At 72.1% G+C, this 56080-nt stretch carries 55 protein-coding genes (1 of these 55 cut by a window edge); 27 read left to right on the forward strand and 28 right to left on the reverse strand.

Annotated elements, in window-relative coordinates:
• The 5 genes from AB0C78_RS38190 to AB0C78_RS38210 form a co-directional block, all read left to right on the forward strand.
• The coding region (locus AB0C78_RS38190; protein WP_360757935.1) for a hypothetical protein at positions 1–315 on the forward strand (315 nt) is incomplete at its 5' end.
• Positions 316–322: 7 nt separating this feature from the next.
• Entirely contained in the window at positions 323–778 is a 456-nt protein-coding gene (locus AB0C78_RS38195) for a winged helix-turn-helix domain-containing protein (protein WP_360757938.1), read from the forward strand.
• 49 nt (positions 779–827) lie between these two features.
• Positions 828–1373 (forward strand): HD domain-containing protein, encoded by a 546-nt coding sequence (locus AB0C78_RS38200; RefSeq protein ID WP_360757941.1) that lies wholly within the window; start codon positions 828–830, stop codon positions 1371–1373.
• Positions 1374–1582: 209 nt separating this feature from the next.
• Positions 1583–2401: a serine/threonine-protein kinase gene (locus AB0C78_RS38205; protein ID WP_360757944.1), complete on the forward strand. Its 819-nt coding sequence runs from the start codon at positions 1583–1585 to the stop codon at positions 2399–2401.
• A 1-nt stretch (position 2402) separates the two neighbouring features.
• Positions 2403–3773, forward strand: a complete 1371-nt coding sequence (locus AB0C78_RS38210; RefSeq protein WP_360757947.1) for a hypothetical protein — start codon at positions 2403–2405, stop codon at positions 3771–3773.
• Positions 3774–3778: 5 nt separating this feature from the next.
• On the opposite strand, the gene AB0C78_RS38215 is transcribed toward AB0C78_RS38210, so the two are convergent.
• The 3 genes from AB0C78_RS38215 to AB0C78_RS38225 all read right to left on the reverse strand — a co-directional run bounded on the left by AB0C78_RS38215 (position 3779) and on the right by AB0C78_RS38225 (position 5917).
• Positions 3779–4561 carry a hypothetical protein gene (locus tag AB0C78_RS38215; RefSeq protein ID WP_360757950.1) on the reverse strand — a complete coding sequence of 261 codons (783 nt, stop codon included), beginning with the start codon at positions 4559–4561 and terminating at the stop codon, positions 3779–3781.
• Positions 4562–4695: 134 nt separating this feature from the next.
• Entirely contained in the window at positions 4696–5172 is a 477-nt protein-coding gene (locus AB0C78_RS38220; protein ID WP_360757953.1) for an NUDIX domain-containing protein, read from the reverse strand.
• A gap of 1 nt (position 5173) precedes the next feature.
• On the reverse strand, positions 5174–5917 hold the full coding sequence (locus AB0C78_RS38225; protein WP_151544200.1) for a helix-turn-helix transcriptional regulator: 744 nt from the start codon (positions 5915–5917) through the stop codon (positions 5174–5176).
• Between the two features lie 178 nt (positions 5918–6095).
• Between AB0C78_RS38225 and AB0C78_RS38230 the strand changes: the two genes are divergently transcribed.
• The 6 genes from AB0C78_RS38230 (at position 6096) to AB0C78_RS38255 (ending at position 10435) form a co-directional block, all read left to right on the forward strand.
• Entirely contained in the window at positions 6096–6320 is a 225-nt protein-coding gene (locus AB0C78_RS38230; RefSeq protein WP_360757956.1) for a hypothetical protein, read from the forward strand.
• A 159-nt stretch (positions 6321–6479) separates the two neighbouring features.
• Complete coding sequence (locus AB0C78_RS38235; RefSeq protein ID WP_360757959.1) at positions 6480–6668, forward strand: hypothetical protein; 189 nt, start codon at positions 6480–6482, stop codon at positions 6666–6668.
• 28 nt (positions 6669–6696) lie between these two features.
• Positions 6697–7041: a hypothetical protein gene (locus AB0C78_RS38240; protein ID WP_360757962.1), complete on the forward strand. Its 345-nt coding sequence runs from the start codon at positions 6697–6699 to the stop codon at positions 7039–7041.
• Positions 7038–8837 carry an FtsK/SpoIIIE domain-containing protein gene (locus AB0C78_RS38245; protein ID WP_360757965.1) on the forward strand — a complete coding sequence of 600 codons (1800 nt, stop codon included), beginning with the start codon at positions 7038–7040 and terminating at the stop codon, positions 8835–8837. Before AB0C78_RS38240 ends, AB0C78_RS38245 begins: the two co-directional genes overlap by 4 nt.
• 157 nt (positions 8838–8994) lie before the next feature.
• Positions 8995–9174 carry a helix-turn-helix domain-containing protein gene (locus tag AB0C78_RS38250; RefSeq protein WP_151544195.1) on the forward strand — a complete coding sequence of 60 codons (180 nt, stop codon included), beginning with the start codon at positions 8995–8997 and terminating at the stop codon, positions 9172–9174.
• A gap of 118 nt (positions 9175–9292) precedes the next feature.
• Entirely contained in the window at positions 9293–10435 is a 1143-nt protein-coding gene (locus AB0C78_RS38255; RefSeq protein WP_360757968.1) for a tyrosine-type recombinase/integrase, read from the forward strand.
• A gap of 94 nt (positions 10436–10529) precedes the next feature.
• Here AB0C78_RS38255 and AB0C78_RS38260 read toward each other — a convergent pair whose 3' ends face one another.
• Complete coding sequence (locus AB0C78_RS38260; RefSeq protein WP_360757971.1) at positions 10530–11711, reverse strand: MFS transporter; 1182 nt, start codon at positions 11709–11711, stop codon at positions 10530–10532.
• 100 nt (positions 11712–11811) lie between these two features.
• Between AB0C78_RS38260 and AB0C78_RS38265 the strand changes: the two genes are divergently transcribed.
• The gene (locus AB0C78_RS38265) at positions 11812–12579 is read left to right on the forward strand and encodes a helix-turn-helix transcriptional regulator (RefSeq protein WP_360757974.1); all 768 of its coding nucleotides are present in this window, start codon (positions 11812–11814) and stop codon (positions 12577–12579) included.
• A gap of 31 nt (positions 12580–12610) precedes the next feature.
• Here AB0C78_RS38265 and AB0C78_RS38270 read toward each other — a convergent pair whose 3' ends face one another.
• Positions 12611–13312, reverse strand: coding sequence for a hypothetical protein (locus AB0C78_RS38270; RefSeq protein WP_360757977.1), 702 nt, complete (start codon positions 13310–13312; stop codon positions 12611–12613).
• 164 nt (positions 13313–13476) lie between these two features.
• Between AB0C78_RS38270 and AB0C78_RS38275 the strand changes: the two genes are divergently transcribed.
• A complete protein-coding gene (locus tag AB0C78_RS38275) occupies positions 13477–13782 on the forward strand; it encodes a hypothetical protein (protein ID WP_360757980.1) in 306 nt (101 codons plus the stop codon).
• A 16-nt stretch (positions 13783–13798) separates the two neighbouring features.
• Here the strand turns inward: AB0C78_RS38275 and AB0C78_RS38280 are convergent, their stop codons facing one another.
• Positions 13799–14989 carry an MFS transporter gene (locus AB0C78_RS38280; protein WP_360757983.1) on the reverse strand — a complete coding sequence of 397 codons (1191 nt, stop codon included), beginning with the start codon at positions 14987–14989 and terminating at the stop codon, positions 13799–13801.
• Positions 14990–15095: 106 nt separating this feature from the next.
• Between AB0C78_RS38280 and AB0C78_RS38285 the strand changes: the two genes are divergently transcribed.
• Positions 15096–15593 carry an Lrp/AsnC family transcriptional regulator gene (locus AB0C78_RS38285; RefSeq protein WP_360757984.1) on the forward strand — a complete coding sequence of 166 codons (498 nt, stop codon included), beginning with the start codon at positions 15096–15098 and terminating at the stop codon, positions 15591–15593.
• 36 nt (positions 15594–15629) lie between these two features.
• Here AB0C78_RS38285 and AB0C78_RS38290 read toward each other — a convergent pair whose 3' ends face one another.
• The gene (locus AB0C78_RS38290; protein ID WP_360757987.1) at positions 15630–16475 is read right to left on the reverse strand and encodes an MBL fold metallo-hydrolase; all 846 of its coding nucleotides are present in this window, start codon (positions 16473–16475) and stop codon (positions 15630–15632) included.
• Positions 16476–16657: 182 nt separating this feature from the next.
• On the opposite strand from AB0C78_RS38290, the gene AB0C78_RS38295 reads away from it, so the two are divergent.
• From AB0C78_RS38295 to AB0C78_RS38305, 3 genes are all read left to right on the forward strand, one after another.
• Positions 16658–18364: an AMP-binding protein gene (locus tag AB0C78_RS38295; protein ID WP_360757990.1), complete on the forward strand. Its 1707-nt coding sequence runs from the start codon at positions 16658–16660 to the stop codon at positions 18362–18364.
• Between the two features lie 87 nt (positions 18365–18451).
• The gene (locus AB0C78_RS38300) at positions 18452–19378 is read left to right on the forward strand and encodes an aminoglycoside phosphotransferase family protein (protein ID WP_360757992.1); all 927 of its coding nucleotides are present in this window, start codon (positions 18452–18454) and stop codon (positions 19376–19378) included.
• Between the two features lie 91 nt (positions 19379–19469).
• Positions 19470–19724, forward strand: a complete 255-nt coding sequence (locus tag AB0C78_RS38305; protein WP_151546525.1) for a zf-TFIIB domain-containing protein — start codon at positions 19470–19472, stop codon at positions 19722–19724.
• A gap of 86 nt (positions 19725–19810) precedes the next feature.
• On the opposite strand, the gene AB0C78_RS38310 is transcribed toward AB0C78_RS38305, so the two are convergent.
• The 3 genes from AB0C78_RS38310 to AB0C78_RS38320 are packed head-to-tail and all read right to left on the reverse strand — an operon-like array spanning position 19811 to position 24848.
• Positions 19811–22366: a polynucleotide kinase-phosphatase gene (locus AB0C78_RS38310; protein WP_360757996.1), complete on the reverse strand. Its 2556-nt coding sequence runs from the start codon at positions 22364–22366 to the stop codon at positions 19811–19813.
• On the reverse strand, positions 22363–23790 hold the full coding sequence (locus tag AB0C78_RS38315) for a 3' terminal RNA ribose 2'-O-methyltransferase Hen1 (RefSeq protein WP_360757999.1): 1428 nt from the start codon (positions 23788–23790) through the stop codon (positions 22363–22365). The genes AB0C78_RS38310 and AB0C78_RS38315 overlap by 4 nt, the downstream gene beginning before the upstream one ends.
• A gap of 38 nt (positions 23791–23828) precedes the next feature.
• A complete protein-coding gene (locus AB0C78_RS38320; RefSeq protein WP_360758001.1) occupies positions 23829–24848 on the reverse strand; it encodes a DUF3152 domain-containing protein in 1020 nt (339 codons plus the stop codon).
• Positions 24849–25022: 174 nt separating this feature from the next.
• On the opposite strand from AB0C78_RS38320, the gene AB0C78_RS38325 reads away from it, so the two are divergent.
• Positions 25023–25871, forward strand: coding sequence for a TIGR02452 family protein (locus tag AB0C78_RS38325; RefSeq protein ID WP_360758004.1), 849 nt, complete (start codon positions 25023–25025; stop codon positions 25869–25871).
• A gap of 44 nt (positions 25872–25915) precedes the next feature.
• Here the strand turns inward: AB0C78_RS38325 and AB0C78_RS38330 are convergent, their stop codons facing one another.
• Positions 25916–26656, reverse strand: a complete 741-nt coding sequence (locus AB0C78_RS38330) for a TetR/AcrR family transcriptional regulator (protein ID WP_360758007.1) — start codon at positions 26654–26656, stop codon at positions 25916–25918.
• 168 nt (positions 26657–26824) lie between these two features.
• Here AB0C78_RS38330 and AB0C78_RS38335 point away from each other — a divergent pair, with 168 nt between their 5' ends.
• Positions 26825–28555, forward strand: a complete 1731-nt coding sequence (locus AB0C78_RS38335; RefSeq protein WP_360758010.1) for an MFS transporter — start codon at positions 26825–26827, stop codon at positions 28553–28555.
• A 218-nt stretch (positions 28556–28773) separates the two neighbouring features.
• Here the strand turns inward: AB0C78_RS38335 and AB0C78_RS38340 are convergent, their stop codons facing one another.
• The gene (locus AB0C78_RS38340; RefSeq protein ID WP_360758013.1) at positions 28774–29700 is read right to left on the reverse strand and encodes an LLM class F420-dependent oxidoreductase; all 927 of its coding nucleotides are present in this window, start codon (positions 29698–29700) and stop codon (positions 28774–28776) included.
• Positions 29701–29744: 44 nt separating this feature from the next.
• On the reverse strand, positions 29745–30899 hold the full coding sequence (locus tag AB0C78_RS38345) for a hypothetical protein (RefSeq protein WP_360758015.1): 1155 nt from the start codon (positions 30897–30899) through the stop codon (positions 29745–29747).
• Positions 30900–31125: 226 nt separating this feature from the next.
• Between AB0C78_RS38345 and AB0C78_RS38350 the strand changes: the two genes are divergently transcribed.
• Entirely contained in the window at positions 31126–32157 is a 1032-nt protein-coding gene (locus AB0C78_RS38350) for a glycoside hydrolase domain-containing protein (RefSeq protein ID WP_360758018.1), read from the forward strand.
• 26 nt (positions 32158–32183) lie between these two features.
• Here the strand turns inward: AB0C78_RS38350 and AB0C78_RS38355 are convergent, their stop codons facing one another.
• The 3 genes from AB0C78_RS38355 to AB0C78_RS38365 all read right to left on the reverse strand — a co-directional run bounded on the left by AB0C78_RS38355 (position 32184) and on the right by AB0C78_RS38365 (position 36856).
• Positions 32184–33371: a GNAT family N-acetyltransferase gene (locus tag AB0C78_RS38355; RefSeq protein WP_360758021.1), complete on the reverse strand. Its 1188-nt coding sequence runs from the start codon at positions 33369–33371 to the stop codon at positions 32184–32186.
• A gap of 64 nt (positions 33372–33435) precedes the next feature.
• The gene (locus AB0C78_RS38360) at positions 33436–34752 is read right to left on the reverse strand and encodes a class I SAM-dependent RNA methyltransferase (protein WP_360758070.1); all 1317 of its coding nucleotides are present in this window, start codon (positions 34750–34752) and stop codon (positions 33436–33438) included.
• Positions 34753–34822: 70 nt separating this feature from the next.
• Positions 34823–36856 (reverse strand): APC family permease, encoded by a 2034-nt coding sequence (locus AB0C78_RS38365; protein ID WP_360758023.1) that lies wholly within the window; start codon positions 36854–36856, stop codon positions 34823–34825.
• A 224-nt stretch (positions 36857–37080) separates the two neighbouring features.
• Here AB0C78_RS38365 and AB0C78_RS38370 point away from each other — a divergent pair, with 224 nt between their 5' ends.
• Positions 37081–37746 (forward strand): TrkA family potassium uptake protein, encoded by a 666-nt coding sequence (locus AB0C78_RS38370; RefSeq protein ID WP_151545914.1) that lies wholly within the window; start codon positions 37081–37083, stop codon positions 37744–37746.
• A complete protein-coding gene (locus tag AB0C78_RS38375) occupies positions 37746–38405 on the forward strand; it encodes a TrkA family potassium uptake protein (protein WP_151545913.1) in 660 nt (219 codons plus the stop codon). The genes AB0C78_RS38370 and AB0C78_RS38375 overlap by 1 nt, the downstream gene beginning before the upstream one ends.
• A gap of 54 nt (positions 38406–38459) precedes the next feature.
• On the opposite strand, the gene AB0C78_RS38380 is transcribed toward AB0C78_RS38375, so the two are convergent.
• The 7 genes from AB0C78_RS38380 to AB0C78_RS38410 all read right to left on the reverse strand — a co-directional run bounded on the left by AB0C78_RS38380 (position 38460) and on the right by AB0C78_RS38410 (position 47527).
• Positions 38460–39092, reverse strand: coding sequence for a DUF3159 domain-containing protein (locus tag AB0C78_RS38380; protein ID WP_360758072.1), 633 nt, complete (start codon positions 39090–39092; stop codon positions 38460–38462).
• 193 nt (positions 39093–39285) lie between these two features.
• Positions 39286–39618 carry an OB-fold nucleic acid binding domain-containing protein gene (locus AB0C78_RS38385; protein ID WP_225992034.1) on the reverse strand — a complete coding sequence of 111 codons (333 nt, stop codon included), beginning with the start codon at positions 39616–39618 and terminating at the stop codon, positions 39286–39288.
• 155 nt (positions 39619–39773) lie between these two features.
• Complete coding sequence (locus tag AB0C78_RS38390) at positions 39774–40598, reverse strand: hypothetical protein (protein WP_360758026.1); 825 nt, start codon at positions 40596–40598, stop codon at positions 39774–39776.
• A gap of 139 nt (positions 40599–40737) precedes the next feature.
• Positions 40738–42093, reverse strand: coding sequence for an FtsX-like permease family protein (locus tag AB0C78_RS38395; protein ID WP_360758029.1), 1356 nt, complete (start codon positions 42091–42093; stop codon positions 40738–40740).
• A gap of 1 nt (position 42094) precedes the next feature.
• Positions 42095–42907 (reverse strand): ABC transporter ATP-binding protein, encoded by an 813-nt coding sequence (locus AB0C78_RS38400; RefSeq protein WP_360758032.1) that lies wholly within the window; start codon positions 42905–42907, stop codon positions 42095–42097.
• Between the two features lie 149 nt (positions 42908–43056).
• Positions 43057–43392, reverse strand: a complete 336-nt coding sequence (locus AB0C78_RS38405) for an SdpI family protein (protein WP_360758035.1) — start codon at positions 43390–43392, stop codon at positions 43057–43059.
• A 34-nt stretch (positions 43393–43426) separates the two neighbouring features.
• Complete coding sequence (locus tag AB0C78_RS38410; RefSeq protein WP_360758037.1) at positions 43427–47527, reverse strand: hypothetical protein; 4101 nt, start codon at positions 47525–47527, stop codon at positions 43427–43429.
• 53 nt (positions 47528–47580) lie between these two features.
• Here AB0C78_RS38410 and AB0C78_RS38415 point away from each other — a divergent pair, with 53 nt between their 5' ends.
• Positions 47581–48282, forward strand: coding sequence for a PIG-L family deacetylase (locus AB0C78_RS38415; RefSeq protein WP_360758040.1), 702 nt, complete (start codon positions 47581–47583; stop codon positions 48280–48282).
• 299 nt (positions 48283–48581) lie between these two features.
• On the opposite strand, the gene AB0C78_RS38420 is transcribed toward AB0C78_RS38415, so the two are convergent.
• Both AB0C78_RS38420 and dut read right to left on the reverse strand, forming a co-directional pair.
• On the reverse strand, positions 48582–49409 hold the full coding sequence (locus tag AB0C78_RS38420; RefSeq protein WP_360758043.1) for a DUF3710 domain-containing protein: 828 nt from the start codon (positions 49407–49409) through the stop codon (positions 48582–48584).
• A gap of 37 nt (positions 49410–49446) precedes the next feature.
• The gene (dut, locus tag AB0C78_RS38425; protein WP_360758046.1) at positions 49447–49917 is read right to left on the reverse strand and encodes a dUTP diphosphatase; all 471 of its coding nucleotides are present in this window, start codon (positions 49915–49917) and stop codon (positions 49447–49449) included.
• A 219-nt stretch (positions 49918–50136) separates the two neighbouring features.
• Between dut and AB0C78_RS38430 the strand changes: the two genes are divergently transcribed.
• The 3 genes from AB0C78_RS38430 to AB0C78_RS38440 all read left to right on the forward strand — a co-directional run bounded on the left by AB0C78_RS38430 (position 50137) and on the right by AB0C78_RS38440 (position 52596).
• The gene (locus AB0C78_RS38430; RefSeq protein ID WP_360758049.1) at positions 50137–50436 is read left to right on the forward strand and encodes a DUF6412 domain-containing protein; all 300 of its coding nucleotides are present in this window, start codon (positions 50137–50139) and stop codon (positions 50434–50436) included.
• 45 nt (positions 50437–50481) lie between these two features.
• Positions 50482–51189 (forward strand): membrane protein insertase YidC, encoded by a 708-nt coding sequence (gene yidC, locus AB0C78_RS38435; protein WP_360758052.1) that lies wholly within the window; start codon positions 50482–50484, stop codon positions 51187–51189.
• A 120-nt stretch (positions 51190–51309) separates the two neighbouring features.
• A complete protein-coding gene (locus AB0C78_RS38440) occupies positions 51310–52596 on the forward strand; it encodes a cytochrome P450 (RefSeq protein WP_360758055.1) in 1287 nt (428 codons plus the stop codon).
• Positions 52597–52669: 73 nt separating this feature from the next.
• Here the strand turns inward: AB0C78_RS38440 and AB0C78_RS38445 are convergent, their stop codons facing one another.
• Both AB0C78_RS38445 and AB0C78_RS38450 read right to left on the reverse strand, forming a co-directional pair.
• Positions 52670–53566: a metal-dependent hydrolase gene (locus AB0C78_RS38445; protein WP_360758058.1), complete on the reverse strand. Its 897-nt coding sequence runs from the start codon at positions 53564–53566 to the stop codon at positions 52670–52672.
• 4 nt (positions 53567–53570) lie between these two features.
• Positions 53571–54515, reverse strand: coding sequence for an alpha/beta fold hydrolase (locus AB0C78_RS38450; protein WP_360758061.1), 945 nt, complete (start codon positions 54513–54515; stop codon positions 53571–53573).
• A 129-nt stretch (positions 54516–54644) separates the two neighbouring features.
• On the opposite strand from AB0C78_RS38450, the gene AB0C78_RS38455 reads away from it, so the two are divergent.
• Complete coding sequence (locus AB0C78_RS38455; protein WP_360758064.1) at positions 54645–55277, forward strand: TetR/AcrR family transcriptional regulator; 633 nt, start codon at positions 54645–54647, stop codon at positions 55275–55277.
• 30 nt (positions 55278–55307) lie between these two features.
• Here the strand turns inward: AB0C78_RS38455 and valS are convergent, their stop codons facing one another.
• On the reverse strand, positions 55308–56080 hold the 3' end of the coding sequence (valS, locus tag AB0C78_RS38460) for a valine--tRNA ligase (protein ID WP_360758067.1). It continues 1753 nt past the right edge of the window; the window shows 773 of its 2526 coding nt (coding positions 1754–2526); the start codon falls outside the window, past its right edge; its stop codon occupies positions 55308–55310.

Here is a 56080-nt window from a genome sequence, read left to right on the forward strand (position 1 = left end):
CCTCTGCCCACCCACCCCGGACTGTCACGAGGCCGCTGGCACCTCACCCGGCTCGCCCGCCGCCTGCGCCGGTACGACTGGACGACCGAACTTCGGATCGACGGACCGCACCCGATGTTGCGCGTGTACGCCGACAACGCCCCGACGATCGGCGAATCCGTCTCCGTCGTCTGGGGCAACGGCGCTTGGTGGTACCAGTCCAGCACCGGCATATGGCTGGCACGCTGCACACGCCCCCGCCTCGCCGCTGACAAGGTGACCGTCCTCCTCACCCCCTGGGTCGCCCTGGCGACGACCCGCTACAGGGACGAGTGACCCGGACATGACCCGCCGCACGGCACCGGGCACCTACGCCCGCATCGCTAACGCCCTACGCCAACGCATCGCAGACGGCACCTACGCCCCAGGGGACCAGCTCCCAGGCGAGGCCGCCCTCTGCGCCGAGTTCGGCGTCGCCCGCAACACCGTGCGGCGGGCCCTCTCCACCCTCGAAACCGACGGCCTCATCACCGCACGCCCCGGCGTAGGCCGATTCGTTCCTACCGCCAAACCGGCCGTACACACCAGGTACGAGAGCATCGCCTCAGACCTACGGCGCCATATCGAGAGCGGTCACTACCGTCCAGGCGATCTACTGCCGAGCGAAGCCCGACTCGCCAAGCGCTACGGTGTATCGCGTCACACGGCCCGCCACGCCCTCACGGCTCTAGAAGAAGCCGGCCTCGTGACCTGTGTCCACGGCAAGGGACGCTACGTCAGCCAAGACGTCCCTAGATGATCCGCGCGTGCCCGTGGACGTCCACGCAGTTCCCCGTAGCGTCCAACCCATGAAGAACACCGCAGCATGGGCAAGCGAACTCGCGGGCAAGCATCTGGAGACCACACTCCCCCGCCGCTGGGCGCACACCCAGGGCGTTGCCCGGCAAGCCCGCACGCTCGCCCCTATCCTCGGCGACAAGGCCGACCTCCTAGAGGCCGCCGCATGGCTTCACGACATCGGCTACGCCCCCGACCTCGTCGGGACGGGCTTCCACCCGCTGGACGGCGCCCGTTACCTCCGGGACACCCACTACGCCGACGATCACCTTTGCCGCCTGGTGGCCCATCACTCTTGCGCCCTCATCGAGGCCCGCGAGCGACAGCTCGCTACCGTCCTCTCGCAAGAGTTCGGAGACACACCTCCGAAGCTGAGCGACCACTTGATCTACTGCGACATGACCACGAGTCCAAACGGGAACTTGGTACACGTTGAGAGCCGCCTCCTGGAGATCAGGCGTCGTTACGGCTCAGGCCATGTCGTCAGCACGGCCATCAGTCGAGCCACCCCCCTCCTGACGGGCGCCGTAGAGAGAGTGCAGCAGCGCTTGCCCTGACCTCTCGCTCCACGAATGTGTCACTTCCTACCGAATATGTAGACTTCGGTCGCAAGACCGGTCAAAAGGGACAGTGCTCACCAAGTCCCCGGTTTTGATCATGATTGAGGAACCTTCCCAGGCGTCCCTTCCGCCCAGTAAGTCGCCAACGACCCCTCAGGGGATGTATAACCTGGTACAGGAAGGCGTCCAGGACACGCGGGGCACTTGTGGATCAACAGTTCACTGCAAGCCAGGTCGAGCACGCAGTCGGCAGCGCTCAAGTCACATACCTGGGCACAGGCGCGTTCGGCGAGACTTGGAGGGTACGCGTCTCCGAAGAAGACGCCGCGTACAAGATCATTTATCGAGATGATGCAAGCCTGGAGCGACTCAAGCGCGAGATCGAAAGCTACCGCCGAGTCACCTCACCCAACGTCGTGCGCCTAGATAATGCCCTACTCCTCTCGATCGTCGACAAGAGGCTACCCACGCTTGTCTTCGAGTACATCGATGGCGGAGACCTGTCTCAGGCTATTACGAAGAAGACGGCAAATTCGGACGAGCTGCAAGAGCTTGCTCGTGGCCTCCTCAATGGCATCCTTGCTCTCCACAGCGCCGAATTGCTTCACAGGGATCTCAAGCCGGCGAACATAGCTCTGAGAGGTGGAGATTACACGCGCCCCGTGATCCTGGACTTGGGTCTAGCCAAGCTAATGGATGTTGAATCTATTACGAGGTACCCGCAGCGCGTCGGAACGCCTATGTACATGGCCCCAGAGCAGTTGCGTGGGGAACGCGCTCTCAAAGCTAGTGATCTTTGGGCTGTCGGGGTAATACTCTATGAAGCCGCTACCGGCCAGCATCCCTTCGTTACGCCCAACGAAACGATTACCTGGGACGAATTTTTTGAGCGCCTAAAGAGAGACATATCAATACCAAGCCACGTCCCAGATGTAATCACTGACCTAATAACTCGAAGCCTCTCAGAGCAGGCCTATAAGCGCGGCACGGTCGCCAAGGCTATTGACAGGTTGAAGGGACGATAAAATGGCACAAGAAGACGAGCTGAGGTTCGTAGTCGACTCTGACAACGTCGATGCTCCCGCAGCGGAAGAAATTAGCGAAGAGCTGTTTAGCCTCGATCAAGAAGTCGACCAGGACGCATCGGGTCCCGATTCTCCTCAAGACGCCGACCGCCTCGTGCAAGCACGGGAGGCTCTGCGTGGCGGAAAGCCCATCTTCCTTGTCCAGCGAAGCCATCAGCATTCAGCCATCATTCCGACACTGTTGCAGGAGGTTTCATCCCGCCACACCGACACACTTAGTCTTGGCGTTGTCGCACCGATGCCACGTATGCGCCCCAAAGGGCCATCAAGTGTTGAAAACCTCTTTAGAAACACAGCTGCCACCGCACCTATCCAGATCGCTGACCCTGAATGCTTCGCACGCCTAGATTCTTATGGAGACACTCTCAAAGCCCAACGCGACGACAAGCCGTACGTTGGCAATTCTACGGCTTCTAAATGGGACTACTTCAATCGTCCCCTGTCGGCAGGTTGGGAGCCCGAATGGGTGGCCGAGGTAGTCGAAACGCAACGTGCTCAGGGAGCGACAGTTCTCCTGACCCCTGGCCTTTGGATGGACCCTGCGGAGCGAGTGCAGAGTCTCAGCGTACTCCGGGATACCGTCAATTGGTCCCGGCAAACGATCTCAAGCCAAGAAAACCTCGCTGTAAATATAACGATCCCGAGTTCTTGGCTAACCACTGAACGTCTGCGCGAGTATCTGCTGGCGGAAATGCTTGACCTCGACGAGGATGTCTTTTATGTCCGCGTTCGCTGGCCTCTCCTCAGCCAGCCATATGGACAAATGATTGTGCCCGAAATACTAGACGGTTATATGGAACTTGCAGCCGTCTGCGAAGAGAACGACAAGGTGCTGATTCTTCCTAACACGTCGATGACGGGCTGGCTGTCGCTGGCTTGGGGAGCGAACGGCTTTTCCACCGGCATCGGTTCAGGAGAACGAGCCTTCGCGGATACCAAAGTCATCAAAATCAAAAGGACGACTCCGCGACCGGCCCCCACAAATCGTACCTTCAACACGAGCCTTCTACACGTGGTCGATCTACAGACCGAGCGACTGCTTGCAGACCTACCCGATTATCGGGCATGCCAATGCGAGTTCTGCAGGACGCAGATCCCCGGAACCTGGGACAAGGGTAAGGCCGGAGCACACTACCTTCAGGCCGTTGCAGATACGATAGCTTCTTCATCACGACATCCGCGTGGAGCACGTGCCGGCAGTCGTTCAGTGGTTAGGCAGGCTCTAGCTTTTAAAGAGGCCGCAGACCCTCCAGTCCCACTGGAGGGTGCGAATGCCCCTAAACACCTGGACGTCTGGTTCGCGCGTTTGTAGCTTAGTCAGGACACGGAATTCCGAGGATCTTCTCCGGAACTGGTCGAAACCAAGCGGCCAAAGACGTGGCCCCAAGCGCCCGCATTCCCGCCGGACTCACGGATGGCGGCAACACGCTCCGCCACCACGAACCTTGCATTTCCCCATTTCGTTCGCTCTGAGGCTTCGAACTTAACCGCCAGAGTGTCCTGATCTCCTGGGTTGTTGGCAACGGAGATTAGTCCAACACCAGCATGCCTGAGGGAGCGATAAATTGATTGTCGATTCTTGGGGATCTTAGTCACATCCATAGCAAGGTAGGCCTTATTTGCAAATTCAGTATACGAAGCAGCCTGCATTAGTCCGCGCTGCCACTCGCTACGCTTTACCTCGATGGCATTGATAGAAGCCGTGGGACTCTTGTAGCGATACGTGCACATCCATTCTCGCTCATTGATTCTGTTGACCCATCCCAAGTCGACCAAGCTAGGGAGTATGCGCCGCCGAAGATGAGACCTCGAATAGAGAGTCTTCTCTGCCAGGTCTGTCGTCGTGAAAACCGAGGAATCCTGTGCCTGAGACATGGCTACGAGCACTTCTAAGCTCGACCTTTCCTGAACAGGCTGCACTCCCCAGACATTTCTCTGCTCCAGCGCATGCTCATCAAAGATAACAAGAACTATATCGACAACACCCTTTGGTGACTGCACTTCATAAAAGTGCTCCCACTTGTCATCCTTGGACAAGAAGTGAGATACGTTATCAACTATAGGGCGAAGCATGTCGGCTTCGCGGATGAAACTACTCATTTCCTCGCCATCTATACTGTCTAACTGTATGATACACGAGGATAGAGCACACCACCGACAGTACGCTAAATAATAGGCGCGATTTCTATGCTGCAATATAGTGTGGGCAGGCTAAGCGAAACAGGCTGAGTCTCCTAGCTCAATACAGGGCCAACTTTTTGTTCCAGATAGTCGACGATCCGTAGGCGCATCGATGCATGCATTTTCTTAGTTGGCGCCTGCGCTTTGGGAATCCAAGACACCTCGTACGACTCTTCGCTGGTTTCAAGGTCCCCGCCCCTCGGAGAGCCACTCAGCAAGATTGAGAATTCTTGGCGCACTTCATCATTACTCGTGTAATGAATGACATGCTTTGGGTCGCTGTAGATGCCGACTAGTCCGGTGATCTCTACGTCGATACCGGTTTCTTCTTTGGTTTCGCGGATGGCGGCTTGGGTGACGGACTCACCTAGATCTATCGCGCCGCCTGGTAGGGCCCAATTGTCGTTGTCGGTGCGGCGGATCATGAGGATCTCGCCGTTGTTGTTCTCTACGACAACGTTGACGGCTGGGACGAGGCTGTTGGCCTCGGGGGCGTTGGGGTCGTCGTAGTAGTCGATCCTGCGGCCCATGTCAGTCCCCCGGGATGGGGGTGGCGTTTTCCCAGACGCGTTCGAAGCTGTCGAGGTAGGTGTTCACCAGGTCGCCGCCGGCTATGCGGCGTAGGTGCCAGACGGGGGCGAGTGCGGCTGTGATGCCGTAGACGTGGGTGTTGACCAAGAGCTGGTCGTCGGCGCGGTAGATGGAGTTGTAGAGCACCGTGTTGTGGTAGCGGAACTCGACTCCGTCTTGTTTGCGCAGGTTCTTGTAGAGGACGAGGGCGTTGCGGATTTTGGCGGCTTGCGCGTCGCCTACGCCCTCGTCTGCGCCGCGTTCGGCAACCTGGGGGCTGTCGGGGTCACCGAGGAGGATGCGGACGCGGACACCAGCTTTGGCTTTCTCGGCGAAGGTGCGTTGGATGCCGGAGTCTTCGGAGAGGAAGAGGCCGGAGTAGACCAGGACGCCGATGTCTTCCTTGGCTGTGGCGAACAGACGTCCCCATGCGTCCCTAGGAACCATGGTGCGGCGCGGGTAGATGGTGACCAGTTCGCTGCTGGAGGCCGCGGTGACTTGCTCGTTGGTGAGCGCGTCGGGCCAAAGGAACGTCTCGTCAACGCCCAGGCGTGAAGCCACTGCGTAGCGGTGCCGCCGGTAGGGGGTGCGGTCCTTGGTGATCCACCGTTCCACGGTCTTTTGGTCGACGCCGATCGACTCTGCGAGCGTGGCGATGGTCAGGCCCTGCTCTAGCAGTGTGGCGCGTAGGCGTTCGTTCGGCATGCACCCGTCCGGATCGCGGGACGTCCTGGGACGCGGTCAACCCTATGAGGACGTCGTGAACACGTCCAGTCATGTAGTGATCTCGTCCCGCTGGTCACGCGCACTCTCTTTCTCGTAGCCCGCTGAACGCCCGAGCCGCCCCCGCCGGACACGGGCCGTACGAGAGGAGTGATCGCACATGATCCTCGTTCTGGCATCGATCATCGCCGTGTTCCTCGCTGGTTCCACCTGCGGCATCTTCGCCATGCTCGTCATCGGCATCCACGCCGAAGAGCGCCGCGTGATGCGGAACCGCTCCAACCCGACCCGTCCCGACTCCTCCCGCGCCGGCGCCGTATCGCGACACCTGCTCACCACGCGCACGTGCGACGAGGCTCCGACGCGCGTCCCGGCGGGTCGATGAGCGTGCGGATGCCGCGCCTCATCACCGGTCACCGCTGCCCGTGCGGCGCGCGCGTCGACCCCGGCAACCGCAGGTGCCGCAAGTGCCGCGCTCGCGCCCGTTGGCTGCGGCGCGGACGCGGCCACCGGCACCCCGACCTGTGGCCGCAGGGGTGAGCGAGTGAACGTCTCGATTCCGCTGGTCGCCATCCTCGGCGCGGTGGTGTGGCTCGCGTGGCGCTACATGGGCTTGCGCGCGTGGCACGTCGTGGTGTGCCTGCTGTTCGGGTTCTTCCTCGCCGCGACCAGCGCCGCGCCGGACATCCGCCGGCTGGTGACCGTCCTCGTCCAGTCCCTGTCTCAGAACTGACGTCCCGCTTGAAGGGAGTGATGCCCCAGTGCCCGACATCCCTCAGCACGTCAAGATCGACCTTCAGGGGGTCCGTGCCCGCAACCTCGCCGCCCGTGAAATCGTCTCCGCTCTGTCGGAGGCCATGCCCTACATCGCCGATCTGTGGCTTCGCCTCAATTCCGCGCTCGCCGACTCCCCCGCCCTCGTCTCCGAACTGTCCCGGCTCACGGCCGAACTGGTGAAGGCGCGCCGGGACCGCGCGAACCTGGCAGCGGCAGGACGCGCCACCCTCAAGGCCGCACGCGACGCCGATCCCGATCCGCTGTACTACCTGCGCGATGAGCTGCGCGCGCAAGGGCACCTTCCGCCCGACTCGTGGGGGCGTTCATGAGCCGGTCACGGCAGATGCGGCGGCACGCACAGAAGATGCGCCGCAACGGGCTCCAGCCGATGGTCATCATCGACCGTGACGACCAGTTCCCCGACGTCGCCGCTGTGCTGGTGGCTCGGGCGCTGTGGCGGTACCGGTCGGAACTCGCTCCCCTGTACCTGGTGACCGCGCTCGCCGTCTCGGGCATCGTCCTGCACGTCGCACGTCCGCACTGGTGGCCGTACCTGCTCGCCGTCGCGACTGTGGCCGCATGGGTGCTGGCGATGTTCGGCGACCGGTTCGGCCTCACCCTGCGCATGGAACGGCTCTACGGCGCGGCCGTGGTCATGGGTGCCGGTGGGTGGCTGGCTGCGGTGACCGCGCTCGGTATCGCGTTCTCGCCGCTCCCCCAGGTGCTCGCCGTAGGCGGGTTCGTGCTCGCCGTGCCGTGGTGGGTACATCGGCGCCGGCGCGCCAAGGTGCGTGTCGACCGACAGATCGCGGCATGGCCTGAGATCGCCCAGTCGATCGGGCTCGCCGGCTCGCGCGCGCAGTCCGCTGTGGTGGACGTGTGGGGATGGCGTGCGCGGTTCGCGCTCGCTCGTGGCCAGACCATCCAGGACGTCACCGCGAAAGTGCCCGCGATCGAATCGGCGCTCGGGACGTTCCGCGGCGCGGTGCGCGTCTTCCCCACGCGCGACGACAAGGCCAACCGGTTCGAACTCCGGGTGCTCAACACCGACCCGCACGCCGATGCGATCCCGTGGCCTGGGCCGTCCGTCTCATCCATTACCGAGCCGATCGACCTCGGGCCGTTCGAGGACGCGACCAGCGCGCGCGTTCTGCTGCTGCGACGTCACGGACTCATCGGAGGCGTAGCCGGCTCGGGAAAGAGCGGCGGCATCAACGTCCTGATGGGCAATCTCAGCGCGTGCCGCGACGTGGTCATCTGGGCCATCGACCTCAAGCGCGGCATGGAGTTGCAGCCGTGGGCGTCCTGTATCGATCGGCTCGCCACCACACCCGAGCAAGCCCGCGCCATGCTGCGCGACGCCGTCACGATTCTCGAGGCGCGCGCCGAGTGGCTCACGGCGAACGGGCGGCGCGTGTGGGATCCGGCGCCCGAGTTGCCCGCGCTCGTCATCGTTGTGGACGAGTACGCCGAACTCGCCGACGACGCGCCCGACGCGGCGAGCGACACGGACTCGATCGCGCGCCGTGGACGTGCGGTCGCCGTGACGCTCATCGCGGCCACGCAGCGCCCCACACAGAAGGCCATGGGCAAGGGCGCCGTCCGCTCGCAAATGGACGTCCGGGTGAGCTTCCGCGTCCGCGAACGCAAAGACGTCGACCTCATCCTTGGGCAAGGGATGCTCAACGCCGGATGGCACGCCCACACCCTCAACGCCCCCGGCAAGTTCCTGCTGTCCGCACCCGAACACGACACGCCCCGACGAGGCCGCGCCTACCTGCTCACCGATGACGCGGTGAGCGAGGCCGCACAGCGACACGAGGCTCTGCGCCCCGTCCTGGACGAGGTCTCGCGGCGCGCGCTGGACGAGGCCGCTACGCCGCTTCTACAGCCCGTCTCAGCGGCGTCCGTCCCGCTGAGGCCGTCTAGGGAAGACCGCGCCGAGAGCGTCCTGAGAAAGGCTCTAGAGGGCGCGCCGGACGAAGGGCTTCCGATCGCACACCTGCTCATGATCACCGAGATGAGCCGGCCCACCCTCTACCGGCGGCTCAACGAGCTGGTGAAGACCGGCCGCGCCGTCCAGGTCGGACGAGGCCGCTACAAGGCGCCCGACCACACTCCGTGATCGTCTCAACGTCTCGTCTCACGCGCGCGCCTGCACGTAAGGAGCCGAGAGACGCCCTTGAGACGAGACGAAGACGAGCACCCACCGTAGCCAAGGAGATGATCGCCAACCCACATCGCACACGCCCCTGGCACACCGCCTCGGGCGAGAGGAGGTGGTGACCGTGCAGGCGTACACCGTCGAGCAAGTGGCCGAGATCCTCAACATCGGCCGGGACAAGGTCTACTTCCTGATCCGCACCGGCCAACTCCACAGCATCAAGATCGGCAAGCTGCGCCGCATCACTGACCGGCACCTCGCCGAGTTCGTCACCTCCCTCGAGGAGGCCAACCGCTGACAACCGCCGGGAGGCCCGTCCCGCACATGACCGCGAACGGACCTCCCACACGAGGGACGTCTAGGGACGTCTTGAGTTATGGTCAGTGGTGACCTCGACCGACACGAGGAGGGATCCCTTGTCCAAGATCCTCATCGGCAAGTACGAGGGGACGATCTACCCGGAAGGTAACGGCTACACGGGAGCCGTCGCGCTCGGCTTCGGACCGGACGGCAAGCGCAAGCGGCTCAAGAGGAAGGGGCCGACCAAGGCGGCCGTCAAAGACAAGCTCATCGAAGCCCTGGACGAGCTTGAGAAGGGCGTGAAGCCCGATCCCCACTACTACGTGACGAACGCGGTCAACGACTTCCTCGCCGCGTTCGCCAAGACGGGCAAGTCACCGTCGACCAGCGGAACTTACCGGTCGCTCGCGGATCACCAGCTCATCCCGTTCATCGGCCGGATCCGCTTGAAAGACCTCACGGCGGACGACGTCGAGAGGTGGCTCAACGGGCGATCGGAACACCTCACCTCGTCCACCCTGGGACTCGTCCACGCACTGCTCAAGCGCGTGATCCATCGAGCGGCGCGGCATGACAAGGTCGGCCGTAACGTGGCGACCCTGGTCGATACGCCGATGGGCAAGCCAGGGCGCAAGTCCCGCTCGCTGTCTCTGGAACAGGCCAGAGCAGTGCTCGCGGAGGCGAGCAAGCCCGAACATCGGATCGGGGCGTACGTCATCCTCGCGATCGTCTCGGGCCTCCGCACCGAGGAGCTCCGCAAGCTCAAGTGGAGCGCTGTGGATCTCGATACGGCGACTGTCTACGTCCTGCGTTCCGACAGGTACCAGGAAGAGACGAAGACTCTCATGAGCCGGCGAGGTCTCGGCATCGCCGAGATGGGGGTTGAGGCTCTCCGGAGCCTGCGCAAGCGGCAGGCCGAGGAGCGCCTGAGGGCAGGCGAGGAGTACGAGGACCACGATCTCGTCTTCTGCCACGAGAACGGGGCGCCGTACTCCTCAGGGCAAGTCCGCCTCCGCTTCCGCAAGATCCTGGAAGCGGCCGGCATCGACGGGGAGGCGTGGTGCCCCCGCGAACTGCGCCACACGTTCGTGTCGCTCATGAGCGATCACGGCGTGCCGATCGAGCGCATCAGCGACCTCGTCGGGCACAAGAACACGACGATCACCCAGACCATCTACCGTCACCAACTCAGGCCCGAGATCCGCGACGGTGCCCAGCACATGAACGAGATTTTCGGAAGCAAGAACAAGCTCGCGTAGGCGTGTAGCTCCCATGACAGCTCCCCCGGACCTGGACGCAGCATCGCGACCCGCTCTGACCTGGATCGCCTCAAGATCGCTCATTAAGGAAGAGCTAACGGTGGAGTGAGGGGGTGGGGGTGTCGGGGGCGGTGGTGGGGGTTTCGAGGGGGGTGGGTTCTTGGAGGAGGCGGGCGAGGAGCCAGGCGGCGGCGGGGACGGCGATCAGCGGGAGCAGGGCGGCGCGGGGGGACGCGGCGTCGGCGAGCGCGCCCACGGCGGGGCTGGCGATACCGCCGGCGCTGACGGCGAGGCCGAGGGTGACGCCGCTGGCGGTGCCGACGCGGCGCGGCAGGTAGTCCTGGCCGAGCGTCACCTGGATCGAGAACGGGGTGTAGAGGGCGATCGCGGTGAGCGCGACGAACACGTAGATCGCGTAGGAGGGGGCGAGCGCGACGCCCGCGACCGCCGGGACGGCGAGCAGGTAGGAGGCGCGGAGCGTCCGCACGCGGCCCAGGGTCGCGGCGAGCCGGCCGCCGAGGACGGTTCCGACGGCGCCGCCGGCGAACAGGACGAACAGGGCGACCGCTCCGGCGTCGGAGCCGCCGCCGGTCCGCTGGCGCGCGACGACGGCGAGCAGGGTGCTGAGGCCGAAGAAGACGACCGAGCGGCACAGCACGACCAGGGAGAGCCGGACGAACATCGGCCAGTCGTCGCGTCCGTCGGACGTGGTCTTCCTCGCCGCCGCGCCGGCCGTGCGGCGCCGCATCGCGGTGAGGCTGAGCGCCGTCCCGAGGACGGCCGGGGCCGCGAGCCACGGCGTGGCGTGCAGGCCGCCCGCCGCGAGGACGGGCGTGACCAGCAGCGGGGCGGCGGCGAAGCCGATGTTGCCGCCGAGCGAGAACCAGCTCATCCCGGCGTGGTCGCCGCCGGTCACGGCGCGCGCGATCCGCGCCGACTCGGGGTGGTAGGCGGCCACGCCGAGACCGGACACCGCGATCGCGGCCCAGGTCAGGGCGTACGCGTCGGACACTCCGGACAGCGCGACGCCGAGCCCGGCGGCGCCCGTCCCGGCGGGCACGAGCCACGGCATCGCCCAGCGGTCGGTCAGCATCCCGAACGCGGGCTGGACGACGGAGGACAGCAGCGTGGCGGCCAGCACGATCCCGGACGCGGCGACGTAGCTGTAGTGCCGCCCGGTGACGAGGAACGGGACGATCGCGGGGACGGCGCCCTGGTAGACGTCGACGCAGGCGTGTCCGGCCGACAGCAGCGCGACGGGGCCTCTGCGGTTCATACCGGCAGCCTCGCGCCCGACGCCTCTGTCGCGCTTCCGATATTTGGCCAACTTGTATCGCTGTTCCGCCATTGTCGGTGCCCGTGCGTACCCTGACCCGATGACCCGCTACACCCCGCGCGCGAGCACGGGCCTGCGGCTCCTGCCGCCCGGCGGCGAGATCGACGCGCACCGCCACGACGACCACCAGCTCGCCTACGCGGGCTCCGGCGTCCTGTCGGTCACGACCGACGCCGGTATCTGGCTCGCGTCGCCGGCGCGCGCGCTGTGGATCCCCGCCGGGACGGTGCACGAGCACCGCTCGTTCGGCGGCGCCGACCTGCGGCTCATCGGGATCCCGGCGCCGCGCGACCCGCTCGGCCTCGCCCGCCCCGCCGTCCTCGGGGTGGACGCGCTGCTTCGCGAGCTGGTCGTGGCCTGTACCGACGTCCCCGCCGAGGAGCGGGACGGCGCCGAATGGCTGCGGCTGCGGGACGTCCTGCTCGACCGCGTCGCGCGCGCCCCCAGGTACGCCGACTACGTCCCCTCCGCCCGGGACCCGCGCCTCGCCGCCGTGTGCCGGATGCTGTGCGACGACCCCGCCGACGACCGGACGCTCGCCGAACTCGGCGCGCGCGCAGGAGCCGGCGAGCGCACCCTCACCCGGCTGTTCCGCGCCGAACTCGGCATGACGTTCCCGCAGTGGCGCGCCCAGCTGCGCCTGCACCACGCCATGGTCCTGCTCGCCGAGGGCCTTCCGGTGACGACCGTCGCGCACCGGTCCGGATGGGCGTCCGCCAGCGCGTTCATCGACGCGTTCCGCCGCACCTTCGGCCACACGCCCGGCACGCACCGCGCCCGCGTCGACGGGCGCCTCCTGCTCCGCTGACCTCCCGCGCGCGCCCCCGGACCGCCTGTGATCAGGCGCGGAGCCGCCGGCGGCGCGGGGCCGCCGCCCTCCACAGCTCGGCCGGCGTCCGGACGAGCCGCAGGACGTGCAGGTCGCGCGGCCGGATCGCCGTGCCCGCGAACGTCGCGTACGGAAGCGCGCAGTACAGCAGCCCAAGCAGGGCACCCATCCACGGCTCGGCGAGCAGGCCCGCCACGATCACCCCGCACCAGGCCAGCTCGGCGCGCACCGTCCGGCGGCGCGGCGGCAGGGCGCGGCCGCCCACCCGCGCCACGACGGTCTCGGCGGGCGCGGCGTCCGGCCGCAGCCGCGCCGCGAGCATCGCCAGGTCCGCGTCGTCGATCCGCGACCGCGCCGGCACCGCCTCCGCGACCAGCAGCGCGTACCCGGCGCCGCGTCCCGACCCCGACGGGTCCTCGAAGTGCGCGTGCCGGGCCAGGTCCAGCGCCTGCAGGACGGGCAGGTCCGCCGGGACGAGGTCGAGCAGCCCGAGCCCGCGCTCGCGGGCGTACGACGCCGCCGCGCGCCGCACGTCCTCCGGCACCTCGACCCCGGCGGCCACCAGCGGCCGGTAGCCGTCCAGCACGTGCAGGGCGCGGACGGGCGGCAGCCGCCGCAGCCCGCCGATCCGGCGCCGCAGCCGCAGCGCGTCCACGACCATCGCCAGCGCCGCCAGCGCCAGCGCGATGTGCACCGCGTCGAGCAGTCCCACCCGTCACCTCCAGCCTCGCCGTCGGCGCATCGTCCCAGCGCACAGGGGTGCGCGGACATGCAGGCGGCGGCGAACCCGGCGGGCGCGCTTGTCAGCGAACTCACAAGCCGCCCCCTCGCCCGGCGGCCCAGCGCCTAGGATGAGGCGCCGGGGAGGTGGTGGACGTGGACGCGCCGCACATGTCGTTCCCGCCGGACGGCTGCTCCTACGAGGTCCGCTACACGCTGGGCCGCCGCGGCACGGGCCTGGAGGCGTTCGCCGACGAGTTCGACCTCGGGCGCTGGTTCGTCCTGATGGCCGAGGAGGGCGTGTTCGCCCCGGTGGAGTTCTCCGTCCCCGACGAGGACGGCCGCAACGGCTTCCAGATCTTCTGCGTGTCCGACGGCGCCCGGGTCCCGATCAGCTACTTCCACCCGCGTCTCGTCCGGGGCCGCATCGAGGGCGCGCGCGCCGCCGTCCCGAACCCCTGACCCGCGACCCGCGCCGCTACGCGCGCGCGGGGCGCCGGAGCACGGCCGCCGCGAGGACCGCCAGGCCGCAGAACGTCCCGGCGAGCACCCCGTACCCGGCCGCGGACATGATGACGGTGGACAGCAGCCCGGCCGCGGCGGCGATCGTCCACACGGCCGCGTCCACCGAGCCCTCGACGTCCGCGCGCGCGGGCTCGGGCAGCTCGCGGGCGAGCCGCCCGCTGCCGCCGACGAAGCACAGGTTCCACGCGTAGCCGAGCCCGAACAGCGCTGCGGCGCGGGCCCAGGCGCCGTCCCCGGCCGCCGCCAGGCCCGTCGACGCGGCGAGCGCCGCGATCCCGGCGAGCATCACCGGGCGCGCCCCGTACCGGTCGACCAGCCGGCCCGTCACCGGTGACAGCGCGAACATCCCCAGCGTGTGCGCGGACAGCGTCATCCCGACCATGCCGAGCCCGTCGCCGTGCATCCGCATCGCGACCGGCGCGGCCGTCATGACCGCGACCATGACGACCTGTGCCGTGGCCATCACCACCAGCGCGGAACGCGTCACCGGCCCTTGGAATAGGTCGCGCACCGAGATGCGGTGACCCGCCTCCGGCGCGTCGATAGCGGGCGCCGCCGGGCCGGACGCGACCGCCGCGATCGCGGCGACCGCGGTGGTCAGGAACGCGGCCAGGAACGGGCCCGCGAGGGACGGCAGGCCCAGCCCGCGCGCGACCCCGCCGGACGGGTCGAGCAGCAGCGGCCCGCCGACCGCGCCGACGGCGGCGGACCAGACGACGACGCCGATCGCGGAGCCGCGCCGTCCCGGCGGGTACAGCTCGGCCGCCGCGTACCGCGAGAGCTGCGCGCCCGCGTTGCCGAGGCCGAGCAGCACCATGCCCGCGCACAGGGCGACCAGGTCGCCGCGCGCGACGCCGCCGGCGGCGAGGCAGGCGCCGGCCGCCGCGGCGAGATACCCGCCGGCCAGCACCGCGCGGCGGCCGAGGCGGCGCGCCAGCCGGGTGAGCGCGAGCGCGCCGGCCCCCGTGCCGACGATCCCGGCGGTGGCGGGGACGCCGCCCCAGCCGGTGCCCAGCCGGTCCGCGGCGGACAGGGTGCCCGCCGCGCTCGCCATCGACATCGCCGCGTTCATGAGAGCGGTCCCCGCGCACAGCGCCGCCATCGGACGCGCCCGCACCGGGCGCGCGCTCAAAATCTGATCCATGCCCTCGACGCTAGAAAGGCCCGGCGCCGGGATGAATGGGCGATCTACGGTGTTCGCACGGACCCGCCTCTCGTTCGCAAGCGAAATCCGGAAAGGAGCCTTTCGGATGGATCGGGACCTCGACCAGACGGACTGGCGCATCATCGCCGAACTCCAGCGCGACGGGCGGCTGTCGTTCAACCGGCTCGCCGCCCGCGTCAACCTGTCGGCGCCCGCGGTGGCCGAGCGGGTCCGGCGGCTGGAGGAGACCGGCGTGATCACCGGCTACCAGGCGCGGATCGACCCGGCCCGGGTCGGGCAGCCGCTCACCGCGTTCGTGCAGATGCGCTGCGCCCTCGGCCGCTGCCTGCTGAAGACCACCACCGCCGAGGACCTGCCCGAGGTCACCGAGGTGCACAAGCTCAGCGGGAACTGGTGCTCGATGCTCAAGGTGCGGGTCGCGTCCATGCCGCACCTCGAAGGGCTGCTGGAACGGCTCGGCGAGCACGGCGAGATGAACTCCCACATCGTGCTGTCGACCGCGTACGAGGCGCGCGCCGTCGAGCCCCCGGCGCCGGAGTCCCGCACGGTGACCGCCTCGGAGGGCTGGACCCGCCGGCCGTGAGACGAAGCGTCAGCGCGCCGGGTGCGGCGCGGGGCGTCAGCGCGCCGGGTGCGGTGCGGGCGACGGGGTCCGGCTCGTCGCGGGCCCGAGCGTGATGGTGCCGCCGCGCTCGACGTGGCGCAGGCGGGCGGCCATCCCGCGCCGTCCCACCTCCTTGTCGAAGTCCGAGAGCGGCGACTTCATCACCGTGTAGTCGTCGTAGTGGACGGGGACGGCGGTCGCGCAGCCGGTGGTCTCCAGCCACTGCGCGCCCTGGCGCCCGTCCATGGTGACGGTGAGCAGCCCGAGCAGCCGGGTGCCGCCGAGGTGGACGACGCCCGCGTCGATGCCCGGATACCTGCGGCGGATCTCGGCGATCTCGTCGTACATGAGCGTGTCGCCGCTGATGCACACCCGGAACAGCGGTTCGCCGTCCGGCGGGCCGAACTCCAGCAGCGACCCCATGACGGGCGGCAGGAGGCGGCGCAGCGGGCCGGGCGCGTGCCGTCCCGGTAGCGCGGTCACCCGGATCGCGTGCTCGCCCTTGGCGACGGTCCCGGTGTCCCAGGTACGCATCCCCTCCGCGGAGCGGAACCCTCGGCCGCTCAGCGCGCGCGCCGCCGCCGTGGTGGTGAGGATCGGCAGTCGCCGGTCGAGGTACCGCTCGGCCACCGGGTCCCAGTGGTCGCCGTGCAGGTGGGAGAGCAGTACGGCGTCGAGCTCGGGCAGCTCGTCCACCGAGATCGCCGGGTCCTTGACCCGCCTGCTGGTGATGCCGTGGCCGAGGTCGGCGCGCTCGCCCCGGCGCAGGAAGTTCGGGTCGGTCAGCAGCGTGACGCCGCCGTACCGGATGATCGTCGTCGCGTTCCCGACGAAGGTCAGGGTGGCCGTGTCCACGGGCATCGTTCCCCCTCTCCGATCCCGGTCGATGCCCCTACCCCGCGAACCGCGCCCCAAGCGCCCCTGAGCGGTCCGGCGGCAGCGCCCCCGATGGTCCGGCGACCGGCCGCCGGAACGCGCGCGGCGCGGGCCCGGAGGCCGCCGCGAGTTCCGGGATCGGGCAGGTCGTGGTTGAATTCTCGATTATGTGGCCCTCGTCACAAAGATCACTCCCGTGGCGGCGGAGGTATCAGCCGGGGGTTCCCACCGAGGTCGAGATCCCGGACGTCCCCGTCACCCGGCTGCTCGACGACGCCGCGGAGCGGTACCCGCGGCGGACCGCGCTGGTCTTCTTCGGGCGGCGGATCGACTACCGGGAGCTGCGGGACGCGGCGGACCGGTTCGCCGACGGGCTGCACCGGCTCGGCGTGCAGCCCGGCGACCGGGTGGCGCTGATCCTGCCGAACTGCCCGCAGCTGGTGATCGCGTTCTTCGGGGTGCTGCGCAGGGGCGCGATCGCCGTCCAGCACAACCCGCTGTACACCGAGGAGGAGATGCTCCACCAGCTCGCGGACTGCGATGCCCGGGTCGCCGTCGTGCTGGATCGTTCCTACGCGACGGTGCGGGCGGTGCGGCACCGGCTGCGGCTGGAGCACGTCGTCGTCACCTCGCTCGTGGAGTACCTCCCGCCGGCCAAGCGGGCGGTGCTGCGGCTGCCACTCGTGCAGACGCAGCGGCGGCGCGCCGCCATCACCGCGGACGTGCCGGACGACGCCGGCATCGTCCCGTTCAAGGAGCTGCAGAGGATCCCGCAGCGGCAGGTGCGGCAGCTTCCGGTGGATCCGTCGCGGGACCTGGCGGCGATCCAGTACACGGGCGGGACGGAGGGCCGTCCCAAGGGCGCCATGCTGACGCACCGCAACCTCGTCGCGAACGCGTGCCAGCAGCACGCGTGGGACGTCGGCGGGCGCGAAGGGCAGGACGTGACGCTCGCGGTGCTGCCGCTGTTCCATTCGTTCGGGCTGATGAGCTGCCTCATCGCGCCGGTGATGACGGCGGGCGCGGTGGTGCTGCTCCCGCGCTTCGACCGCGACCGGGTGCTGCGCACCATCCGCAAGTACCGGCCGACGGTCTTCCCCGGCGTCCCGACGCTGTACGAGCAACTGCTGGACAGCCCCCGGTTCCGGCCGTCGGACCTGCGGTCGCTGCGCGTCTACATCTGCGGCGCGATGGCCCTGGGGCAGCGAATCCTCGACCGCTTCGACGAGCTGGGGGCGCGCGGGCTGATCCAGTGCTACGGGCTGACGGAGGCGTCCCCGGCCGTCACCGGCAACCCGCTGGGCGGCGGCGCCCGGAACCTGACCGTGGGGCTGCCGCTGCCGATGACGGACGCGGTCATCGTGGACGTCGACGAGCCGACGCGGGACCTGCCCCCAGGGGAGGTCGGCGAGCTGGTCGTGCGCGGCCCGCAGGTGTTCGCGGGCTACTGGAACGCGCCGCTCGCCACCGCGCAGGCCCTGTCGAAGGGTTGGCTGCGGACGGGCGACATCGCGGTGATGGACGAGGAGGGGTTCATCACCATCCTCGAACGGCAGCGGGACATGATCAAGGTGAGCGGGTTCAGCGTCTTCCCGTCCGAGGTGGAGAAGGTGCTGCGGCGCCATCCCGCCGTCTACGACTGCGCGGTGGTCGGCGGGCCGGACGAGCGGCGCGGGGAGCGCGTCATCGCGCACGTGGTGGAGCATCCCGCCTACCCGTTCTCCGCGGACGAGCTGCGGCGGCACTGCGAGCGCTATCTGTCGCACTACAAGGTGCCCGCGGAGTTCCGCCCGCGCACGGACCTGCCGCGGAACGTCCTGGGGAAGGTCGTTCGGCGCAAGCTGCGCGACGAGTCGGTCAACTCCCCGGCGTAGGCGGCGAACTCCCCGGCGTAGGCGACGAACTCTCCGGCGGCGAACTCTCCGGCGTGGGCGGCGCCCGCCGGGTGGTTGACTGGTCGCGTGGAGACCGAGACCGCCCCGCCGGAGCTCTTCGCCCGGCTCGCCGAGATCGGGCGCGACTCGTCCCGTATCGCCGCGCGCGCTTCGGACGCGCCTCAAGAGCCGGAGACGCTGTACGACCGTCACGGCGTCCTAGTGGTCCGGGTAGGCGAGGTCGTGGTGAAGGCGCACCAACCCGACCGTGACTACGGGGAGCCGTTCCTGGCACGCATCAAGGTCGCGGCGTCCCTGCCCGATCTGCTGATCGGGCCGCTGGGCCCGCCGTCGAACGTGGACGGCCGTACGGTGACCCTCTCCGTGTACGGGGAGCCGGTGGATCCGCACAAGGAGCTTCCCTGGGCGGACGCCGGGCGGCTCCTGGCCGCACTGCACTCCACGCCCGTGCCGGCGGACGCGCCGTCCTGGGGTCGTCCCACACGGGTGGCCACGCAGGTGGCGCGCCTGGGCGACGGCGCTGCAGAAGACGAGGTGCGGCGCGCGTTCGCCACGCTGCCCGCCTGGGTCCGCGGCGACGGTCCGGACAAACGCCGCCCCGAGCGCGCGGAACACCTCATCCACGGCGACTGGCATCTCGGCCAGATGGTGCGCGCGCGGGACGGGCGCTGGCGGCTGATAGACATTGAGGACCTCGGCAGGGGCGACCCCGCGTGGGACCTGGCGCGCCCCGCCGCGCTGTACCTGTCGGGCGTCCTGCACCCGGACGACTGGGGGCGGTTCCTCGACGCCTACATCGAGGCCGGCGGCCCCGCCGTGCCGGACGGCGGCGACCCCTGGGCGACCCTCGACCTGCCCGCGCGAAGTCTGGCGATCCAGATCGCCGCCACGTGCGTCATATCCGCAAGGGAGGACGAGCGCCCGTTGGACGGACCGGAGCAGGCGATGGTGGACGCCTGCGGCAGAATCGCCGCGGCGGGGGACCCGGCATGACGACCGGCATGACGGCCCGTATGACGTGGCGCGGAACCTGCCCTACATTTACCCTCTACCTGGGGATCCATAGCGGAAGGATGACAAGCCGATGCACTGCCCTAAGTGTCATGGATTGATGCGGACTTACAACCGCAGCGGCGTCCACATCGAACAGTGTGACAACTGCCGGGGCATCTTCCTCGACTACGGCGAGCTCGAGGCCCTCGGCCAGATGGAGTCCCGGTACCGCGCCGCGCCGCCCCCGCCCGGCTGGGGCGCCCCCGCGGCCTCCGTGCACCACCATCACCACGGCCACCACGCGCCGCACCACGGCAGCGTTTTCCACATGCTCTTCTCGACCTGACGCCCGTGCGGCCCGCCCCCCTCGGAGGCGGGCCGCGTTCTTTCGGGCACGGGTTTTCCGGTCGCGCGGACCCGCGGCGGCGGTCGTCACAGGCGCGGGTCGACGGGCTCCGACTCCAGGGCCAGGACGGCGAAGACGGCCTGGTTGACCCGCCACAGCGGCTCCCCTGCGGCGAGCCGGTCGAGCGCCTCGGCGCCCAGGGCGTGCTCGCGCATCGCCAGTGACCGCTTGCGGCCGAGCGACCTGCCGCGCAGCCGGTCGAGGTTCTCCGGCTCGGTGTAGTCCGGCCCGTAGATGATCCGCAGGTACTCGCGGCCCCGGCACTTCACGCCGGGCTGCACCTTCGCGTCCTCCGGGAGCGGCCCGAGCGGCTTGACGACCATCCCCTCGCCGCCCGACGCGGTGAGCTTCTCCCACCACTCGGTCGCGGCGGCCTCCGACTCCGGCGAGGCCAGGTCCACGATGACCGACTCCGTCCGCTGGAGCAGCCCGGTCGGGTCGGCCGCGGCGAGCCCGGCGGCGACGTCCAGGTGCCAGTCGTGGTCGCGTGCTGCGGCCAGGGACCGGCCTTCCGCGGCGAGCACCTGGAACGGTGCGAGCCGCACTCCCTCCAGTCCGTTGACGGGCCAGCAGTAGCGCGCGTAGGCGTCGCGGAAGCGCGCCGCGTTGGCCGCGCGCCGGTCGATGTGCTCGCGGAGCCCGCCGACGTCGATGCCGCGCTCGTGTGCGCGCGCGAGGACGTCCGACGCCATCGGCAGTGCGGCGCGGGCCGCCGCGCCGGTCGCGGCGTACTGGGTGCGGATCAGGTCCATGGCCTTCGCCGACCACGGCAGCAGCTCGCAGTCCAGCACGAGCCATCCGGTCTCCAGCTCGTCCCATAGCCCGGTGGCGCCGATCGCGGCGCGGAGCCGGGCGAGCAGCTCCTCGGTCGCGGACGCGTCGCGGAAGAAGGCCCGCCCGGTGCGGGTGTAGACCGCGCCGGTCGTCCCGTCGTCCACGCCGAACCGTGCCTCCGCCACGGACGCGTCGCGGCACACGACCGCGACGGCGCGCGAGCCCATGTGCTTCTCCTCGCAGATCGCGCGCAGGACGCCCTTGTCCCGGTACGCGGCGAGCGCCTCGGCGGGGTGCTCCAGGTGGCCGGGCAGCGGCGAGGTCGCCGCGGGCGCCATCGTCGGCGGCAGGTAGACGAGCCACCGCGGGTCGACGGCGAACCGGCTCATCACCTCCAGCGCGGCCAGCGCGTTCTCCTCCCGGACGGTGACGCGCCCCATCAGCCGGGTCTCCACGCCCTGCGCGCCCAGGACGTCGTCGATCTTCAGGACGTCGCTCTCGCGGTGGCCGCCCGGCGCCGACGGGGACGCCGCGTGCAGCGGGCGCGCCGGCTCGTACCAGACCTGCCGCGCCGGGACGGACACCAGCTCGCGCTCCGGGTAGCGCAGCGCGGTCAGCTTGCCGCCGAACACCGCGCCGGTGTCGAGGCAGATGGTGTTGTTGACCCATTCCGCGTCGGGGACGGGCGTGTGGCCGTACACCACCATCGCCTTGCCGCGGTAGTCGCGCGCCCACGGGTACCGGACGGGCAGCCCGTACTCGTCGGTCTCGCCCGTGGTGTCGCCGTACAGCGCGAACGACCGGACACGGCCGGACGCGCGCCCGTGGTAGTCCTCCTTGAGGCCGGCGTGGGCCACGACAAGGCGTCCTTCATCGAGGACGTAGTGGCTGATGAGGCCGTCCATGAAGCGCAGCGCGCCGTCGCGGAACTCCTCGGTCTCGGCGCCGAACTGCTCCATCGACTCGGCGAGCCCGTGCGACAGCCGCACCTGGCGGCCCCGCAGGGCGCGGACGAGCTTCGCCTCGTGGTTGCCGGACACGCAGAGCGCGTTGCCCGCCTCCACCATGCCCTTGACGAGCCGGACGACGCCGGGCGAGTCGGGCCCGCGGTCGACCAGGTCGCCGACGAAGACGGCGGTGCGCCCGCCCGGGTGGTTCGCGCCGGCGGCCAGTCCCCGCGCGTCCCGCTCGATCTCGTAGCCGAGGTCGCCGAGCAGCTCCTCCAGCTCGGCGCGGCATCCGTGCACATCGCCGACGATGTCGAACGGCCCGGTCAGGTCACGCCGGTCGTTCCACGCCTTCTCGTAGACGATCGTCGCGGCGTCGATCTCCTCCTGCCCGGACAGCACGAAGACCCGCCGGAACTCGCGGCCCAGCGTCCGCAGCCCGCGGGTCAGCTCGCGCCGCTGGCGCGGGATGACGTGCGGGGGCATGTCCCGGTCGGGGCGGGCGGCGTTCCGCTCGGCAGCGAGCCGCTCAGGGACGTCCAGGACGATCGCAGCCGACAGCACGTCGTGCTCCTTGGCGAGCCGCAGCAGCGCCTGCCGCGCCTTGCTCTGCACGTTCGTCGCGTCCACGACGGTGAGCAGGCCGCGCCGCAGCCGCTTGGCCACGATGTAGTGCAGCAGGTCGAACGCGTCGCCGGTGGCGGACTGGTCGTTCTCGTCGTCGGACACCATGCCGCGGCAGCGGTCGGACGACACCACCTGCGTCGGCGCGAAGTGCTTGCGCGCGAAGTGCGACTTGCCCGACCCGGTCACGCCGACCAGGACGACGAGCCCCATCTCCGGAAGCCGGATCTCGGTCATCGGGCGAACACTCCCATCTGCGTCGGCGCGCCCACCTCGGGGTCGTCGTCGCCGACCGGCACGTGGCGGACGCGGTAGCCGTGCGCCTCGGCGACGCGGCCGGCCCAGGCGCGGAACTCCGCGCGCGTCCATTCGAAGCGGTGGTCGGGGTGGCGCATGGCGCCGGGCGCCAGCCCCTCGTAGCGGACGTTGTGCTCGGCGTTGGGCGTCGTCACGACGACGACGCGGGGCTTGGCCTGGCCGAACACGACCTGCTCCATGGCACGGAGCCGGGGCGGGTCGATGTGCTCGACGACCTCCATCAGCACGGCCGCCTCGTAGCCGCGGAAGCGTTCGTCCGCGTAGGTGAGCGCGCTCTGGAAGACGTCGAGGACGCGCTTGTCGGGACGATGCCGGGGCTTGTCCAGACGCAGCCTGCGCGCCGCTCCCTCCAGCGCGCGGTACGAGACGTCCGTACCGGCGATCTCCGTGAAGAAGTCGTCCTGGGCGAGGCGCGCCAGGAGCTTGCCCGAGCCGCACCCCATGTCGATGACGCGGCGCGCGTCCTCGTCGTGGAGCGCCTGCACGACGGCCTGGATCCGCCGCTCCGACAGCGAGGCGGGGGCCTCCGCCTCGGCATCCGTGCCGTTGTCCGCGCGCGCGGGCTCCTCCTCGACCTCGACCGGGTCGAGCGCGTCCTCCGGCGCGTCCTCCGCGTCGGCCAGGCGGCCCAGCGCCGCGCGCACGAGGGAGCGCCGGTTGGCGAGGTAGCGGCGGGTGATGGCGGCCCGGTCGGGATGCGCGCCGAGCCATCCCTCCCCCGCCCGGATGAGCTTGTCGACCTCGTCCGGCGCGATCCAGTAGTGCTTCGCGTCGTCCAGCACGGGCAGGAGCACGTACAGCTGGTTGAGCGCGTCGGCGAGCCGCATCCGGCCGGTGAGCGTGAGCGTCACGTAGCGGGAGTCGCCCCATTCGGCGAACTCGGGGTCCAGCGGCACGGGCACGGCCGACACGTCCCAGCCCAGCGGCGCGAAGAAGCGCTCCGCCTGCCCGGGGCCGCCGCGGCACGGCAGCGCCGGCAGCACGATCTCCAGCGGGATCGCGGTCTCCGCCAGTTCGGGGCGCATGTCGCACCTGCCGCGCATGGCGGTACGGAAGACGTTCGCCATCGCGGACGCCAGCAGCGACGACGCCGCGTACGGGCGGTCGTTCACGTACTGGCCGAGGGAGAAGTCGGGCGTGCCCCTCCCGCGCGTGCGCACGAGCTTGACCGGGTCGACGTCCAGCAGCAGCGCCGCCGTGCAGCGGCGCGCGCCGGCGTCGGGGTAGAAGACGTGCGCGGTGCCGAAGGACTGCCCGAAGCTCTGCGCCTTGTCCGGGTGCTTGTGCAGCAGGAAGCCCAGGTCGGTCGCCTGGTCCGCGGTGGTACTGATCGTCAGGAGCACGCCTCGAGTGTGGCGGAACCCGGCGGCGCGCTTCTAATTCATTTTCCGGCGACCGCGGGGCCGGTCAGGAAACGGCCGTGCGCGTCGAACGGCCACGGGTTGGCCCGGCAGCCTTTCAGCCCGTAGATCTGCTGCATCATCACCGGGGCCAGGCGGCCGCGTCCCGGGCAGGTCATATGGCCGAACCCCAGCCGGTGGCCGACCTCGTGGTTGATGGTGAGGGCGTGATAGGCGTCCGGCTGCCCGCGGTAGTACTTGGTCAGCAGCAGCCAGCGCCGCAGGTTCACGACGACCTGCTTGCCGCCGCTGCAGTTCACCGTGCCGTTCGTGGTCATGCCGTAGGAACCGCAGATCTTGTCGACGGTCTTCGGTGAGGCGAGCTGCACCACGAAGTCGTACTGGCCGGAGTTGACGCGCTGGAACGCCCATTTCCCGCTGGCCGTCCACCCCCGCTTATCCGCGAGTATCTTGTCGACGCTGCGCGCGAACTTCGTGGGGTCCTGCCGTAAGCCGCCTTCCACCTGGACCATGTAGCGCATCACCTTTCCATGGCCGAACACGCGGCTTCCGGAAGCGGGCAGAAGGAATTTCCCCGTGCCCTTCGTGGGGATGTACAGGGACCGTGTGGGCTTGACGATGGGCGCGTCGGACGGCTCCGACTCGACCCGGGCGCCCCCGTTCTGCCCCGCGCCGGTCTCCCGCGCGGGCGGCGGCGCGGCGGCGTGCTTCGTCCCGCCGCCGAAGCTCAGGTAGGCCATCGCGCCGAGGCCCGCGACGGCGACGAGCACCAGGGCGGTGACGCCGATGATCACGCCGCGCAGCCGCGTCCGGCGGGCGCCCTCGAACTCGCGTTCCAGGTCGTCGCCGAGCCAGTCGCCCGAGACCGGACGGCGCGGACCGCCTCCGCGGCGCCCGCCGCGCCCACCGCGTCCGCCCCGTCCGGCGGGCCCGGCGGGCGGCATCGGCGGGGGCGGCGGGCCGCCCGCGCCCGGTGGGGCGGCGGCCCGGCGGTGGGACGACGCCCGGCGGCGGCCCTGTCGTGATCGTGGAGGCTGCATCGGGCAGCCAGCATGCCAGAAAGTAGTCAGAATATGATCATTTCCCACAAATCCCCAGGTAGTACTACAAGTCCCCATATCTCTGGCGGGTGTCACCCGATCACGAAGAGTGGCGGACCGGCCGCGAAAAGGGTTTGCGGTAGGCCGCGCGCGCCCGCCACAATCCGGAGCGACATGAGCAGACACCCCCGCCGGATGACCGCGCAGGAGACCGTGGCCGTCCTCGAACGCGGCGAGTACCGTGCCCCGTCCGGGCACACCGTCTCCATCGCCGACGACCTCGCGCGCTGCGTGCGCGACACCGTCCTGTACCGCCCGGAGGAGCTGGACGCCCTCCTGAAGGACCTCCCCGCCGCCGCTCCCGGCGCGGGCCCCGCCGCCGGCGCCGCGACGCGCGTCGAGGTGACCGACGAGACGACGCTCGCGGCGGCGCGGCGCCTGCTCGCGCCCGGGAAGGTACCGCTGGCCCTGAACTTCGCGTCCGCCAAGAACCCCGGCGGCGGCTTCCTCAACGGCGCGCACGCGCAGGAGGAGGGCCTCGCGCGCTCGTCCGGCCTGTACCCGTCGCTGCGGGCCGCGAAGGAGTACTACGAGTTCCACCGCGCGCAGGGCGACCTGCTCTACAGCGACCACATGATCTACTCCCCCGGCGTGCCGGTGATCCGCACCGACGCCGGGCGGCTGCTGGACGAGCCGTACGGGGTCGCGTTCCTGACCTCGCCCGCCCCGAACCGGGGCGCGATCCGCGATCCCGAGAAGGCCGAGCGGATCCCCGAGGTGCTGCGTGTGCGCGCGCGGAAGGTCCTCGCGGTGGCGCTGGCCAGGGGCCACGGACGGCTGGTCCTGGGCGCGTGGGGCTGCGGCGTGTTCCGCAACGATCCGGCCGAGGTGGCGGAGGCGTTCGCCGGGCCGCTCGGGCCGGGCGGCGAGTTCGAGAACCGCTTCGAACACGTCGTCTTCGCCGTCTGGGAGTCCGCCAAGGACACGCCCAGGCGCAACGCGTTCCGCCACGTCTTCGGCTGACGCCCGGCACCGGCACCGGCGCCGGGCCGGGCGCGTCCCGGCGGCTACTTGCCGCCGGCGTCCTCGACGTAGGACGCGACACCGCGCAGCAGGACGTCCAGGCCGAACTCGAACCGCTCGGCGCCGCCCTCGTCGGTGAGGTCGTCCACCAGCGCCACGATGTGCGGGTACCGGCCGGGCGGCAGAGCCTTGTAGTACTCGCGGATCTCGGCGAGGTACTTGTGGAAGTGCTCCCACGGGTCCTCGTCATCCTTGATCGTCGCGGTGTAGAAGGTGTCCTCGATGGCGTCGGCGTCGATGTACATGCCCAGCGTGTCGACGGCGAGCCCGGCGACCTTCGGCGGGACGCCGCCCGCGATCATGAGGCCGAGCTGCGCCTCGGCGACGGCGAGCAGGTGCGGGCCCGTCGGGATCAGCCCCATGGAGACCTTCGCGATGTCGCGGTGCGAGGTGTAGACGCGGCGGACCTCCATCGCCACCTCCTTCAGCTGCTCGCGCCACCGGTCCGGATCGGGCCGCTCCGGCAGCCTGATCTCGGCGGCGACCCGGTCGAGCATCAGCTCGCGCAGCTCCTGCTTGTCCGAGACGTGCGCGTAGAGGGACGCCGGGCCGGTGCCGAGCTCCTGCGCGACGCGGCGCATGGTGACGGCCTCCAGCCCCTCGGCGTCGAGGACGCCGATCGCCGTCTCGACGACGAGGTCCTGCGTGAGCGGCTGCCGGGACGGCGCGGGCCTGCGGGGCCGGCGGCCCGGGGGCGTCGGCATGTCCGGACGTGCGCTGGCCACCTCGGGACCTCCCAATTTCGCGATACATCTTGACTATCCCGGAACGCGATATATCTTCTCTACCTGAGAGACAAAATCGCGTCAACGAACATCGTACTTGACACGAACGCCGTTCCCGCCTTAGAACGGTGTTCGTAGCAACGAACGCTGTTCCTATCGGAGACGACCATGACCGAGACACTGCAGACCCCCGCCGGGGCCACCGGCACGGCCGGCTACCGCTGGCGCTGGGCCGCCCTCTTCGTGATCCTCGCCGGCGAGATCATGGACATGCTGGACTCCCTGATCACCAACATCGCCGCCCCCACCATCCGCGCCGAGCTGGGCGGCTCCGCCGCCACCATCCAGTGGCTCGCCGCCGGCTACACCCTCGCCATGGCGGTCGGCGTCATCACCGGCGGCCGGCTCGGCGACCTGTACGGCCGCAAGCAGATGTTCATCGTCGGCGCGGCCGGCTTCACCGCCGGCTCCCTGCTGTGCGGCGTGGCCGTCTCGCCCGGCATGCTGATCGGCGCCCGGCTGATGCAGGGCCTGTTCGGCGCGCTGATGCTGCCGCAGGGCATCGGCATGATCAAGCAGATGTTCAGCGAGAAGGAGATGGGCGCCGCGTTCGGCGCGTTCGGCCCGGTCATGGGGCTGTCGTCGGTCGGCGGCCCGGTGCTGGCCGGCTGGCTGATCGACGCCGACCTGTGGGGCACCGGCTGGCGGATGATCTTCCTGATCAACCTGCCGCTCGGCCTCGCCGCGGTGCTCGCCGGGCTGCGCTTCCTGCCGTCCGGGCGGTCCCCGCACGCCTCCCGGCTCGACCTCACCGGCGCCGCGCTGGCCTCCGTGGGCGCCGGGCTGATGATCTACCCGCTGGTGCAGGGCCGCGAGCTGGACTGGCCCGCCTGGACGTTCGCGATGATCGCCGCGTCCCTGCTCGTCTGGGCGCTCTTCGCCTGGTACGAGACGCGCAAGCAGCGCGCCGGCGCCGACCCGCTGATCATCCCGAGCCTGTTCCGCAAGCGCGGCTTCACCGGCGGGCTCGTCGTCGGCGTCGTGTTCTTCACCGCCATGGCGGGCACCGGCCTGGTGCTCTCGCTGTTCTTCCAGCTCGGCCTCGGCTTCTCGCCGCTCAAGGCCGGCCTGGCGCAGATCCCGTGGTCGGCCGGCGTCGTCCTCGGCTTCGGCGCGGCCCAGGCCGTCCAGCGGTTCGGCCGCGCCGTCATCCAGGCGGGCGCCCTCATCATGGCGGCCGGCATGGCCGGGATGTTCGTCACGCTGCAGCTGGCGGGCACCGGCGTCACCCCGTGGCAGCTCATCCCGGCGCTGCTCGTGACCGGGCTCGGCATGGGGCTGCTGATGGCGCCGTTCTTCGACATCGCGCTGGCGGGCGTCGAGCCCGCGGAGGCCGGGTCCGCCGGCGGCACCCTCACCGCGGTCCAGCAGCTCGGCAGCTCGCTCGGCGCCGCCGTCCTCGGCACGATCTTCTTCGGCCTGCTCGGCGGGCACGTCGCCACCGCCGCCGCCGACGGGTCGGCCGCGCTGCGCGGGCGGCTCGCCGCCGTGTCCGTCCCCGCCGCGCAGCAGGAGCGCATCGTGACCGGCCTGCGCGAGTGCGGCCGCGACCGGGCCACCGCCAAGGACGCCGAGGCCGTCCCGGCGTCCTGCGCGCGGATGCAGGACGACGTCAAGGCGGCGATCGCCGCGGCGCCCTCCGCCGCCCCCGCGATCCAGAAGGCCGTCGCGGCGGACGCGGCGCACTCGGCGAAGGCCGGGTTCACCGGCGCCATGGAGATCACGCTGTGGATCGTGGCCGGCATGCTCGGCCTGACCTTCCTGGCGGTGTTCCTGCTGCCGAAGCACGCCCGCCCGCAGGACGCCCCCGGCGGCGGCGCGCAGCCCGCGGCCGCCTGACCCCCGCCGGACGGCCCCACGGCTCCGGCGGCTCCCGGCCCGGCATCCCGCGACCCGGCCGCCCGGCCGCCCGGCGGCCCGCGCCCCGCGATCCCGGCCCGGCAACCCCGGAGAAAGGCCCGCGGCGAGGACGAGCGCTCCTGCGCGGAGCGCACGTTCCGCCGCGGGCCTTCCGGCGTACCGGAGCACTGCCGGAGCGGCGCCGGGGGCGGCGCCCGTCAGACCTTCGCCAGCACCTCCGACGCCAGCAGCTCCAGGTGGTCCAGGTCGCTCAGGTCGAGGACCTGCAGGTAGATCCGCTCGGCGCCCAGCTCCCCGAACCGCCCGATCTTCTCCACGACCTCGGCCGGGGTGCCCGCGAGGCCGTTCTGCCGCAGCTCGTCCACCCCGCGGCCGATCGCGTCGGCGCGGCGCGCGAGCTCCGCCTCGTCGCGCCCGCAGCAGACGACCTGCGCCGCCGAGTACACGATCGGCTTCGTCCGGCCCGCGTCCCGGCAGGCCGCCCGGACCCGGTCGAACGCGCCGCCGGTGTCCTCGACCTGGTGGAACGGCACGTTGTACTCGTCGGCGTACGCGGCGGCGAGGCGCGGCGTGCGCTTCGGCCCGAAGCCGCCGAGGATCACCGGCGGGCCGCCCGCCTGCGCCGGCTTCGGCAGCGCCGGCGAGTCCTTCAGCGTGTAGTGCTCGCCGGCGAAGGAGAAGGTCTCGCCGTCCGGCGTGCCCCACAGCCCGGTGACGATCCGGATCTGCTCCTCCAGCCGCTCGAACCGCTCCTTCAAGCTCGGGAACGGGATGCCGTACTGGACGTGCTCCTCCTCGAACCAGCCCGTCCCGATCCCGAAGTCGACGCGGCCGCCGCTCATCTGGTCGACCTGCGCGACGGAGATCGCCAGCGGGCCCGGGTAGCGGAACGTGCCGGCCGTCACCAGCGTGCCGAGCCGGATCCGGCTCGTCTCGCGGGCCAGCGCGCCGAGCGTGACCCAGGAGTCGGTCGGGCCCGGCAGGCCCGGCACGTCGCCCATCTTCGTGTAGTGGTCGGACCGGAAGAACGCGTCGAAGCCGAGGTCCTCCGTGGCCTTGGCGACCGACAGCAGTGTTTCGTAGCTCGCCCCCTGCTGGGGCTCGGTGAAGATCCGTAGACGCATGGGTCCATCCTCGTACCCCCGCGCCCCGGCCCGTGCCACGGGACCTACTTCGCGCCCGCCCGCTTCGACTGGGGCGTGCCCGCGTGCGGCCTCTTCGGCGCGTGCTTCTTGCCCCCGGCCTGCGCGGCGTGCCCCTTCTTCACCGAGCTCTTCTTCACCGGGCTCTTCTTCACCGGGCTCTTCTTCGGAGCGCCCTTCTTCGGAGCGCCCTTCTTCGGGGTGCTCTTCTTCGCCGTGATCCGGGTGCGCACCGTCGCGGAGTCGTTGCCGGGGTTCAGGTCGGTGGTCGACGACGTGACCCGCGAGCGGTACACCAGGACCTTCCCGGACCGGACGTTCCCGGCCGGCAGCACCTTCAGGCGCAGCGTCCGCGTCTCACCGGGCCGCAGCGACCCGACCCCGCACACGAAGCCCCGCGTCTCGGGAATGCACGCGGCGTTCCCGGCGAGCAGCCGCACCGGCCCCGACGCGTGGACGAACACGTCCTCGGCCGTGGCCGGCCCCCGGTTGCGGACCTTCAGCTCGTAGGAGATCGGCGCGCCCGAGCGCGCGGTCGCCGGGGCGGTCTTCACCATGACCAGGTCGGCCGTCCGGGCGACGCGCGCCACCGGGAAGTCCTCGGCGTCGCGCACGCCGCGCCACGTCACCGTCGCGGGCATCCGGAGCGCCTCGTCCGGACGGGCGCGCCGGGCCACCTTCGCCCGGATCATCCCGGCGACCGTCTCGCCGGGGCGGATCGCGCCGAGGTCGCACTCGACCGTCCACCCGCTCACCGCGCAGTCGTGCCGTCCCGACACGAACTCCAGCGACTTCGGCAGCGTCGCCCGGAACACGGCCCGGCCCGTCCTGGACGGCCCCTTCGCCGTCACCGCGAACGGCCAGTCGTACGTGCGGCCGGGAAGCACCGTCTTGCCGGGACCGCTGGTGTGCAGCCGCACCGACCTGGTCTTCTTCTTGTGCTTGACGGGCTTCGCGTGCGGCGCCGGGCGCCCCTGCCCCTTGCCCTTGCCTTTGCCCTTGTGGCCGTGCGAGCCCTTCTGCCCCTTGCCCTTGCCCTGGCCGCCGTGGTGGCCGCCGTGCCCCGACGGCCCGGGGCCGTCGGCCTGCGCGCCGCCGGCCGCGCCCACCAGCGGCACCACGCCCAGCAGCGGGGCGGCGGCCAGCACCGCGAGCCCCCGCGCGCAGTCGCGCCCCGTCATCTTCCGGATCACCGTGGAACCCCCCGTGGCCTGCGCCTTCGTAGCGGACAGGTCCGTTGTAGCGAGCGCACGGTAAAACCGCTAGCGCAACGTCGGCGTGTCGTCACGGACAGTCACATCGGGCGGAAGGGCCCGTTCTGGGCGATCAACCTCGGGAATCTCCTGCGACGAAACGGGCGCAACCTGTTGAATCGGCGATGACCTGGATCCGAATCATGGAGTTGACATGGCAGTCTTCGGCGTCGACTACGCGTGGGGACGCCCCGGCGCGTCCGCGCTGAAACGCGCCGGGGCGAAGTTCGCGTGCCGCTACCTCTCGCACGACACCACCGGCAAGAACCTCACCCGCGCCGAGGCGGACGAGCTGTCGGAGGCCGGCATCTGGCTGGTGGTGGTGTGGGAGACCGCCGCGAACCGGGCGCTGGACGGCAAGGCCGCCGGGACCGCCGACGCGCAGGCCGCCGCGAGCCAGGCCGAGGCGTGCGGCATGCCCGGCGACCGGCCGATCTACTTCGCGGTCGACTGGGACGCCTCGTCCTCCCAGCAGAGCGCGATCAACGCCTACCTGGACGGCGCCGCGTCCGTCCTCGGCCGCGGCCGGGTCGGGCTGTACGCCGGATACGGGCCGGTCAACCGGGCGTTCGACGCCGGGAAGATCACCTACGGGTGGCAGACCTACGCCTGGTCCGGCGGCCGCTGGGACGCGCGCGCCCAGCTCCAGCAGTACTCCAACGACCACACCATCAACGGCGTCGGCCTCGACTACGACCGCGCCGTGAAGGACGACTATGGGCAGTGGCGCGTCGGCGTCTCGCCCGGGGAGGACGACGAAATGCCGAGCTACGTGTCCGTCGGCACGACCAAGGAGCAGCAGCTGCCCGCCGGCCAGTGGACCAACGTCAGCTGGCAGCACGACTACGCCGACTCCGAACACCAGCACAGCGACGCGGGCGGCCCCAGCATCCTGTGGGGCTCGGCCCGCTACGCGCTGACCGCCGCCGTCACCGTCACCGGGGTGCCCGCGGGCACGCTGATCCAGGCCCGCGCGGTCGAGGTCGACGCCAAGGACGACAGCAAGGTCACCGGCGGCCCCGTGCAGGACTACGTGTCGGCGGGCGACCAGACCCACATCGTGTACTCGCTCGGCGCCGACACCGTGGGCGAGGGCTACCGGGTCCGGTTCCAGGTCGCCCAGCACGGCAACGGCGCCGCGAAGGTCGCCACCGGAGGCAGCGCCAAGGTCTTCTTCTGGCGCTGACCCCCGTGGGCCGCCGCGGCCCGGCGTCAGAAATCGTCGTTGGTGTAGGGGGCCAGCGGGACGGCGAGGGCGGCGTCCAGGCGCGCGGCGGCGCCCGGGGTGTGCTCGGTGACCGCGCCGATGCGCACCAGCGTGGCGAGGGTCGCGCCGCCGAGGTAGACGGCGCCGAGGTCGGCGACGCTCAGCGACAGGTCCGGGGCATCGGCCGTGGGCTCGCAGCCGGGCGCGGACCCGGTCGTCAGCCGCCACCGGCCGTGGTTGGCGGGGATCCGGGCGTCCGCGACGTCCAGCACGAACGCGTCGCCGGCCGCCCACGACCGGGCGCGGAGCGCGGCGGGGACGTCGACGAGCCGCAGCCACAGCGCGCCGTACTCGCCGGTCACCCTGACCTGGTCGGGGTCCGCGGCCATGTGCGGCAGCAGGTCGTCCACCGGCCGGGTCGGCGCCTTGATCCGCGAGGTCAGGTCGATGCCGGCGAGGTACTGCCAGAGCGCCGCCTCGACCCGGGCGTCCGCCGCGACGAGGTCCTCCAGCCGGACGGTGCCGTGGCCCGTCCGGTAGATCGCGTAGCCCTCGGGGTGGACGACGACGCGCGGCTCGGTGAGCTGCTCGTCGCTCAGCTCCTCCTCGGGCAGGACGTTGCGCGCCCACCACTCGGCGTCGCGCACCAGGCCGCCCGGACGGCGGGCCAGGGCGGCCTCGTGGATCGGGCCGAGGACGCCGGGCGCCTCCCCAGGATCGACCAGCCGCAGCGGCCGCGGGTCGGGCTCGGTGCGCAGGGCGAGCGGGCGGGAGGTGTCGACCTCCAGCTCCACGGCCCGGTCCGCGAGGCCGAAGCCGTACCGGCCGTAGATCGCGCCCTCGGACGCCCACAGCGCCGCGACGGGACGGCCCGCGGCGGCCGCGTCGGCGTGCATCCGCTCGATCATCGCCGACAGCACGCCGCGGCGGCGGTGCGTCGGCAGCACCCCGACCGCGGTGATCGCGGAGCAGGCGACGGTCCCGCCGGGGACGGCCAGCCGCATCGGCAGCGCGGCGAGCTGCCCCGCCCGGACGCCGCCGGACCAGGCGCCGACGCGCTCGGCGCGCCGCATCATCCAGCGCCAGCGTTCCAGGTCGCGCTCGCGGATGCGCTGGTGGAACACCAGCCCGGAGAAGTCGATCATCCCGTCAAGATCGGCCTCGGGGACGTCCCTGATCTCCAGATCGGTCATGCGCCCACGGTAACCAGCGCCCGCAACCGGTTTTCGGACCGCCGCCTGCCCCGGGGGCGGCCGGTCAGCCCCTGACCAGCGTCGCGAGGCACTCCACGTGCTGGGTCATGGGGAAGGCGTCGAAGGCGCGCAGGGTCTCCAGCGTCCAGCCGCGCTCGCCGAAGTAGCCGAGGTCGCGGGCCAGCGTCGCGGGGTCGCAGGACACGTAGGCGATCTTGCGTCCGGCGAGCCGGGTGATGTGCTCGACGACGTCGCGGCCCGCGCCGGTGCGGGGCGGGTCGAGGACGACGACGTCCGCGCGGCGGACGCGCTCGCCCCGGTGGTGGCCGCCGCCGCGCTTGTTCTGCGTGCGCGAGCCGCCGGAGGCGCGGCCGAACTCCAGGTCGGCGATGATCTCCTCGACGGGGCCCCGCTCGATCGACACGTTCTTCAGGTCGCGCAGGTTGAACCGGGCGTCCCGGACGGCCTGCCCGTCGGACTCGACGCCGACGACGAGGCCGTCGGAGCCGATCCGGTCGGCGAGGACGCCGGCGAACAGGCCGACGCCACAGTACAGGTCGAGGGCGATGTCGCCCGGCTTGGGCTCCAGCGCGTCCACGACGGCGTCGGCGAGCAGCTGCGCGGCGCCCGGGTGGACCTGCCAGAACCCGCTGCCGCTGACCTGGAACATCCGGCCGGAGACGCTCTCGCGGACGTACGGCGGGTTCGATCCCGGCTCGGGCTTGCCGCGCACGAGCCGGACGGGCACGTCCAGCCGGGGCACGCGGATCTTGCGGCGGTCCCGGCCGCGCAGCACCACGAGCCGGTCGCCGGTGGTGGCGGACACGATGCCCTCGACGCCGGACGCGCCGGGCCAGCGCTTGCGCTCGATGCCCATCAGCTCGACGCCCGGGTGCGCGATCAGGCACTCGTCGACCGGCTCGATGTCGTGCGAGCGGTGCTTGCGCAGGCCGACGGCGCCGCCGTCCACGGAGAACTGGACGCGGGTGCGCCAGCCGAGGCCCGGCGGCGGCACCACGTCGCCGTCGACGGGGTAGGGGACCTCCTCGACGACGACCGTGCGGGTGATCCCGGCGAGCCGGCTCAGCTGCTCCTCGACGACGGCGGCCTTGAGGGCGCGCTGCGCGGGCAGCGACGCGTGCTGCCAGTCGCAGCCGCCGCAGCGGCCCGGGCCGGCGAACGGGCAGGGCGGCTCGACCCGGTCCGGGGACGCCTCGATGACCTCCACGGCGTCGGCGCGCAGGAAGTTCTTGGTGCGGTCGGTGACCCGGGCCCGCACCCGCTCGCCGGGCAGCGCGTGCCGGACGAACACCACGCGGCCCTCGTGCCGGGCGACGCAGAACCCGCCGTTGGCGACGTTGCCGATCTCCAGTTCGAGGATCTCGGGAACATCGGTCTCCGAGCCGGTGGCTCGCGAGGGGGACGTGCCCCCCGGGCCGGCTCCGTCGGTTTCACTCACGGTCGGAAACACTACCTCCGGACGGGCGCGCTTCGACCCGCGGCGGCCGCCGGGACGAGCCCGGCCCGGGCGGCTCCACCCGGCCCTTCAGCCGGTCGGAGGAGTGCAGCTGCCAGGCGACGCTGGTGACCATGACGCCGGGCTGGAACAGCAGCCGGCCCTTCAGCCGCAGCGCGCTCTGGTTGTGCAGCAGCTGCTCCCACCAGTGCCCGACGACGTACTCGGGGATGAAGACGGTGACGACGTCGCGGGGGCTGCGGCGCCGGACGCTCTTGACGTAGGCGAGGACGGGCCGGGTGATCTCCCGGTACGGGGAGTCGAGGATCTTCAGCGGGACGGGGATGTCCAGGGCGTCCCACTCCTGCTGGAGCCGGGCGGACTCCTCGGCGTCCACCGCGACCGTGACGGCCTCCAGCGAGGACGGGCGGGTCGCGCGGGCGTACGCCAGCGCCCGCAGCGTCGGCTTGTGGATCTTGGAGACCAGGACGATGGCGTGGTTGCGGGCGGGCAGCGCCACGTCCTCGCCGGACGGCACCAGCTCCTCGGCGACCCGGTCGTAGTGCCGCCGGATCGCCCGCATCAGCAGGAACAGCAGCGGCATCGCGATGCAGACGATGTAGGCGCCGAGCAGGAACTTGGTCAGCAGGACGACGACGAGGACGATGCCGGTGAGCGTGGCGCCGAACGCGTTGATCGCGCGGGAGGTCCGCATCCGCCGCCGCTGCGCCGGGTCGGTCTCGGTGGCCAGGAGCCGGTTCCAGTGCCGGACCATGCCGACCTGGCTGACGGTGAACGAGACGAACACGCCGACGGTGTACAGCGGGATCAGCCGGCTGACGGACGCGTCGTAGGCGTAGATCAGCAGCCCGGCCATGGTGGCGAGGATGATGATGCCGTTGCTGAACGCGAGGCGGTCGCCGCGGGTGTGCAGCTGCCGGGGCAGGTAGCGGTTCTGCGCGAGCACGGACGCCAGCACCGGGAACCCGTTGAAGGCGGTGTTCGCGGCGAGGAACAGGATCAGCGCGGTCATCGTGGTGACCAGCCCGAACCCGACCTCGAAGTTGCTGAACACGGTGTGCGCGACCTGCGCGATCACCGGGTCGGCGTCGGTGACCTCCTTGCCGGTGGCCGGGTTGATCAGGTGGCTGCCCTGGTCGGGCGAGGCGAACTTGGCGTGCGTGATGTAGGCGAACGCGGTGACCCCGCCGAACATCGTCATCGCGACGATCCCGAGCATCAGCAGCGTCTTGGCGGCGTTCTCGCCCTTGGGCTTGCGGAACGCGGGCACGCCGTTGCTGATCGCCTCGACGCCGGTCAGCGCCGCACAGCCGGACGAGAAGGCTCTGAGCAGCAGGAACACCAGCGCGAACCCGGCGACGCCGGTCTCGTCCCCGTGGATCTGGTAGTGCGCGGTCTCCGCGTCCAGGTGCGTGCCCAGCACCAGCCGGCCGATCCCCCACAGCAGCATGGCGACGATGGAGAACATGAACAGGTAGGTCGGGACCGCGAAGGCGACCCCGGCCTCCTTGAGGCCGCGCAGGTTGCCGATGGTGAGCAGCACGACGATGCCGATGGCGACGGCCACCTCGTGCGGCTGCATGAACTTCAGCAGCGCGCCGAGGTTCTCCACCCCGGACGACACCGACACCGCGACGGTCATGACGTAGTCGACGAGCAGGGCGCTGGCGACGACCACGCCCCAGTTCCCGCCGAGGTTGGTGGTGGCGACCTCGAAGTCGCCGCCGCCGCTCTGGTAGGCGCGGACGTTCTGCCGGTACGACGCGACGACGGTGAGCAGGATCACCACCACGGCCGCGGCGACCCAGGGGGTGTAGTGGTAGGTCACGAGACCCGCGGCGGCGAGCGCGAGCAGGATCTCCTGGGGGGCGTACGCCACGGAGGACAGGGCGTCGCTGGCGAAGATCGGCAACGCGACCCTCTTCTTCAGCAGCTGTTCGTGCTGCTGGGCGCTGCTGAGGGCGCGGCCCAGGATGAGCCGCTTCGCAAGGTCCGGAACCTTTGACACGGAAGGAGAGCCTAGCCCGTCCGCCAGATGCGCCTCCCCGGCCCCGCCTTCTGGGCGGCCGGGTAGTGCTCGCCTGGGCGGATGTGTAGTTTTGCAGCCCGGCAGGGATCATTCAGGAAAGCGATCCTCGGGTGCAGCACGGCGTCGGCGGACCGGCGGCGGATGCCGTGCACGGCGCGGGGGGTACAGGGGGGACGTCCCCCTGGACGGAAGAAGGAACGGCCGTGCATATCGTGATCATGGGGTGCGGGCGGGTCGGGTCGACGCTCGCCCACATCCTCGAGGACAAGGGCCATACCGTGGCCATCATCGACCAGAGCCCGGAGGCGTTCCGCCGGCTGCGCAGCGGCTTCAAGGGCCGGCGCATCACCGGGTTCGGGTTCGACCGCGATGTGATCGTCGAGGCGGGCATCGAGAACGCGGACGCGTTCGTGGCCGTCAGCAGCGGCGACAACTCCAACATCATCTCGGCGCGGGTGGCCCGCGAGACGTTCGGCGTCGACAACGTGGTGGCCCGGATCTACGACCCCCGGCGCGCCGAGGTGTACCAGCGGCTCGGCATCCCCACGGTCGCGACGGTCCGCTGGACGGCCGACCAGATCCTGCGCCGGCTGCTGCCCGAGGGCGCGGAGCCGCTGTGGCGCGACCCGACCGGCGCGGTGCTGCTCGCGGAGCTGGACTCCGGGCACCTGTGGGTCGGCGAGAAGGTCGGCGCGCTGGAGGAGCACGCGGACTGCCGGGTGGCGTTCCTGTCCCGGATGGGCGAGGCGCTCGTCCCGGAGCGCAACACGGTGATCCAGGACGGCGACATCGTGCACATCATCGCGCGCGCCGACGAGGTCGAGCGGATCAACGCCGCCGTCGCGGCGCGGAACGAGGAGGGCGCCTGATGCGGGTCGCGATCGCCGGGGCCGGCGCGGTGGGCCGCTCCATCGCCCAGGAGCTGCTGGAGAACGGCCACGAGGTGCTCCTGATCGACAAGAGCCCGAAGGCCATCAAGGTGGAGATGGTGCCGCGCGCGGAGTGGCTGCTGGCCGACGCGTGCGAGATCTCCGCGCTGGACGACGCGGCGCTGGAGCGCTGCCAGGTGGTGGTGGCCTCGTCCGGCGACGACAAGGTCAACCTGGTGGTGTCGCTGCTCGCGAAGACCGAGTACGGGGTGCCGCGGGTGGTGGCGCGGATCAACCATCCGAACAACGAGTGGCTGTTCAACGAGTCGTGGGGGGTGGACGTCGCGGTGTCCACGCCGCGGCTGCTGTCGGCGCTGGTGGAGGAGGCCGTCAGCGTCGGCGACCTGGTCCGGCTGATGACGTTCCGGCAGGGCGAGGCGAACCTGGTGGAGCTGACGCTGCCGGACAACGCGCCGCTCGGCGGCGAGCGGGTCGGGTCGGTGAGCTGGCCGCGCGACACGGCGCTGGTGGCGATCCTGCGCGAGGGCCGGGTGCTGGTGCCGACGCCGGACGACACCCTCGAACCGGGCGACGAGCTGATGTTCGTCGCCAGCCAGGACGTGGAGGACGAGCTCGCCGAGTTGCTCGGCGGCCGGTAAGCGCGGCGTGCGGGGGCGGGCCGGGCGGCCCGTCCCCGCACCGCCGAGGCTCGGTCAGGCGTGCCCGGGCTCGCCGTCGTCGTCGCCGGCGGGGAGCGGGGTGCGGCCGCGGGCGAGCAGCCACACCATGGTGGCGAGCGCGGCGACCTGCAGCGGCCAGCCCATCACGATCTTGGCGGGGCCGAGCAGCCCGCTCTGGTCGCCGGACGCGAGGTAGATCGGGTACTGGACGGCGACCCGCAGCGCGCACGGCAGCACCAGCAGCCAGGTCAGCCGCGAGCACAGCTTCACGATGCCCGGGTCGGACCGCCAGGCGGTCGGGTCGCCGGTGACGGAGCCGATGATGAAGCCGACGATCGGCCAGCGCACCGCGATCGAGAAGATCATCGCGGCGGCGTAGCCGGCGTTCAGCATGATGCCGGGCAGGAACGCGTCCTCGGCCTTGCCGGAGCGCAGCGCGAAGAACGCCGCGATCGCGATGCCGACGAGGCTGTTCAGCACGAACTGGACGCTGGTGCGCTGCGCGATCCGCAGCACGAGCAGCACCACCGCCGCGCCGATCCCGACGCCGACGGAGAGCTTGATGTCCTTGGACGCGACGTAGGTCGCGGTGAAGCCGATGGTGGGGACGGCGGCCTCGACCATGCCGCGGACGCCGCCGAGCGCCTTGCTGAGCTGGGCCCGCACGGCGGCCTCGACGGTGTCGTGGGCGTCACCGGCGCCGGTGCGCCCGGGCGCGGGATCGCCGGGCGCGGGGTCGCCGGGCGCCGCCGCGGTGGCGCCGGCGGCGGCCGCCGTCTCTGTCGCTTCCCGTTCGCTCACATCGCACTCCAGGCCGTATCGCCGCGGGGACGGTCCCCTGCCCGCGCGCGGGGCGGGATCAGGAACCGCCGCGCAGCTCGTACCGCGGGTTGAACATGACCTTGCGCCCGTCCTGCACGCTGACCAGCCCCTCGGCGCGCAGCCGGCGGCCCGGGTCGATGCCGGCGATGCGCCGCCGGCCGAGCCAGACCAGGTTGATCACGTCGGTGCCGTCGTAGAGCTCGGCCTCCAGCGCGGGGGCGCCGCCCCGGGGCCGGAGGGTCACCGTACGCAGCGTACCCGCCACGCAGTGCCGCTTGCGCGCGGAACATGCGGTGATGGGGGTGGCGCCCTCGTCACCGCTGGTCTTCTGCAGCTCCTCGGCTTCGAGCTCGGCCTTGCTCGACGCCATCCGCCGCAGGAAGCGCCGCAGGCCGCCCTTGCCCCGTTCCGGCGGGGCCGGGTCGGTCTCCGGGGTGGTGCGGGCCGAAACCTCGTCCATAAGTGGAAGCGTATGGCATCCCGGTGTGAATCGGACCCGTCGGCCTGCCGGTTGTGCGGCCCGTCTCAGCCGGCGGCGAACCGGACGGCGGAGACGATCACGACGGCGGCGGCCGCGGCGCCGTAGCCGGCGGTGGCGAGCGCGACGGTCCGGACGCGGCGCGGCTCGGGGCGTCCGGTGAAGGTCAGCAGCCAGGCGAGGGCCGGGAGCACGAGGACGGCGTGCATCGTGACGAAGTGCGCGGGCTTGAGGGCGACGGCGACGTGGTAGGCGGCCTGCTGGTGGCCGGTCTGCGCCTCCGCGACGCCCCTGGCGATCATCGCGGCGCCGGACGCGAGCGCGACCATCAGCGCGGCGAACCCGGCGCGGAGCGCGAGCCGCATGCTCGGGGCGGTGCCGGGGTTCGCGCGGAACGCGGCGGCGGTCAGCGTGACGAGCGTGATCACCAGGATGGCGCCGCCGGCCGCGAGCATCCGGGTGACGGCCGTGTCGAAGGACGTCTCCATGTTGAAGTGGGACGGGACCTTCCGCCAGGCCTGGAGGGTGATCAGGGCGACCTCGGCGACACAGTCGGCCGCGAACACCCCGAGCAGGACGCGCCGGGTCCGTTCGCCGAGGTCGAGGAACGAGCCCGCCCAGGCGATGGTGATCAGCGTCAGCCCGAACGACAGCCCGAACGTGACGGGCTTGCGCCAGGAGACGGGCCCGGTCCACGGGCCGCCGTCCACGGCGAACACCAGCAGGTGGAGCAGGCCGCTGAGGATCAGCAGCGCGCCGACGGCGTAGCAGAGGCGCTCGACGCGCCGCCCGTCCGTCCAGATTCCCGGGACCGCTCGCGCGGCGTCCGCCAGGAGGGACCCGCCGCGGACCGCACCGGCCGTTCCGTCCATCCCCGCCTCCAAATGAGTGAGTGCTCACCCAGTATGCGCGCCGGTCCCCCGGACCGCAACCGCCCGCGGTGCGGCGCGCTCGCGACGAGCGCACCGCACCGCGGGCGGAGCCGGCCGGAGTCCCGCTCCGGGCGGCCGGTCAGGCGGTGACCGCCTCGACCGCGGGGACCCGGACCGCCCGGCGGGCGGCGCCGAGGGCCGTGAGCCCGGTCAGGGCGGCCGCGAGGGCGACGACCCCGACGTAGATCCACGCGCTCCCGTCCGGGGCGACCGAGCCCTTGCGGGCCACGTCGAACGGGATGATCGTGAAGAGCGACGCGAACGTCCCGCAGCCGACGCCGACGACCGTCAGCACCGCCGACTCCAGCGCCACCGTGCCGAGCACCTGGGCCGGGGTCGCGCCCGCCAGCCGGGCCTGGCCGAACTCGCGGCGCCGGTGCGCGGTCGCCGCCACCAGCGTGTTCACCAGCATGATCGCGGCGAACAGCACCACCATCCCGATGACCACCAGGTTCAGCGTCGCGATCCCCTTCTGGTCGGCGGTCGCGGCGACGCCCGACCGGACCGTCTCCGCGTTCTCGGTGGCCTGCAGGAACAGCGTCCCGACCGCGATGCCGGTGAACAGGATGATCGGGGTCACCGCGGACGCCATCGCGGCGGTCCGGCGGCGCAGGTTCGTCACCGCGAGGTCGCCGGCGACGCCGAACGCGCGCACCGGCCCGGCCAGCAGCGCCGTCGCCCGCCGGACGATCACCGGGGCGAGCAGCGCCAGCCCGATCGCGGCGAAGATGTCGGCCTGCCCGGACGCCGCCATGGCGTCGGTGCCCTTGCCGCGCATCATCGTCATCGTCACGACCGCCTCGTCCACCGCGAGGAACAGGAACACCCCGGCGAAGATCGCCCGCCGGCGGCCGAGCCGGCCCGGCTCGGCGGCCGCCGCCATCAGCGACTCGGTGACCCGGACGCGGGCGGCGCGGCGCGCGGTGATCAGCGCGGCGATCGTCGCGGAGGCGAACGTCACCCCGACGCCGGTGCCGAGCGCGAACGTCCCGAACGCGTACGACACGTCCCCGGGGACCTGGTGGGTGCCGTGCAGCAGCGCGAGGAGCGCCCGCCCGCCGAGCGCGCCGGGGACGGCGCCGAGCAGGGCCGCGAGCACGGCGAGGGCCGCCGCCTCGCCGGCGATCATCCGGGTGAGCTGCGCCGGCGTGGCGCCGACGCTCTTCAGCAGCGCCATCTCCGCCGCGCGCTGCCGGACCGACAGGGTCAGCGTGGAGGTGACCGCGAAGACGACCAGCAGCAGCCCCCAGCCGCCGACCACCATCGCCATCGTGACGAGGGTGGACCGGGCCTGCCCGGTCGCCCCGCTCGCCTCGGCCGTGTCGAACATCGAGGCGAACGCCATGATGATCGCCGAACCGAGGAACATCGACAGGAAGCTCGCCGTGAACGCGCCCGCGCGCTTGCGCAGGGACCGCAGTGCCAGCGCGACCATCTCACACCCCCGCCTGGACGTGACCGGACGTCCGCTGCCGCTCGACCTCGTCGGCGAGGTGCGTCATCCGCTCGGCGACGGCCTCGGCGGTCGGCGCGGTCTGGTAGCCGACGATCCGCCCGTCCGCGAGGAACAGCACCGCGTCGGCGTGCGCGGCGGCGACCGGGTCGTGCGTCACCATCACCACCGTCCGCCCGTACACGCGGACGGCCTCCTGCAGCAGTCCGAGGACGTCGCGGGCGCTGCGGCTGTCGAGCGCGCCGGTCGGCTCGTCGCCGAACAGGATCCGCGGCTCGGTCACCAGTGCCCGCGCGATCGCGACGCGCTGCTGCTGCCCGCCCGACAGCTCCGCCGGCAGGTGCGCGAGCCGGTCGCCGAGCCCGACCCGGGCGAGGATCTCCCGGGCGCGGGCCTTGTCGACGCGCCGCCCCGCGAGCTTCAGCGGCAGCGTCACGTTCTGCATGACGGTCAGGGTCGGCAGCAGGTTGAACTGCTGGAACACGAACCCGATCCGCTGCCGGCGGAACTTCGTCAGCGCGGCCTCGCCGTCGCCGGACAGCTCGGCGCCGTCCACCAGGACCCGCCCGGCGCTCGGCCGGTCGAGGCCCGCCGCGCACTGCAGCAGCGTGCTCTTGCCCGACCCGGACGGGCCCATCACCGCGGTGAACGACCCGGCCGGCAGCGACAGCGAGACGCCGTCGAGCGCGACCACCCGGTTGTCCTCCGCGCCGTACACCTTCCGGACGTCCTCGAGCCGGAGCGCCTCGCCGGGGGACGGGGCCGTCCCCGCCGGGCGCGCCTTGTGTCCGAACATCGCCTTCACCTCTCCGCCCGGCGCCCCCTCGTGGAGCGCCTCCGGAAATGAAGCTACGGACGGCGGAGGCGGCGGAGGATGGGTCCAGCACGCCGATCGGGGTAGGCAAAACCCCACCTTCGGCCGGCGCCACCGCACCGGGCGGCGCGCTACCTGCGGCGCAGCGCGGCGTGCCCGGCGGCGGTGCCCCGCAGCGCCAGGACCGCGGTCAGGATCGCGCCGGCCCCAGCCGCCGCCGACCCCACGAGCTGCGACGGGACCGCCAGCGCGACCGCGCCCGCGACGACCAGAGCGGCGCCCGCGCCGATCATCCACGGGCGGGCGGCGCGGTGCACGGTCAGCCACGCCTCGTCGTCGGCCATGCTCTGCTTGGTGCGGATCCCGGCGAACTGGTTGCGCGGGATGCGGCCGTCGGCGGTCATCCTGCCGACCACCACGAGCAGCACGCCCGCCGCGATCAGCAGGACGCCCAGGTAGATGTTCAACGCCGGTCGCCCTCCCCTCGATGCCCCCGGTCCATCATGCTCCCGAACCGTCGATCTCGGCCAACGGGCCCGTGTACCGGGACCGGTGGTCGGGACGGGCGCGCCCCGCGGCGTGCCGCAGCGCCGGGACCGCCGCCGCGCCGAACCGGACGAGCCCGTCGGACGCGGCCTGCCGGACCTTGGCGCGCGGGTGGGCGAGCAGGCCGACCAGCCCCGGGATCGCGGGCGTCCAGGCGGCGTGGCTCAGCGTCCCGACCGCCGAGCGGACGACGTCGGGTTCGGGGTCGTCGAGCAGCCGCACGGTCTGGTCCAGGTACGCGGCACGGCTCAGCACCCTGCGCGACACGCGGTGCGCGTGCAGCCGCACCTTCGTCTCGCGGTGGCCGATCAGCTCGGCGAGCAGGTCCTCCAGCCCGTCCGCGCGGCGGTCGGCGAGGAGCGCGAGCGCGCGGCGCACCTCCTTCGCGCCGCCGGCCCGCGCCTGCCGGAACAGCAGCGCCGACGACGGCTCGCTCGCGGCGGGCGGCTCGTGCTCGCGCATCGCCGCCAGGGCGGCCGCGTCGCGTCCGGCGGCTCCGGGCGCCCGGAGCGGGCCGTCCACCAGGACGAGCCGTTCCGCGAGGTCGTCGCGTCCCTCCTCGCGGAGGCGCCGCCGCGCCCGGTCGAGCGCCGCGGTCCGGGTCAGCGGGCGGCCGGCGACGACGTCGAGCAGGCCCCACGCACCGTCCGCCGGGCGCTCGGCGATCTCCGCGGCGACGGCGTCGGCGGACGCCTGCCGCAGCACGCGGCCGGCGGCGGCGTCCCCGTCCGCCCAGCGCGACACGAGCGCGGGGACGAACCGGTCGAGGTCGGCCCCGTAGAGATGGCCCGCCAGCTGGACGAACCGGTCGCCGTCCGGCACCTCGGGCGCCTCCAGCAGAACGCGCGCCAGGTAGCAGGTGGCGGTCAGCCCGGCCCGGCCGTCGAGGAACGCGCGGAGGACGGCGAGGCGCCCCTCGGGTTCGGGACGGGCGAGGAGCGCGCGGGCCGCCTTCGCCCGCTGCTCGGCCGGACCGGCGTCGAGCATCGCCATCAGGCGGCGGCGTTGCGCCACGGACGGCGGCTGATCGAGGTCGCCGGTGCGCGGCGTCCTCGCCTCGGGCTCGTCGCGGATCTCGGCCAGCATCCACGGCGGGGCGCCCAGCGGCTGCACCGCCTCCATCCAGTCGAGCAGGAGCGGCCGTGCATCGCCGGGGGCGTCCGGGAAGACCCGGATCAGCGCGTCCAGCACCTCGCGGGACGGGCCGTCGCGGAGTCCGTCACGGAGCCGCCGCAGTTCCTCCGGCTCGCGGACCGCGTCCCGGATCGTCTCGTGCAGCGCGGTCGCGGGGTCCGCCGCGTCCTGTGCGAACGCCTCCCGCAGGATGGCCTCCTCGCGCGCCGCCGGGTCGGGGTCCTGCCGCGCGGCGGCCAGCGCGCGTTCGAGATCGTCGCGGGTGACGACCGCGCCGCACAGGCCGAGCAGGGTGATCGCCACGGTGCTCGGCGGCAGCGCCCGCACCCGCTCGGCGACCTGGAACCTCTCCCCCGCGCCGAGCCGGGGCACCGCCTCCTTCGCTATTGCGAGGAGTGGGCTGCCGTGGCGCGCCTCGTCGGCGACCAGTTCCTCGACGAGGAGCGTCGCGGATCGCGCGAAGAGCTCGAGTTCCAACGGCGTCCGCGGCGGGGCGCACATGCGAGCGGCGAGGTGCAGCGCGCGCGGGTCCGATGCGGCGAGGTCGAGCCAGCGAGGCAGCAGCGGACGCAGCGGCGTGAGAACCGCAGCGCGGTGCCCCTGCTCATCAAGGATGCGGCGCGCGGTCTCGGCGTCCCAGCCGTGTTCCGCGAGTCCCCGGACGTCGTCGGCCGCCGGGACGCCGGGGACGAGCGCGGGCAGCGCGGCGCGGAGGAGAGCGCGGGTGCGGTCGTCGCCGGCCTGGTCCGCCGCCGCGAGGACGACGGCGCCGGACGCTTCGCCGAGGACGGCGCGCAGCGCCGTGACCAGGTCCTCGCGCAGGCCGGTGTTGCCGTGGTGCCCCAGCCAGAACAGCGCCTTCGGGACGGCGGCCGGCGCGCCCGCCGCCGCGAGGGCCGCCGCCGCGGTCTTCTTGACGCTCATGTCGGGGTGGTCGAGGCACGCGGCGACCGCCGGCGCCGCCCAGGTCGCGCGGGCCTCGGCCAGGGCGCGCAGCGCCTGCCGGACGGTCGCCGGATCGTCCGCCGAGGTGAGCGGGATCAGGCTCGCCGACAGCACCCGGGCGCCCTCCGCGTCCGTGCCGAAGAGCGCGGCGGCGCGTGCCCGGACGTGCCCGTCGCGGTGCCGGAGCAGCGGGTGGACGCGCGCCCTCGTCCGCCGGTACGGGGCGCCGCGCAGGACGGTCAGCAGGACCGCCTGCTCGGCCGGGACGAGCCCGGGGCGGTCGAGGAGGTCGAGGACGGTGCTCGCGAGCACGGCGTTCCCGGCGGCGGACGGGTCGGCGGCGTCCAGCAGGCAGCGCGGCCGGATCGCACCCCGCCGGAAGAGCCGCGCGCCGAGGTCGCGGACGGCGTCCAGGACCTCGTCCGGCACGGCCGGCTCGGCACCCGGCCCGCCGGGCGTCCACGCCCCGGCCAGGCCGGACACGACGCGCAGCAGCAGGTCGGCGACCGCGGGCAGGGTGGTGGCGTCGCCGTTGCGGGCGAGCCGGCCGAGCGCCCCGGCGGGATCGCCCGGGTCCGGGGCCGCGCGCAGGACCGCCAGCTCGCGCGGGTCGGGGCCGCCGAGGTCGTCGGCGACGCGGCGCGGCAGGTCGCGGGGGTCGAGGCGGTCGAGCAGCGTCCGGCGCCGTTCCGGGTCGCGGTCGAGGTGCCAGAGGAGTTCCAGCGCGCGGTGCCGGAACGCGGACAGGTGCGGGGCGACGTCGGTCCGGTCCGGATCGGAGCCGTCCAGGCCGAGCCCGGTCCAGAGTGCGGCGGCCGTCCGGGGGCCGCCGACGGCTTCGAGGGCGTCGAGCGCCTCCCGGGGCGCGTCCGGCAGCAGCGCGAGGACGGTCTCCTCCGCCGCAGGATCCCGCAGTTCGCGGAGCGCGCGCAGGAACGGCCGCGGGTCGGCGGCGTCGCGCGCGAGGCGGGCGACCGCACCGGCCACGCCCAGCCCGGGGACGCCCTGCGCGTCGAGCGCGACGAGCAGGGCGAGGCGGCGGGGCCACGAACCGGTGTCCGGCCCGGGGCGGGCCAGTTCCCGCAGCGCCTCGTGCCGGCAGGAGAAGAGGACCACCGCGATCTCGTCCGCGGGAACGCCGTGGTCAGCGAGGGCGAGCCGCACGATCGCGGGGACGTGGTGCGGCGCGGGGAAGTGGCCGCGCCGGTGCAGGCCGCGCAGGCACGCGGCGGCGGGCCCGGCGAGCAACGGCGGGTCCCCGGCGGCGACGCCGAGCAGGTCGCCGATGTCGCCGCGGCCCGCGAGGTCGCCGAGCAGTTCGAGCGCCCGCCGCCGCACCATGGGAGCCCTGGACGCGTCAGCGGCGACGTCGCGGAGGAGGTCCCGGTGCCCGTGCCGGGCCGCGACCTCGATCGCCGCGGCGTCCCGCCCGGTGCCGAGAAGGCGGCGCACCCGCTCGTGCGGCAGCGGGTCGAGCGCCGCCCACGGTTCGGCCAGCTCGCTCAGCGCGGCGGGGACATCACCGGCGAGCTCCGCCAGGATCTCCCGGACGGCGCGGGGCGGCAGCAACGCCGCGTGCAGCGCCTCCCGCGCGATCCGCACGGCCTCACCGCGCAGCACGGCGTCGGGCCGTCCGGCGAGGTCGCGGACGAGCGCCCCGGGGTCGTCCGCGTCGGCGGCGTGGAGGGCCCGCACGGCCTGGTAGAGCGGCTCGCCCGCCGGTTCGTCGCGGACGTCCACACGGCCCGCGGCGATCTCGGCGCTCAGCCACGCGACGCGGACCGCCGCGGGCAGCCCGGCGGACCGCCGGTCCGGCCAGGTCCGGACGTGCCCGCGCAGGTGCAGGCGCGCCAGCGCGAGCGCCGCCTCGGGCGACCCGTCCGGCCCCTCCGGCTCGGGCGGCACCGCCGGCGCGCCGGCCGCGATCCCGGCGTCGAGGAGGCCCGCGAGACGGACGGATTCCGGCACCGATGTCATGGCGGCGATCTTAGGAGCTTCGGCGCCGGCCGCCGTTCCGCCAGGATGGGATCATGGAACCGGTACCGGAGGACTGGGACAGAGCGCTGGCGATCGTCGCGCACCCCGACGACCTGGAGTACGGCGGCTCGACCGCGGTCGCGAAGTGGACGTCGCAGGGCAAGCGCGTGACGCAGGTGCTCGCGACCCGCGGCGAGGCGGGGATCGACGGCATGGAGCCCGACGAGGTGCGCCGCGTCCGGACCCTGGAGCAGATCGAGGCGGCCCGCCGGGTCGGCGTCGAGAACGTCGAGTTCCTGGACCTGCCGGACGGCGTGCTGGAGTACGGGCTGCCGCTGCGGCGGCTCCTCGCGGCGGCGATCCGGCGGCACCGGCCCGAGGTGGTGCTGTCGGTGAACTTCCGGGAGACCTTCCCCGGCGGCGGCTTCAACATGGCCGACCACCGGGTGCTCGGCCTCGCGGTCGCCGACGCGATCCGGGACGCGGCGAACCGCTGGGTGTTCCGCGACCTCGGGCTGGAGCCGTGGCAGGGCGTCCGGTTCGCGCTGTTCGGCGGGTCGCCGCGGGCCGCGCACTACGTGGACGTGACCGGCCATCTCCAGGACGGCATCGACTCGCTGCTGGCGCACGAGGTGTACTTCGGCAACCTCGGCGCGGGCTTCGACGCCGCCGCGTTCCTCACCGGCATCGTCGAGCCGACCGGGCGGGCGGCGGGCGTCGAGCACGCCATGCCCTTCGAGATGATCGAAACCTGAACAGCGATGATCGAGGCCTGAACCGGGATGATCGAAGCCTGAGCAGGGATGATCGAGGCCTGATCTAGGCGATCGAAGCCTGGGCGTGGCTCAGTGGCGGGCGTTGGGCCGCTTGCCCTTGTTGTGCTTGCTCCGCTTGCGGGCCCTGCGCTTCCGCGTTCTCTTCGACATGTCCCGATTGACCACCCGGCGGGCGCCGGACGCAAGGGCACCGGTGTCCCCCGGAACGCGGAAACCCGCCGGCCGTGCGACCGAAAAGTGGCGCACGGCCCGGCGGGCGGTGGTGGCGGGGTCCCGGGTCAGCGGACCTCGGTGATCTCGGGGCCGCGCTCGAACGGGTTGAAGGTCTCCTCGCCGCCCTGCTCCTCGCCGTTCTCCCCGGCCTCGCTGAACTCCTTGGGGATCTGCAGCTCGAGCAGGTCGCGGGGCGGCATCGGCGCGTCGCCGCGGACGACGACGACGCCGCGCAGCACGTCCTCGAGGACCTGCCACTGCTCCTCGTCCTCGATCGCGGCGCCCTGCACCACGGCCTGCAGGAACCAGCGGGGGCCGTCGACGCCGAGGAAGCGGATGATCTGCGGCGCCCAGCCCTGGTCGACGAACTCCTGCGGGATCTGCTCGCGGACCTCCTGCGGCATCTCCGCGAGGACCTCCTCGGTCAGCGCGGCGGGGATCATCGCCAGCAGCTCGGGACCGAACGGCCCCTCGCCCTCCTGGGTCTGGCCCTGCGCCTCCTCCTGGATGTCCTTGGCGGTCTCGCGGCGCACGTCGTCCCAGATGCCGCTGCGCTTGGGCGCGGCGAACACCTGGAGCTGCATGGCGCTCTCCTCGTACTGGACGAGCACCGCGACGGGCCGGCCGTCGAGGGGGTTGCCCTCCTCGTCCACCTGGGTCGCCTCGAAGTTCACCTGGAAGCCGAGCCCGGGCGCGATCGGGACCTGCATGGAGCCGAAGTCCAGGCGCTGCAGTTCGGGGAAGGAGTCCTCGGAGTCCCAGGGCCCGCCCTCGGCCTTCGCGGCCTTGGCGGGAGCCTCCTCGGCGGCCTCGTCAACGGCCTCCGCCGGTTCCTCGGTCGCCTCGGGACCCTTCTCGGGCTCCTCGGCCTGCCGGCGACGTCCAAAAGCCACGACTCACGCTCCTTCTCGACTGTGCTCGTTACCAGTGTCACCCATGGCCGGGAGCCCCCGGCCCGCCGAACCCGCCCGTGGAGCCGAATCCGCCGGTTCCGCGGGCCGATCCGGGAAGGTCGGCGACCTCGTGGAACACAGCCTGCTCCACCCGCTGCACGACCATCTGCGCGATCCGGTCGCCGCGCCGCAGCCGCACGGTGGCGCGGCGGTCGGTGTTCAGCAGGGTCACCTTGATCTCACCCCGATAGCCGGCGTCGACCGTACCGGGTGCGTTGACTATGGTCACCCCCAACCTAGCGCCCAAACCGGACCTGGGGTGAATGAAAGCGGCGTAGCCGTCGGGCAGCGCGATCGCCATGCCGGTGGGCACGACGGCGCGCTCTCCCGGCGGCAGCTCGACGTCCGCGGCGGCGACGAGATCGGCGCCGGCGTCGCCCGCGTGCGCGTACTGCGGCAGGGGCAGCTCGGGGTCCAGCCGCTTGATCAGCACATCGACCTTGGCCAACGGGGTCCACCTCGCGTTCGGGAGCGTTCCGGCGGTCCCGCCGAGAAGCCACACGACAATACCGGGACCGCGGGCGGCGGGCCGCATGTGAAACGCCCTCGCGTCCGGTTTCGCGCGCGACCCTACCCGGTTCCGGGCCGGAACCGGGGCGCCGATGGCGTACCGGCGGGAATCGGTGGGACACTGTGGATCGTCCGCAAATGCCGGGAGGGTCGGTCCGTGTTCTGGTCGCTGGTGGTCGCCGCGCTGCTGCGTGGGCTCGCCGTGGCCGAGTGGGCGGGGACGGCTCCGGGGCAGCCGGTGCTGGTGGCGCTGGCGACGGTCACCGTGGCGGGGCTGGTGGTCCTGGCCGTGGTGCGTGTGCGCGCGGCGGCTCCGAGTCATCGGGCCGCACTCGCACGGGTACGGACGACCTTGCGGGAACGAACGCTGCGGACCGCCTTCCTCCCGCAGCGCGATCCGGACGCGGCGGGGCGCCCCCGTCCGCGGGCACCGGGAGCGGGGAACGCGGCCGCCTGAGCGCGGCCGGCACGCCATCGATCCCCCTCCGACCGGAAGGCTCACATGTCCCTGTTCGACGTCCCCGTTTCGCTCGCGTACGCCCTGGTCAAGGGCATGGCCGACGGCATCGGCCCGGTCGCCGGCCCGGCGGCGGCGGCCATCGCGATCATCCTGTTCACGCTCCTGCTCCGGCTGGCGATGCTGCCGCTCGCGGTGTCGGCGGCCAAGGGCGAGCGGGCCCGGGCGCGCCTGTTGCCCAAGGTCCAGGCCCTGCAGAAGAGGCACGCGAAGAATCCGCAGCGGCTCCAGCGGGAGACGGCCGCGCTGTACGAGGCGGAGGGCGCGACGCCGCTGAAGGGCTGCCTGCCGATGTTCGCGCAGTGGCCGTTCTTCATGGTGATGTACCGGCTGTTCCGGTCGGCGACGGTAGCGGGGCACCAGAACGTCCTGCTCGCGCACACGTTGCTGGGCGCGCCGCTGGGGCAGAACTGGGTCGGGCTGCTCGGCGGCGGGCTGTTCGCGCCGCCGTCGCTGGTGTTCCTCGGCCTGTTCGCGCTGCTCATGGCGCTGGCGGTGTGGTCGTCGCGGCGGGCCGCGCGGACGGCTCCGGCCGGGGCGGCGGGCGCGCTGGCTCGCGTGGCGCCGTTCGGGACGGTGGTCTTCGCCGCGTTCGTGCCGCTGGCCGCCGGGCTGTACCTGCTGGCGTCCGGCACGTGGACGGCGGTGGAGCGCGCGGTCCTGCACAGGCGGATCGTGGCACCGGCCGTCTGAACCGCCGGCCGCCCGAAGAACGGGGCCCGGATCGCCGGTTCACCTTGACGGCGCCATTGGACGCCGGTTCGATAGAAACCGAACCTGATTCTGGACGCGAGGCGGAGGGCGGTGGGCGGCGTGACGACCGCGGCACGGGACGGGATCGACGGCAACCTGTCCACGCTGGAGTTCTGGGCGCTGCCTCCGGAGCGGCGGATGGCGGCCTTCGCCCGGCTGCGCGAGCTGGACCATCCGGCGTTCTTCCAGGAGCTGAAGCTGCCGTTCGTCAAGACCGGCGCCGGCTTCTACGCGCTCGCCCGGCACGCGGACGTGGTCGAGGCGAGCCGGTCGCCGCAGATCTTCAGCAGCGAGCCGTGCTCCAACAGCATCGCGGACCTGCCGCGATTCCTGGCCCGCTACTTCGGTTCGATGATCAACATGGACGACCCGCGGCACGCCAAGATCCGCCGGATCGTGTCGCGGGCGTTCACCCCGCGCGTCCTGGAGAAGATGGAGGACGACCTCCAGCGCAGCGCGACCCGGATCGTCGACGACCTCATCGCCAAGGGCTCCACCGACTTCGTCACCGACGTCGCGGCGCGGCTCCCGCTCCAGGTCATCTGCGACATGATGGGCATCCCGGAGCGCGTCCGGCCGATGGTGTACGACCGGACGAACCTGATCCTCGGCCTCGGCGACCCCGAGTACATGGGCGGCAAGAACTACGCCCGCGACGGCATCACCCGCTTCGGCGCCCTGTACGGGCTGCTCAAGGTGCTGGCGGCCGGGTACGAGCTGAACCACCTGGCGATGAAGCTGGCACGGCAGCGCCGCCGGAACCCCGGCGACGACCTCGTGTCGGCGCTGATCTCGGCGAACGTCGACGGCGAGTCGCTGACCGACCAGGAGATCGGCTCGTTCTTCATCCTGCTCGTCGTCGCCGGCAACGAGACGACCCGCAACGCGATGTCGCACGGGCTGAAGCTGCTCACCGACAACCCCGAGCAGCGCGCCCTGCTGCTGGAGGACTTCGACGCGCACATCCCGGGCGCGGTCGAGGAGATCGTCCGGCTGGCGACGCCGGTCATCCAGTTCCGCCGGACGCTGACCCGCGACCACGTGATGAACGGCCACGAGTACAAGGCGGGCGACAAGGTCCTGCTCTTCTACAACTCCGCCAACCGGGACGAGACGGTCTTCGAGGACCCGGACGCGTTCGACATCACCCGCTCGCCGAACCCGCACGTCGGGTTCGGCGGCCCCGGGCCGCACTTCTGCCTCGGCGCGAACCTCGCCCGCCGCGAGATCACGGTGATGTACCGGGAGCTGTTCACCCGCGTCCCGGGGATCCGCGCGACCGGGGAGCCCGACCGGCTGTTCTCCAGTTTCATCAACGGGATCAAGCACCTGCCCTGCGCGCTCTGATCCCTCCGGACGGTGGGGTGCGGCGGGCCCGGCCGGCGTGGCGCGGATTTACGGCGTCCGGGCCCGCCGCGGCTCACGTCCCCGGCCGGGCCGCGTAGCCCGCGGCGCGTGCCGCCGGGGAGACCGCCAGGTAGTCGAGGGCGCGCTGGGTGGAGCACTCGGCGGACGGGTGGTAGTCGCGCCGCAGGTAGGCGCGCGCTGCGGCGACCATGAACCGGTTGCTGGGGAACAGCCCGCGCCGCACCGCGCGCCGGTAGTCGCGGACCCGCGGGCGGACGCCCTTCAGCGCCGGGTCGGCGCGGCACAGGTACGCGGCGCCGACATAGACCATCAGCGGCATCGCGAGCACGCCGATGAAGAACGCGATGAACCGCAGCCAGTACCGTCCGGCGACGTGCTCGTACACGTCGAACGCCACGGACCGGTGCTCGACCTCCTCGGCGCCGTGCCAGCGCAGCAGGTCCATCATCGTCGGGTCGGCGCCGGCGTCGTCGAGCGCGCGGGCGTCCAGGATCCACTGGCCGAGCGCGGCCGTGTAGTGCTCGATCGCGGCGATGATCCCGATCCGGAAGACCAGCCAGCGGCGCCGGGACACGAGCGGCACGGGGCAGCGGTCGCCGAGGATCCGCTTGAACATCCACTCGATCCGGTCCGTCAGCGGGCGCGGGTCGAGGCCCTGCGCGAGCATCTGCCGGTCGAGGACGCCCTGGTGGGAGTAGGCGTGCACGGCCTCCTGGCCCATGAACCCCTTGACCTCGCGGTAGAGGCGCTCGTCGTCCTCGACGAGGGGCAGCGTCTGCTTGTAGACGTGGACGAACCAGCGTTCGCCGGCGGGCAGGAGCAGGTGCAGCACGTTGATGAAGTGGGTGGCGACGGGCTCGTCCGGGATCCAGTGCAGCGGCGTGCCCGTCCAGTCGAATCTCACCCGGCGCGGGGTGATGGCGGGGTGCCGCTCGTCGATCTCGCTCATGGCCTCACTCCCCCGCCGCCACGACCTCGCCCTGGACGGGCACCCGCGCGGCCCGCAACCCGGCCGACTCGGGCCCGCCCTCGACATGCCGTGCGAACTCGGCGATCCACGCGGCGGTCGTCGCCGGGTCCTTGCGGACGGCGCCCCAGTGGCCGACCGGGATCTCCCGCCGCCAGAGCCGGTCGACGTACCGGGCGAGGTCCGCGGACTGGTGCGGCGAGACGAACGCGTCCCGCGTCGGCGCGATGACCTGCACCGGGACGTCCGTCGTGGCCATGGATCCGGGACGCAGGAAGCGGACCGCGTTGGCGCGGTACAGCTTCATGCCGTACAGCGCGTCCTTCGGGAACGTGTCGGCGTGCCAGCCCTCGATGCCCTCCATCCGCTCGATCGCGACCGGGAAGATCCTGGCGCCCCCGAGACGCCAGGCGAGTTGGGGGACGCCGGGTATGGCGCCGAGCATCAGGTACCAGGAGCGCGCGAACTGCCCGGCCAGCTGCAGGACGTGCCGGGGCGTCGGACGGCGCAGCCGGTCACGCACCCACTGCCCGAAGTGCTCGATGCACGGCCCGGAGATCGAGGTGAACGAGGCGACGCGTCCCTCGGCGAGGCCGCCGGTGACCGCGCCCCAGCCCTGCACCGAGCCCCAGTCGTGGCCGGCGAGGTGGACGGGCCGTCCGGGCGACACGGCGTCGATCACCGCGGCCAGGTCGGCGGCGAGGTTCTCCATCGCGTAGGCCCGAGTGCGGCGCGGCCGGGACGAGCCGCCCGCGCCGCGCACGTCGTAGGTCACGACGTGGAAGTCCTCGGCGAGCAGGTCCGCGACCGGCTCCCAGACCACCCGGCTGTCGGGGTACCCGTGCACGAGCACGACCACCGGGGCCGTCCACGGCCCCCGTTCGCGGACGGCCAGCCGCACCCCGCCCGCCTTCACGCGCCTGTCCCTCACCTGCGCGTCCTTCGTCGCCGCAGTGCTCACCGCGGTCCCGCCGCGCGGCCTCACGTCCATCGCCACCACCCAATTAGACTTGGGATCTAATATGATGACCGGGTTGAACGAAAGTCAAGAGGGGGCGCGATGACCGCCGGGACACGGCCGGACGGCCCGCACGCCGCGCGGGACGGCGGCGGCGCGCGACGGGCCGCGATCCTCGACGCCGCGTCCCGGCTGTTCGCCGACCGCCCCTACGACGCGCTGTCCATCGACGACATCGCCGCGTCCGCCGGCGTCGCCAAGGGCCTGATCTACTACTACTTCGGCAACAAGCGCGGCCTGTTCCTCGCCGTGATCGGCACCGCCGCGCAGGCGCTGAACGCGCTCGCCGAGGAGTTCGACGGGCACTCCCCCGCCGACCGGCTCGCCCGCACCCTCGACGGCTTCCTCTGGTGGGCCGACACGCACCGCTCCGCGTTCCAGACCGTCACCAGCGGCGGCGTCGGCGTGGACGCCGAGGTCCTCGCCCTGCACCGCACCTCGCGCAAGCGGCTGCTGGCCGCGATGTCGACCGGCCTGGTCGGCACGCCGGAACCACGACCCGCGCTGCGCGTCGCGCTGGAGGGCTGGCTGTCGTTCGTCGAGGGCGCGACCGCGTCCTGGCTGGAGGGCGGCGACCTGAGCCGCGACGACGTCCGCGACCTGGCCGTCCGCGTCCTCGGCGGGGTGCTGAAGGCCGCCGGGCACACCGACCCGGACTGCGGCCGCCCCGGCTGACCTGCCGGGACGGCCGGGCCGCCGTGGGTGTCAGCCGGCGGGCGCCAGCGTCACCTCAACCGTCAGGTCCGCGGGCGCGCTCTCCAGCGTCAGCTCGGCGATCCGGCCCGCGGCGGCCAGATCCGGACGGGAGACCCGGCCGGCCTCCGCGCCGCGCACCACGGCCCGCGCCACGTCCGCGCGCATCGACGCCTTCGCCTCCGACTTCGCCTTGCGGACCTGCCGCAGCGCCTCACCGGTCGCGGCGAGCACCGCCGGGTCGCCGCCCGCGGGCAGCTCGGCCGGCAGCGGCCAGGACGCGGCGTGCACCGAGCCCTTCCGCCACCAGGACCAGACCTCCTCGGTCACGAACGGCAGCACGGGCGCGAACAGCCGCAGCAGCACCGACAGCGCCGACCGCAGCGCCGCGCGCGCCGACTGCGCCTCCGGCCCCTCCCCGTACGCGCGCGCCTTCACCAGCTCCAGGTAGTCGTCGCAGAACTCCCAGAAGAACCGCTCCGTGCGCTCCAGCGCCCGCGTGTAGTCGTAGCCCTCGAACGCCTCCGTCGCGTCCTCGACGACGCCGGACAGCGACGCCAGCATCGCCCGGTCCAGCGGCTCGGTGACCGCCGCGTCCCGCTCCACCTCGCCGAGACCCAGCACGAACTTCGACGCGTTGAGGATCTTGATGGCGAGCCGCCGGCCGACCTTGATCTGGCCGGTGTCGAACGCGGTGTCGGTGCCCGGACGGCCGCTCGCCGCCCAGTACCGGACGGCGTCCGACCCGTACTCGCGCAGCAGGTCGATCGGGGTGACGACGTTCC

This window comes from Actinomadura sp. NPDC048394, from assembly GCF_040651755.1.
GTDB lineage: Bacteria > Actinomycetota > Actinomycetes > Streptosporangiales > Streptosporangiaceae > Spirillospora > Spirillospora montaniterrae.

Bases quoted from the DNA above. Each gene is read 5' to 3' on its own strand.
- AB0C78_RS38195 (WP_360757938.1), top strand. From the start codon at position 323: ATGACCCGCCGCACGGCACCGGGCACCTACGCCCGCATCGCTAACGCC.
- AB0C78_RS38200 (WP_360757941.1), top strand. From the start codon at position 828: ATGAAGAACACCGCAGCATGGGCAAGCGAACTCGCGGGCAAGCATCTG.
- AB0C78_RS38210 (WP_360757947.1), top strand. From the start codon at position 2,403: ATGGCACAAGAAGACGAGCTGAGGTTCGTAGTCGACTCTGACAACGTC.
- AB0C78_RS38215 (WP_360757950.1), bottom strand. From the start codon at position 4,561: ATGAGTAGTTTCATCCGCGAAGCCGACATGCTTCGCCCTATAGTTGAT.
- AB0C78_RS38220 (WP_360757953.1), bottom strand. From the start codon at position 5,172: ATGGGCCGCAGGATCGACTACTACGACGACCCCAACGCCCCCGAGGCC.
- AB0C78_RS38225 (WP_151544200.1), bottom strand. From the start codon at position 5,917: ATGCCGAACGAACGCCTACGCGCCACACTGCTAGAGCAGGGCCTGACC.
- AB0C78_RS38230 (WP_360757956.1), top strand. From the start codon at position 6,096: ATGATCCTCGTTCTGGCATCGATCATCGCCGTGTTCCTCGCTGGTTCC.
- AB0C78_RS38245 (WP_360757965.1), top strand. From the start codon at position 7,038: ATGAGCCGGTCACGGCAGATGCGGCGGCACGCACAGAAGATGCGCCGC.
- AB0C78_RS38260 (WP_360757971.1), bottom strand. From the start codon at position 11,711: ATGAACCGCAGAGGCCCCGTCGCGCTGCTGTCGGCCGGACACGCCTGC.
- AB0C78_RS38265 (WP_360757974.1), top strand. From the start codon at position 11,812: ATGACCCGCTACACCCCGCGCGCGAGCACGGGCCTGCGGCTCCTGCCG.
- AB0C78_RS38280 (WP_360757983.1), bottom strand. From the start codon at position 14,989: ATGGATCAGATTTTGAGCGCGCGCCCGGTGCGGGCGCGTCCGATGGCG.
- AB0C78_RS38285 (WP_360757984.1), top strand. From the start codon at position 15,096: ATGGATCGGGACCTCGACCAGACGGACTGGCGCATCATCGCCGAACTC.
- AB0C78_RS38290 (WP_360757987.1), bottom strand. From the start codon at position 16,475: ATGCCCGTGGACACGGCCACCCTGACCTTCGTCGGGAACGCGACGACG.
- AB0C78_RS38295 (WP_360757990.1), top strand. From the start codon at position 16,658: ATGTGGCCCTCGTCACAAAGATCACTCCCGTGGCGGCGGAGGTATCAG.
- AB0C78_RS38305 (WP_151546525.1), top strand. From the start codon at position 19,470: ATGCACTGCCCTAAGTGTCATGGATTGATGCGGACTTACAACCGCAGC.
- AB0C78_RS38310 (WP_360757996.1), bottom strand. From the start codon at position 22,366: ATGACCGAGATCCGGCTTCCGGAGATGGGGCTCGTCGTCCTGGTCGGC.
- AB0C78_RS38320 (WP_360758001.1), bottom strand. From the start codon at position 24,848: ATGCAGCCTCCACGATCACGACAGGGCCGCCGCCGGGCGTCGTCCCAC.
- AB0C78_RS38325 (WP_360758004.1), top strand. From the start codon at position 25,023: ATGAGCAGACACCCCCGCCGGATGACCGCGCAGGAGACCGTGGCCGTC.
- AB0C78_RS38335 (WP_360758010.1), top strand. From the start codon at position 26,825: ATGACCGAGACACTGCAGACCCCCGCCGGGGCCACCGGCACGGCCGGC.
- AB0C78_RS38340 (WP_360758013.1), bottom strand. From the start codon at position 29,700: ATGCGTCTACGGATCTTCACCGAGCCCCAGCAGGGGGCGAGCTACGAA.
- AB0C78_RS38345 (WP_360758015.1), bottom strand. From the start codon at position 30,899: ATGACGGGGCGCGACTGCGCGCGGGGGCTCGCGGTGCTGGCCGCCGCC.
- AB0C78_RS38350 (WP_360758018.1), top strand. From the start codon at position 31,126: ATGGCAGTCTTCGGCGTCGACTACGCGTGGGGACGCCCCGGCGCGTCC.
- AB0C78_RS38355 (WP_360758021.1), bottom strand. From the start codon at position 33,371: ATGACCGATCTGGAGATCAGGGACGTCCCCGAGGCCGATCTTGACGGG.
- AB0C78_RS38375 (WP_151545913.1), top strand. From the start codon at position 37,746: ATGCGGGTCGCGATCGCCGGGGCCGGCGCGGTGGGCCGCTCCATCGCC.
- AB0C78_RS38385 (WP_225992034.1), bottom strand. From the start codon at position 39,618: ATGGCGTCGAGCAAGGCCGAGCTCGAAGCCGAGGAGCTGCAGAAGACC.
- AB0C78_RS38390 (WP_360758026.1), bottom strand. From the start codon at position 40,598: ATGGACGGAACGGCCGGTGCGGTCCGCGGCGGGTCCCTCCTGGCGGAC.
- AB0C78_RS38395 (WP_360758029.1), bottom strand. From the start codon at position 42,093: ATGGTCGCGCTGGCACTGCGGTCCCTGCGCAAGCGCGCGGGCGCGTTC.
- AB0C78_RS38400 (WP_360758032.1), bottom strand. From the start codon at position 42,907: ATGTTCGGACACAAGGCGCGCCCGGCGGGGACGGCCCCGTCCCCCGGC.
- AB0C78_RS38410 (WP_360758037.1), bottom strand. From the start codon at position 47,527: ATGACATCGGTGCCGGAATCCGTCCGTCTCGCGGGCCTCCTCGACGCC.
- AB0C78_RS38415 (WP_360758040.1), top strand. From the start codon at position 47,581: ATGGAACCGGTACCGGAGGACTGGGACAGAGCGCTGGCGATCGTCGCG.
- yidC (WP_360758052.1), top strand. From the start codon at position 50,482: ATGTCCCTGTTCGACGTCCCCGTTTCGCTCGCGTACGCCCTGGTCAAG.
- AB0C78_RS38445 (WP_360758058.1), bottom strand. From the start codon at position 53,566: ATGAGCGAGATCGACGAGCGGCACCCCGCCATCACCCCGCGCCGGGTG.
- AB0C78_RS38455 (WP_360758064.1), top strand. From the start codon at position 54,645: ATGACCGCCGGGACACGGCCGGACGGCCCGCACGCCGCGCGGGACGGC.